At 71.2% G+C, this 55,750-nt stretch carries 53 protein-coding genes (2 of these 53 only partly in view); 32 read left to right on the top strand and 21 right to left on the bottom strand.

Annotation, left to right across the window (positions count from 1 at the left end; genetic code table 11):
• A protein-coding gene (locus ACIBEJ_RS42245) for a multifunctional oxoglutarate decarboxylase/oxoglutarate dehydrogenase thiamine pyrophosphate-binding subunit/dihydrolipoyllysine-residue succinyltransferase subunit (RefSeq protein ID WP_397188586.1) crosses the window boundary here: on the bottom strand, positions 1–2,486 show its 5' portion. The gene continues 1,168 nt to the left of window position 1, outside the view; only the first 2,486 of its 3,654 coding nucleotides appear in the window; the start codon lies at positions 2,484–2,486; its stop codon lies beyond the left edge, outside the window.
• A 204-nt stretch (positions 2,487–2,690) separates the two neighbouring features.
• Positions 2,691–3,335 carry a B3/4 domain-containing protein gene (locus ACIBEJ_RS42240; RefSeq protein WP_397188585.1) on the bottom strand — a complete coding sequence of 215 codons (645 nt, stop codon included), beginning with the start codon at positions 3,333–3,335 and terminating at the stop codon, positions 2,691–2,693.
• A 71-nt stretch (positions 3,336–3,406) separates the two neighbouring features.
• Between ACIBEJ_RS42240 and ACIBEJ_RS42235 the strand changes: the two genes are divergently transcribed.
• Genes ACIBEJ_RS42235 through ACIBEJ_RS42225 form a run of 3 tightly spaced genes read left to right on the top strand, consistent with a single transcriptional unit; the run spans position 3,407 to position 6,503 of the window.
• Complete coding sequence (locus tag ACIBEJ_RS42235; protein ID WP_397188584.1) at positions 3,407–3,967, top strand: ArsR/SmtB family transcription factor; 561 nt, start codon at positions 3,407–3,409, stop codon at positions 3,965–3,967.
• Complete coding sequence (locus ACIBEJ_RS42230) at positions 3,964–5,217, top strand: MFS transporter (RefSeq protein WP_397188583.1); 1,254 nt, start codon at positions 3,964–3,966, stop codon at positions 5,215–5,217. Before ACIBEJ_RS42235 ends, ACIBEJ_RS42230 begins: the two co-directional genes overlap by 4 nt.
• Positions 5,214–6,503: an MFS transporter gene (locus ACIBEJ_RS42225; protein WP_397188582.1), complete on the top strand. Its 1,290-nt coding sequence runs from the start codon at positions 5,214–5,216 to the stop codon at positions 6,501–6,503. Before ACIBEJ_RS42230 ends, ACIBEJ_RS42225 begins: the two co-directional genes overlap by 4 nt.
• Before the next feature lies 1 nt (position 6,504).
• On the opposite strand, the gene ACIBEJ_RS42220 is transcribed toward ACIBEJ_RS42225, so the two are convergent.
• A complete protein-coding gene (locus ACIBEJ_RS42220; RefSeq protein WP_397188581.1) occupies positions 6,505–7,110 on the bottom strand; it encodes a DNA-binding response regulator in 606 nt (201 codons plus the stop codon).
• Positions 7,107–8,207: a sensor histidine kinase gene (locus ACIBEJ_RS42215; protein WP_397188580.1), complete on the bottom strand. Its 1,101-nt coding sequence runs from the start codon at positions 8,205–8,207 to the stop codon at positions 7,107–7,109. The genes ACIBEJ_RS42220 and ACIBEJ_RS42215 overlap by 4 nt, the downstream gene beginning before the upstream one ends.
• Positions 8,208–8,322: 115 nt before the next feature.
• Here ACIBEJ_RS42215 and ACIBEJ_RS42210 point away from each other — a divergent pair, with 115 nt between their 5' ends.
• A complete protein-coding gene (locus ACIBEJ_RS42210; protein WP_397188579.1) occupies positions 8,323–9,387 on the top strand; it encodes an MBL fold metallo-hydrolase in 1,065 nt (354 codons plus the stop codon).
• Between the two features lie 180 nt (positions 9,388–9,567).
• On the top strand, positions 9,568–10,242 hold the full coding sequence (locus tag ACIBEJ_RS42205) for an ABC transporter ATP-binding protein (protein ID WP_397188578.1): 675 nt from the start codon (positions 9,568–9,570) through the stop codon (positions 10,240–10,242).
• A 31-nt stretch (positions 10,243–10,273) separates the two neighbouring features.
• On the opposite strand, the gene ACIBEJ_RS42200 is transcribed toward ACIBEJ_RS42205, so the two are convergent.
• Positions 10,274–10,438 carry a hypothetical protein gene (locus tag ACIBEJ_RS42200; RefSeq protein ID WP_397188577.1) on the bottom strand — a complete coding sequence of 55 codons (165 nt, stop codon included), beginning with the start codon at positions 10,436–10,438 and terminating at the stop codon, positions 10,274–10,276.
• Positions 10,439–10,536: 98 nt separating this feature from the next.
• Here ACIBEJ_RS42200 and ACIBEJ_RS42195 point away from each other — a divergent pair, with 98 nt between their 5' ends.
• The 3 genes from ACIBEJ_RS42195 to ACIBEJ_RS42185 are packed head-to-tail and all read left to right on the top strand — an operon-like array spanning position 10,537 to position 12,874.
• A complete protein-coding gene (locus ACIBEJ_RS42195) occupies positions 10,537–11,823 on the top strand; it encodes an LLM class flavin-dependent oxidoreductase (protein ID WP_397188655.1) in 1,287 nt (428 codons plus the stop codon).
• Complete coding sequence (locus ACIBEJ_RS42190) at positions 11,820–12,371, top strand: NADPH-dependent FMN reductase (RefSeq protein WP_397188576.1); 552 nt, start codon at positions 11,820–11,822, stop codon at positions 12,369–12,371. Before ACIBEJ_RS42195 ends, ACIBEJ_RS42190 begins: the two co-directional genes overlap by 4 nt.
• Entirely contained in the window at positions 12,368–12,874 is a 507-nt protein-coding gene (locus tag ACIBEJ_RS42185; RefSeq protein ID WP_397188575.1) for a flavin reductase family protein, read from the top strand. The genes ACIBEJ_RS42190 and ACIBEJ_RS42185 overlap by 4 nt, the downstream gene beginning before the upstream one ends.
• A 114-nt stretch (positions 12,875–12,988) precedes the next feature.
• On the opposite strand, the gene ACIBEJ_RS42180 is transcribed toward ACIBEJ_RS42185, so the two are convergent.
• Positions 12,989–14,038, bottom strand: coding sequence for a dihydrodipicolinate reductase (locus ACIBEJ_RS42180; RefSeq protein ID WP_397188574.1), 1,050 nt, complete (start codon positions 14,036–14,038; stop codon positions 12,989–12,991).
• Between the two features lie 193 nt (positions 14,039–14,231).
• On the opposite strand from ACIBEJ_RS42180, the gene ACIBEJ_RS42175 reads away from it, so the two are divergent.
• From ACIBEJ_RS42175 to ACIBEJ_RS42145, 7 genes are all read left to right on the top strand, one after another.
• Complete coding sequence (locus tag ACIBEJ_RS42175) at positions 14,232–15,104, top strand: SDR family oxidoreductase (protein WP_397188573.1); 873 nt, start codon at positions 14,232–14,234, stop codon at positions 15,102–15,104.
• Between the two features lie 148 nt (positions 15,105–15,252).
• Positions 15,253–16,353 (top strand): sensor histidine kinase, encoded by a 1,101-nt coding sequence (locus ACIBEJ_RS42170; RefSeq protein ID WP_397188572.1) that lies wholly within the window; start codon positions 15,253–15,255, stop codon positions 16,351–16,353.
• Between the two features lie 124 nt (positions 16,354–16,477).
• Positions 16,478–18,964 carry a class III lanthionine synthetase LanKC gene (gene lanKC, locus ACIBEJ_RS42165; protein WP_397188571.1) on the top strand — a complete coding sequence of 829 codons (2,487 nt, stop codon included), beginning with the start codon at positions 16,478–16,480 and terminating at the stop codon, positions 18,962–18,964.
• Between the two features lie 5 nt (positions 18,965–18,969).
• Positions 18,970–19,101: a SapB/AmfS family lanthipeptide gene (locus ACIBEJ_RS42160; protein WP_397188570.1), complete on the top strand. Its 132-nt coding sequence runs from the start codon at positions 18,970–18,972 to the stop codon at positions 19,099–19,101.
• 68 nt (positions 19,102–19,169) lie between these two features.
• Positions 19,170–20,819 (top strand): ATP-binding cassette domain-containing protein, encoded by a 1,650-nt coding sequence (locus tag ACIBEJ_RS42155; RefSeq protein WP_397188569.1) that lies wholly within the window; start codon positions 19,170–19,172, stop codon positions 20,817–20,819.
• A complete protein-coding gene (locus ACIBEJ_RS42150) occupies positions 20,816–22,513 on the top strand; it encodes an ATP-binding cassette domain-containing protein (protein WP_397188568.1) in 1,698 nt (565 codons plus the stop codon). The genes ACIBEJ_RS42155 and ACIBEJ_RS42150 overlap by 4 nt, the downstream gene beginning before the upstream one ends.
• Positions 22,510–24,729 (top strand): prolyl oligopeptidase family serine peptidase, encoded by a 2,220-nt coding sequence (locus tag ACIBEJ_RS42145; protein WP_397188567.1) that lies wholly within the window; start codon positions 22,510–22,512, stop codon positions 24,727–24,729. Before ACIBEJ_RS42150 ends, ACIBEJ_RS42145 begins: the two co-directional genes overlap by 4 nt.
• Positions 24,730–24,818: 89 nt before the next feature.
• On the opposite strand, the gene ACIBEJ_RS42140 is transcribed toward ACIBEJ_RS42145, so the two are convergent.
• Positions 24,819–25,424: a DNA-binding response regulator gene (locus ACIBEJ_RS42140; RefSeq protein WP_397188566.1), complete on the bottom strand. Its 606-nt coding sequence runs from the start codon at positions 25,422–25,424 to the stop codon at positions 24,819–24,821.
• 361 nt (positions 25,425–25,785) lie between these two features.
• Between ACIBEJ_RS42140 and ACIBEJ_RS42135 the strand changes: the two genes are divergently transcribed.
• The 6 genes from ACIBEJ_RS42135 to ACIBEJ_RS42110 are packed head-to-tail and all read left to right on the top strand — an operon-like array spanning position 25,786 to position 32,576.
• The gene (locus ACIBEJ_RS42135) at positions 25,786–26,943 is read left to right on the top strand and encodes an ROK family protein (protein WP_397188565.1); all 1,158 of its coding nucleotides are present in this window, start codon (positions 25,786–25,788) and stop codon (positions 26,941–26,943) included.
• 9 nt (positions 26,944–26,952) lie between these two features.
• Positions 26,953–28,431, top strand: coding sequence for a sugar ABC transporter ATP-binding protein (locus ACIBEJ_RS42130; RefSeq protein WP_397188564.1), 1,479 nt, complete (start codon positions 26,953–26,955; stop codon positions 28,429–28,431).
• Positions 28,428–29,417: an ABC transporter permease gene (locus ACIBEJ_RS42125; protein ID WP_397188563.1), complete on the top strand. Its 990-nt coding sequence runs from the start codon at positions 28,428–28,430 to the stop codon at positions 29,415–29,417. The genes ACIBEJ_RS42130 and ACIBEJ_RS42125 overlap by 4 nt, the downstream gene beginning before the upstream one ends.
• Complete coding sequence (locus ACIBEJ_RS42120; protein WP_397188562.1) at positions 29,414–30,469, top strand: substrate-binding domain-containing protein; 1,056 nt, start codon at positions 29,414–29,416, stop codon at positions 30,467–30,469. The genes ACIBEJ_RS42125 and ACIBEJ_RS42120 overlap by 4 nt, the downstream gene beginning before the upstream one ends.
• 14 nt (positions 30,470–30,483) lie before the next feature.
• Entirely contained in the window at positions 30,484–31,572 is a 1,089-nt protein-coding gene (locus ACIBEJ_RS42115) for a Gfo/Idh/MocA family protein (protein ID WP_397188561.1), read from the top strand.
• Complete coding sequence (locus ACIBEJ_RS42110) at positions 31,569–32,576, top strand: sugar phosphate isomerase/epimerase family protein (RefSeq protein ID WP_397188560.1); 1,008 nt, start codon at positions 31,569–31,571, stop codon at positions 32,574–32,576. The genes ACIBEJ_RS42115 and ACIBEJ_RS42110 overlap by 4 nt, the downstream gene beginning before the upstream one ends.
• 105 nt (positions 32,577–32,681) lie before the next feature.
• Here the strand turns inward: ACIBEJ_RS42110 and ACIBEJ_RS42105 are convergent, their stop codons facing one another.
• Positions 32,682–33,242 (bottom strand): TetR/AcrR family transcriptional regulator, encoded by a 561-nt coding sequence (locus ACIBEJ_RS42105; protein ID WP_397188559.1) that lies wholly within the window; start codon positions 33,240–33,242, stop codon positions 32,682–32,684.
• A gap of 85 nt (positions 33,243–33,327) precedes the next feature.
• On the opposite strand from ACIBEJ_RS42105, the gene ACIBEJ_RS42100 reads away from it, so the two are divergent.
• Positions 33,328–33,744, top strand: a complete 417-nt coding sequence (locus tag ACIBEJ_RS42100) for an organic hydroperoxide resistance protein (protein ID WP_397188558.1) — start codon at positions 33,328–33,330, stop codon at positions 33,742–33,744.
• A 68-nt stretch (positions 33,745–33,812) separates the two neighbouring features.
• Here ACIBEJ_RS42100 and ACIBEJ_RS42095 read toward each other — a convergent pair whose 3' ends face one another.
• Genes ACIBEJ_RS42095 through ACIBEJ_RS42085 form a run of 3 tightly spaced genes read right to left on the bottom strand, consistent with a single transcriptional unit; the run spans position 33,813 to position 35,553 of the window.
• Positions 33,813–34,898 (bottom strand): Zn-dependent alcohol dehydrogenase, encoded by a 1,086-nt coding sequence (locus ACIBEJ_RS42095; RefSeq protein ID WP_397188557.1) that lies wholly within the window; start codon positions 34,896–34,898, stop codon positions 33,813–33,815.
• A 14-nt stretch (positions 34,899–34,912) separates the two neighbouring features.
• Entirely contained in the window at positions 34,913–35,104 is a 192-nt protein-coding gene (locus ACIBEJ_RS42090; RefSeq protein ID WP_397188556.1) for a ferredoxin, read from the bottom strand.
• Positions 35,101–35,553 carry a pyridoxamine 5'-phosphate oxidase family protein gene (locus ACIBEJ_RS42085; RefSeq protein WP_397188555.1) on the bottom strand — a complete coding sequence of 151 codons (453 nt, stop codon included), beginning with the start codon at positions 35,551–35,553 and terminating at the stop codon, positions 35,101–35,103. Before ACIBEJ_RS42085 ends, ACIBEJ_RS42090 begins: the two co-directional genes overlap by 4 nt.
• An 85-nt stretch (positions 35,554–35,638) precedes the next feature.
• Between ACIBEJ_RS42085 and ACIBEJ_RS42080 the strand changes: the two genes are divergently transcribed.
• On the top strand, positions 35,639–36,268 hold the full coding sequence (locus ACIBEJ_RS42080) for a class I SAM-dependent methyltransferase (RefSeq protein WP_397188654.1): 630 nt from the start codon (positions 35,639–35,641) through the stop codon (positions 36,266–36,268).
• A 7-nt stretch (positions 36,269–36,275) separates the two neighbouring features.
• On the opposite strand, the gene ACIBEJ_RS42075 is transcribed toward ACIBEJ_RS42080, so the two are convergent.
• From ACIBEJ_RS42075 to ACIBEJ_RS42055, 5 genes are all read right to left on the bottom strand, one after another.
• Positions 36,276–37,646, bottom strand: coding sequence for a rhodanese-like domain-containing protein (locus ACIBEJ_RS42075; protein ID WP_397188554.1), 1,371 nt, complete (start codon positions 37,644–37,646; stop codon positions 36,276–36,278).
• Positions 37,647–37,662: 16 nt separating this feature from the next.
• Entirely contained in the window at positions 37,663–38,661 is a 999-nt protein-coding gene (locus tag ACIBEJ_RS42070; protein WP_397188553.1) for a DUF1702 family protein, read from the bottom strand.
• A 143-nt stretch (positions 38,662–38,804) separates the two neighbouring features.
• Complete coding sequence (locus tag ACIBEJ_RS42065; protein ID WP_397188552.1) at positions 38,805–39,824, bottom strand: prenyltransferase; 1,020 nt, start codon at positions 39,822–39,824, stop codon at positions 38,805–38,807.
• A 2-nt stretch (positions 39,825–39,826) separates the two neighbouring features.
• A complete protein-coding gene (locus ACIBEJ_RS42060; RefSeq protein WP_397188551.1) occupies positions 39,827–40,537 on the bottom strand; it encodes a class I SAM-dependent methyltransferase in 711 nt (236 codons plus the stop codon).
• A gap of 1 nt (position 40,538) precedes the next feature.
• Positions 40,539–41,783 (bottom strand): glycosyltransferase family 4 protein, encoded by a 1,245-nt coding sequence (locus tag ACIBEJ_RS42055; protein WP_397188550.1) that lies wholly within the window; start codon positions 41,781–41,783, stop codon positions 40,539–40,541.
• Positions 41,784–42,031: 248 nt separating this feature from the next.
• Here ACIBEJ_RS42055 and ACIBEJ_RS42050 point away from each other — a divergent pair, with 248 nt between their 5' ends.
• Positions 42,032–43,057, top strand: coding sequence for a GDP-mannose 4,6-dehydratase (locus tag ACIBEJ_RS42050; RefSeq protein WP_397188549.1), 1,026 nt, complete (start codon positions 42,032–42,034; stop codon positions 43,055–43,057).
• 451 nt (positions 43,058–43,508) lie between these two features.
• Here ACIBEJ_RS42050 and ACIBEJ_RS42045 read toward each other — a convergent pair whose 3' ends face one another.
• Both ACIBEJ_RS42045 and ACIBEJ_RS42040 read right to left on the bottom strand, forming a co-directional pair.
• Positions 43,509–44,342 carry a DUF559 domain-containing protein gene (locus ACIBEJ_RS42045; RefSeq protein WP_397188548.1) on the bottom strand — a complete coding sequence of 278 codons (834 nt, stop codon included), beginning with the start codon at positions 44,340–44,342 and terminating at the stop codon, positions 43,509–43,511.
• Between the two features lie 283 nt (positions 44,343–44,625).
• Positions 44,626–45,810: a cytochrome P450 gene (locus tag ACIBEJ_RS42040; protein WP_397188547.1), complete on the bottom strand. Its 1,185-nt coding sequence runs from the start codon at positions 45,808–45,810 to the stop codon at positions 44,626–44,628.
• Positions 45,811–46,165: 355 nt separating this feature from the next.
• Between ACIBEJ_RS42040 and ACIBEJ_RS42035 the strand changes: the two genes are divergently transcribed.
• The 8 genes from ACIBEJ_RS42035 to ACIBEJ_RS42000 are packed head-to-tail and all read left to right on the top strand — an operon-like array spanning position 46,166 to position 53,765.
• Positions 46,166–47,011 (top strand): fumarylacetoacetate hydrolase family protein, encoded by an 846-nt coding sequence (locus ACIBEJ_RS42035; protein ID WP_397188546.1) that lies wholly within the window; start codon positions 46,166–46,168, stop codon positions 47,009–47,011.
• A complete protein-coding gene (locus tag ACIBEJ_RS42030; protein ID WP_397188545.1) occupies positions 47,008–48,303 on the top strand; it encodes an L-fuconate dehydratase in 1,296 nt (431 codons plus the stop codon). Before ACIBEJ_RS42035 ends, ACIBEJ_RS42030 begins: the two co-directional genes overlap by 4 nt.
• A complete protein-coding gene (locus tag ACIBEJ_RS42025; protein WP_397188544.1) occupies positions 48,300–49,034 on the top strand; it encodes an SDR family NAD(P)-dependent oxidoreductase in 735 nt (244 codons plus the stop codon). The genes ACIBEJ_RS42030 and ACIBEJ_RS42025 overlap by 4 nt, the downstream gene beginning before the upstream one ends.
• A gap of 37 nt (positions 49,035–49,071) precedes the next feature.
• Positions 49,072–50,103 carry a sugar ABC transporter substrate-binding protein gene (locus tag ACIBEJ_RS42020; protein WP_397188543.1) on the top strand — a complete coding sequence of 344 codons (1,032 nt, stop codon included), beginning with the start codon at positions 49,072–49,074 and terminating at the stop codon, positions 50,101–50,103.
• Positions 50,103–51,575, top strand: a complete 1,473-nt coding sequence (locus ACIBEJ_RS42015) for a sugar ABC transporter ATP-binding protein (RefSeq protein ID WP_397188542.1) — start codon at positions 50,103–50,105, stop codon at positions 51,573–51,575. The genes ACIBEJ_RS42020 and ACIBEJ_RS42015 overlap by 1 nt, the downstream gene beginning before the upstream one ends.
• A gap of 5 nt (positions 51,576–51,580) precedes the next feature.
• Positions 51,581–52,561, top strand: a complete 981-nt coding sequence (locus ACIBEJ_RS42010) for an ABC transporter permease (protein WP_397188541.1) — start codon at positions 51,581–51,583, stop codon at positions 52,559–52,561.
• The gene (locus tag ACIBEJ_RS42005; RefSeq protein WP_397188540.1) at positions 52,561–52,866 is read left to right on the top strand and encodes an L-rhamnose mutarotase; all 306 of its coding nucleotides are present in this window, start codon (positions 52,561–52,563) and stop codon (positions 52,864–52,866) included. Before ACIBEJ_RS42010 ends, ACIBEJ_RS42005 begins: the two co-directional genes overlap by 1 nt.
• On the top strand, positions 52,863–53,765 hold the full coding sequence (locus tag ACIBEJ_RS42000) for an aldo/keto reductase (protein WP_397188539.1): 903 nt from the start codon (positions 52,863–52,865) through the stop codon (positions 53,763–53,765). Before ACIBEJ_RS42005 ends, ACIBEJ_RS42000 begins: the two co-directional genes overlap by 4 nt.
• On the opposite strand, the gene ACIBEJ_RS41995 is transcribed toward ACIBEJ_RS42000, so the two are convergent.
• The 3 genes from ACIBEJ_RS41995 to ACIBEJ_RS41985 form a co-directional block, all read right to left on the bottom strand.
• Positions 53,751–54,185 (bottom strand): GNAT family N-acetyltransferase, encoded by a 435-nt coding sequence (locus tag ACIBEJ_RS41995; protein WP_397188538.1) that lies wholly within the window; start codon positions 54,183–54,185, stop codon positions 53,751–53,753. The two genes, ACIBEJ_RS42000 and ACIBEJ_RS41995, sit on opposite strands and share 15 nt — an antisense overlap.
• 7 nt (positions 54,186–54,192) lie before the next feature.
• Positions 54,193–55,149, bottom strand: a complete 957-nt coding sequence (locus ACIBEJ_RS41990; protein WP_397188537.1) for a DNA polymerase ligase N-terminal domain-containing protein — start codon at positions 55,147–55,149, stop codon at positions 54,193–54,195.
• Positions 55,150–55,528: 379 nt separating this feature from the next.
• Positions 55,529–55,750, bottom strand: partial view of a FadR/GntR family transcriptional regulator gene (locus tag ACIBEJ_RS41985; RefSeq protein WP_397188536.1) — the end only. Its footprint extends 453 nt past the window's final position; only the last 222 of its 675 coding nucleotides appear in the window; its start codon lies off the right edge, out of view — the gene reads right to left on this strand; it ends in the stop codon at positions 55,529–55,531.

Raw genomic sequence — 55,750 nt, 5'->3', positions numbered from 1 at the left:
GCGTGCGACCACTTGATGACCTCGGTGGGCGGCACGCGCAGCTCGCCGGAGTCCTCGCGCGGGTGCTTGGCCGCCTCGCGGACCTCGGTGAACGCCTGCTCCAGCTTGGCCTGGTAGTCGCGCAGCGCCGACTCGGCCTCCTCGACCGTGATGTCGCCGCGGCCGATCAGGGCCTCGGTGTAGAGCTTGCGCGTGGAGCGCTTGGCGTCGATGAGGTCGTACATCAGCGGCTGGGTGAAGGCGGGGTTGTCGCCCTCGTTGTGGCCGCGGCGGCGGTAGCAGATCAGGTCGATGACCACGTCCTTGCGGAACGCCTGGCGGTACTCGTAGGCGAGCTGGCCCACGCGGACCACCGCCTCCGGGTCGTCGCCGTTGACGTGGAAGATCGGGGCCTGGATCATCCTGGCCACGTCGGTGGCGTACACGCTGCTTCGGGAGGAAGCGGGCGAGGTCGTGAAGCCGACCTGGTTGTTGACCACGATGTGGATGGAGCCGCCGGTGCGGTAGCCGCGAAGCTGCGACAGGTTGAGCGTCTCGGCCACGACGCCCTGGCCGGCGAAGGCCGCGTCGCCGTGGATGAGGACGGGCAGGACCGTGAAGCCCTCCTCGCCGCGCTCCAGGAGGTCCTGCTTGGCCCGCACGACGCCTTCGAGCACGGGGTCGACCGCCTCCAGGTGGGAGGGGTTGGCCACGACCGAGGCGGTGATGGTGTTGCCGCCCGGGGCGACGAACGTGCCCGAGGCGCCCAGGTGGTACTTCACGTCGCCGGAGCCGTGGGCGGTCCGCGGGTCGATGTTGCCCTCGAACTCGGTGAAGATCTGCCCGTAGGACTTGCCGACGATGTTGGCGAGCACGTTGAGCCGGCCGCGATGGGCCATGCCGATGACGACCTCGTCGAGGTCCTCGTCGGCGGCGTCGCTGATCACCGAGTCGAGCAGCGGGATCAGGGACTCGCCGCCCTCCAGCGAGAAGCGCTTCTGGCCGACGAACTTCGTCTGCAGGAACGTCTCGAACGCCTCGGCGGTGTTGAGCCTGCCGAGGATGTTGAGCTGCTCCTCGCGGTCGGGGGAGGCGTGCGGCTTCTCCACCCGGGCCTGGATCCAGGCCCGCTCCTCGGGGTTCTGGATGTGCATGTACTCGATGCCGACCGTGCGGCAGTACGAGTCGCGCAGCACGCCGAGGATCTCGCGCAGCTTCATCAGCGGGCGGCCGCCGAAACCGCCCGTCGCGAACTCGCGCTCCAGGTCCCACAGCGTCAGGCCGTGCGACTGGATGTCGAGGTCGGGGTGCTTGCGCTGCTTGTACTCCAGCGGGTCGGTCTCGGCCATGAGGTGGCCGCGCACCCGGTAGGCGTGGATCAGCTCGATCACGCGCGCGGACTTGGCCACGTCGTCGTCGTGGGAGGCGGAGATGTCCTGGACCCAGCGGACCGGCTCGTAGGGGATCCGCAGCGCCTCGAAGATCTCGTCGTAGAAGCCGTCCTCGCCCAGCAGCAACCGGTGGATCTGGCGCAGGAAGTCGCCCGACTGGGCGCCCTGGATGATCCGGTGGTCGTAGGTGCTGGTCAGCGTCATGACCTTGGAGACCGCCAGCCGCGACAGGGTGTCGGGCGCGGCGCCTTGGTACTCGGCCGGATACTCCATCGCGCCCACGCCGATGATCGTGCCCTGGCCGGGCATCAGGCGCGGAACGGAGTGGACCGTCCCGATCGTGCCGGGGTTGGTCAGCGAGATCGAGGTGCCGGCGAAGTCGTCGACGCCCAGCTTGTTGCCGCGCGCCTTGCGGACGATCTCCTCGTAGGCCATCCAGAACTGGCGGAAGTCCATGTCGTCGGCCGCCTTGATGGACGGCACGAGGAGCTGGCGCTCGCCGTTGCTCTTCTGGACGTCGATGGCCAGGCCGAAGTTGACGTGCTCGGGCTTGACCAGCGTGGGCTTGCCCTCGACCTCGGTGTAGGAGAAGTTCATCTCCGGCATGGCCTTCAGCGCCTTGACGATCGCGAAGCCGATCAGGTGCGTGAAGGAGACCTTGCCGCCGCGTCCCCGCTTCAGGTGATTGTTGATCACGATGCGGTTGTCGATGAGCAACTTGGCCGGGATGGCCCGGACGCTCGTCGCGGTCGGCACCGACAGCGACAGGTCCATGTTGGCCGCCGTGCGGGCCGCGGCGCCGCGCAGCTTGACCTCTTCGGCGCCCTTGGGCACCGCCGTGGCCGGCTGCTTCGGCTTCTCGGCCACGGGCGCCGGGCTGGCCGGCGCCTTGGCGGGAGCTGGAGCGGGGGCGGGCGCGGTCGTGGTGCCGTTCGCCGCCTCCCTGGCCGGGGTTCGGCCCGGTCCGTAGTCAGGGTTGTAGTCAGCGAAGAAGTTCCACCAGGCCTTGTCCACAGACTCGGGATCCTGGAGGTACTTCTGGTACAGCTCGTCGACAAGCCACTCGTTTTGCCCAAAGCTTGCCAGCGGGTTTGACCGCGACGACTCAGACGACACGGCGGAAATCGCCCTCTTCCGCAGATCGGCGTTGATGTTAGAGAACCGGTCCAAGGCTACTCGCCCAGACCGGCAGAGCGCGCCGGGGTGACCACCGCGCCCCGACTGATCCTCTCAGGAGAGTCCAAAGAGGTCACGCCTCCCTAGTCAATCCAGGTGGTGTTGCCAATATTACCGTTTGGTATCAACAGGCTGACAGGAGGTTTAGTTCCCGGCGGAGATGACTCTGCTGGTGATCCGCACGCCGGGGGAGAGCGCGGTCAGAAGCTCCGCCAGCTCCTCGCCGGCGACCTTGAGCTCCTCCATGGTCATCGGCTCCAGGCGCTCCAGCAGGAACAGCCCGTTCACCGTCTCCTCGGTCAGCCGGGTGCGTACTCCCTGGCGCCAGTTCCAGCGGCGGCAGGTGACGCCGGTGTCGTCGCGCCAGATCACCTCGCCGGGCTCGGGCGTCCCGAGCACCTCCTCGGAAGCCTCGTCGCCGGCGGCTCTGACCAGCCGGGGCGGGCCCGCGTACCGGTCGAGGTCCTCGCCGCCGATCGGCAGCGCATGGGTGACGCTCACGGAGTTGTAGGCGTCGACGATCCGGTTGATCTCCGGCAGCGGCAGCCTGCGGGTCAGCGCGTCGACACTCGGGCGCGTGCGCTGGGGCTTGGCGCCGAACGCCCGGTAGGCGTCCTTCCAGGCGTCGATCTTCTCGGTCTGTACGGCCCGCGCCGACGCCTCCGCCAGCCACCCGCGCGCCCGGTCGTCGGTGGGCCCGTTCTTCATGCCGTGGGCCGTCATGACCAGGACCGCGAAGTCGGGACGGAGCTCGAAGATCGCCTCGTCCACCCGGATGTGCTCAATCATGCCTGGCAGCTTATTGCCGTCAACCGCAAAAATCACTTTGCAAAATTGCCTTTGCGGTCTAGGGTGAAGGCATGGGAGACGGGTACCGGATCACCGATCCAGAAGTCCTCAAGGTGGTCGCGCACCCGCTGCGGGTGCGCATGCTCGGCATGTTGCGCGCCGACGGCCCCGCGACCGCGAGCCAGCTCGCCCGCCGCGTCGGCGAGAGCTCGGGCTCGACCAGCTACCACCTGCGCGAGCTGGCCAAGTACGGATTCATCGAGGAGGACCCCTCCACCGACGGCAGGGAACGCCGCTGGCGCGCCCGCCACAGCTACACGACCTGGGACAACGTCCAGATGGCCGCCACGCCCCAGGGGCGCGAGGCCCTGAAGATCATGAAGCTGCGCCAGGTGGAGGCGCTCGGCCGCGCCATCGAGGAGTTCGACGAGGACGAGTGGTCCACCGAGTGGGCCGAGGTGAGCGGCATGACCGACATCCTGATCAAACTGCCGCCCGCGGGGCTGCGCGAGTTCTTCGACCGCGCCGGAGCCCTGCTCGACGAGCTGGAAGAACGCCACGCCGACGACCCCTCGACCGCGTCGGCGCAGGTCTTCCTGGCCGGATACCCCAGAAGGGAGCTGGAGGCGTGACTCCCTTAAGCGCGCGCCGCCGCTATGCCCTGGTCAGCTTCCTGACCTGGCTGCCGCCCGGGCTGATGATGGCCCCGATGGTGCTGCTGATGTCCGAGCGCGGCCTCGGCCTGCCCGAGATCGGGCTGACCGTGACCGTCTTCTCCGTCGTCACGATCGCGCTGGAACTGCCCACCGGCGGACTGTCCGACGTGGTCGGCAGGCGGGTGGTCCTGGCCGCCTCGGCCGCCGTCAGCGTGGCCGCGATGACGACGCTGGCCTTCGCCACCACGCTCGGGGCGTTCGTGGTCGCCGGCGTGCTCAAGGGCGTGGCCAGGGCGCTGTCCAGCGGGCCCGCCGAAGCCTGGTACGTCGACACCCTGCACGCCACCGAGGGCCCCGCCGCCGACCTGCGGCCGGGACTGGCCAGGGGCAGCGCCATGGGCTCCGTCGCGCTGTGCGCGGGCATGGTGGTGGGCGGGGTCCTGCCGCTGGCCGTGCCGCCGGGAGCGCCGATCCTGCCGCTCGCCGCGCCGCCGCTGGCCGCCGCGTTGGCGGCCGCCGTACTCCTGGTGGTGGTCCTGCTCGTCCTCCCCGAACCGCCGCACGCGCGTCGCTCGCTCGGTGGGGTGTTGCGCGAGGTGCCGCTGACCGTGGCATCGGGGCTGCGGCTGGTCACCGCGGGGCCGCGGTTGCGGCGTCTCATGATCTACGCGATGGCCAACGGCATGGCGCTCACCGCCGTCGAGCTGCTGACCCCCGGACGCCTGGCCGACCTCGCCGGTACGGCGGAGCGTGGCACCACCGCCTATGCCCTCGTGGCCGCCGTCGGCTTCGCGGGCAGCGCGGTGGGCTCCTCCCTCGCGCCCTTCCTGGCCAGGATCGCCGGCGGCAACGCCAGGGGCGCGAGCGCGGGCGTCGTGCTGGCGGCGCTGTCACTGGGCGCGCTGGCCGCCACCGCCGGGCTGGACGGCGTGCCGGGGCTGGTGAGCGCCGGGATCGCGTACGTGCTGATGTTCACCGGGATCAGCGCCACCGGGCTGCTGGCCCAGGCCATGACCCACGACGCGGTCACCGCCGCGGAACGCACCACCGTCACCTCGATCGGCTCCCTGTCGCTGCAGGCCGGGGGCGCGCTGTCCAACCTGGCGCTCGGCCTGCTGGCCGCGGGCTCCGGCGTGGCCGCCGCCTGGTGGCTGGTGTCGGCGGTGCTGCTGCTGTCGAGCCTGCTGTTCGCCCGGCTGCCCGAGCGCGTGAGGGAGGCCGTGTGAACAGCAGGTCCGCCGCCCGCAGGTACGCGCTGGTCAGCTTCCTGACCTGGCTGCCTGCCGGGCTGATGATCGCCCCACTGGTATTGCTCATGCTTGAGCGGGGGCTGACGATCGTTCAGGTGGGCGTCGTCATGACCGTGTACTCGCTGGTCATCGCCGCCCTTGAGCTGCCGACCGGTGGGCTCGCCGACGTGATGGGGCGGCGGCGGGTGCTCGCGCTGGCCGCCGCCTGCACCGCGCTGTCGCTGGGCCTGCTGGTGTCGGCCACCTCGTTCTGGGCGTTCGTGCTGGCCGGTGGAGTGCTCGGGGTGTCGAGGGCCTTGTCCAGCGGGCCCGCGGAGGCCTGGTACGTCGACACGCTGCACGCGGTCGAGGGACCCGAGGCGGACCTGCGGCCTGGGCTGGCGCGCGGGCACATGATGGAGGACGTCGCGCTGGGCGTCGGCGTGCTGGCGGGCGGCTTCGTGCCGCTGCTGAACCTGCCGCTGGATCTGCCCGCGCTGGCCGTGCCGCCGCTGGCCGGGGCCGTGGCGGCGCTGGTGTGGCTTGGTGTCGTGCTGGTCGCGCTGCCGGAGCCGCCCCATCCCCGGGTGCCGCTGGGCGAGGTGCTGCGCGGCGTGCCGCTCACCGTGGCCTCGGGGGTGCGCGTGTCCGTGCGCGACGGGGTGCTGCGGCGGCTCGTCCTGCTGTCGGCGGTGGTGGGGATGGCGCTGACCTGCGTCGAACTGCTGGTGCCCGGTCATCTGGCCGCGCTCACCGGCTCGGTCGAGCTCGGGGCCACCGCCTACGCGGTCGTGGCGGCGGTGGGGTTCGCCGGCGGCGCGCTCGGCAGCGGCCTGGCTCCCGCGCTCGCGCGAAGACTGGCCGGGAGACAAGCCGTCGTGGGCGGCGCCGAGGGTTCCGTGCGGGGGGCGGTCGCCGGGCTGGTGCTCTCGGGGCTCTCGCTGGCGGGCCTGGCCCTTTCGGCTCTGCTCGGCGGAGCGTCCGGAGTGGGCTCCGTGGTGCTGGCGGGGCTGCCGTACGCGGTGCTCTTCGTCGGGCTGGGCGCGTACGGCGTGCTGCGGGCGGAGCTCAGCCATCACCGGGCCACCGCCGCTGAGCGGGCCACGATGGCCTCGGCCGCGTCGCTGGCCGGTTCCGGCGGCGCCGCGCTGGCCAACCTGACGCTGGCGCCGCTGGCCATGGGCCTGGGGACGTCGGCCGCCTGGTGGCTGGTGGCGGCGGTGGTGCTGCTGTCGAGCCTGCTGTTCTTCCGCCTGCCGGCCGGGGAGCGGGCGACGGTGTGAGTTACAGCCAGCCGTGCCGCTTGGCCAGCTGGTACGCCTCGGCGCGGGTGGCGGTGCCGAGCTTGGCCACGGCGGCGGCCAGGTAGTTGCGCACGGTCCCGTTGGACAGGTGGGTACGGCGGGCGATCACCGCCACCGGCGTGTCCAGCTCGGCCAGGCGCAGCACGTCCAGTTCGCGCGGGGTCAGCGGGCACTCGGGGGCGGTCAGGGCGTCGGCGGCCAGTTCGGGGTCGACGTAGCGGGCGCCGCCGTGCACGCGCCTGATGACGTCGGCCAGCGCGCCGCCGGGTGCGCCCTTGGGGAGGAAGCCGCTGGCTCCGGCGTCCAGGGCACGCTTGAGGAGGGGCGGCCTGCCGTACCCGGTGAGGATGATCACGCGGCAGGACGGCAGTGCGGCGGCCAGCTCGGCGCTGACCTCGAGCCCGCCGAGCGCGGGCATCTCCAGGTCGACCACGGCCACGTCGGGGCGGTGCGAGAGCGCGGCCTGGACCGCGGCGCGGCCGTCGGCGGCCTGCGCGACCACCTCCAGGTCGGGCTCCAGCCCGAGCAGCGCGGCCAGGGCGGTGCGGATGAGCTCCTCGTCGTCGGCGAGCAGAACCTTGATCACCTGAGTGTCGCCTCCAGGGTGAAAACGCCGCCTTCGAGGCGGGTGCGGAGTGTGCCGCCCGATTCGGCCAGCCGGTCGGCCAGGCCCCGCAGACCGGACGAATGCGGATCGGCCGGGCGCTCGACGGCGCCGTCGTTGGCCACCGTGACGCCCTCCCGGGTGACGTCGATGGTGCACCAGGTGGCCCTGCTGTGGCGCAGCACGTTGGTGCCCGCCTCGCGCACGACGGGCGCGAGGAGCGCGGCGATCTCCTGCGGGAGGTCCTCCGCGGGCAGGGTCGCGGTGCAGCGCACGCCGGACGAGCGCAGCACCTTCTCGATCGCGGCGAGCTGCGCGCGCAGGTCCACCTCGCGATAGCCGTGTACGGCCCGCCGCAGGTCACTCAGCGCCGCGGCGGCCAGGCGGCGCAGGTCGGCGGCCTCCTGCGCGGCGCGACCCGGATCGCGCTCGGCCAGCTCCGCCTTGAGTGCGATGACCGAAAGGTCGTGTCCGAGCAGGTCGTGCACGTCGCGGGCGAAGCGCAGGCGTTCCTCGGCGGCGGCCAGCCTGACCTGGGCCTGCCTGCCCTCGTCGGCCTCGACGAGCAACGTCCACAGCCACAGGTGCAGGCCGTTGACGGCGATGAAGCAGAGCCCGACCGCGACGGTGATCGTGAAGTAGCCGATGTCGCCGTGCCACCAGGCCAGCAGCGCGCCGGCGGCGAGCGTCGCGGCGACAGTGGAGAGGACGAGCGCCCGGCGGCCGAGCACCGGCGCGGTCGCGAGGATCGAGGCGCCGATCCAGGCCCACGACTCCCAGCGGCCCGCCTCCGGCGATGCGGCCAGGGGGCCGACCAGCGGGACCGAGGCCAGCGCGGCCACGCAGAACGCCTGGGCCAGCCGGTGCTGGACGTTTCTGGAGATGTCGGGGGTGACGGTGGCGTACAGGAGGGCGGCCTGCGCGGCGGCGAAGAGCAGTGTGCCGACGGCGCCCAGCGCGGCGCGGACCGGATCGGGCTCTCTGAACACGCCGATGCCTGGCAGCGCGACGCTGGACATCACCACCATGCCGAGCGTCGCCAGGGTGGCGATCCTGGCGCGGCGCAGGCGTACGTGCACGGGCGTGAGTCTAGGGGTGGTTCGCATGCTTCTACGCTCGTGCCGGACGCGCGCAAAGGGCAGATGCGGAGCGCACGATGCCGCCATTAGAATATGATTCTGTAACAATGGGTGAATGGCTAAGTTTGTGGTGACCCCCGCCAGCGAGGAACAGCGTGCCGCCTGGCAGAGCAGGGTGGCGATGCCGGAGGTCGAGCGGGTGCGGCCGGGGCTGTGGTCGATCCCGGTGCCGATCCCGATCAACCCCCTGCGTTACGTGCTGGTCTACGCGCTGGAGCTGCCCGGCGGGGTGGTGATCGTCGACGCCGGCTGGAACACCGACGAGGCCTACCAGGCGCTCTGCGACGGCCTGGCGGTGGCGGGCTACTCGATCACCGACGTCAAGGGCGTGCTGGTCACCCACATCCACCCCGACCACTACGGCCTGGCCGGCCGCGTGCGCGAGAGCGGCGGCGCCTGGATCGCCCTGCACCCGGCCGACGCCGCCCTCCTGCACGACCGCTACGACGACGGCGCCATCGACGCGCTGGTGGAGCGGGAACGCCGCCTCCTCGTACGCTCCGGCGTGCCCGAGCTGACGCTCGACGAGCTGGCGGGGGCATCGATGATGATCAGGCACATGGTCTCCATGGCCAAGCCCGACCGCCTGGTGGAGGACGGCGAGGCCCTCGGCCTGCCCGGCTGGGACCTGCGGGCGATCTGGACCCCCGGGCACTCGCCCGGCCACCTGTGCTTCGTCTCGCCGGAACGCCGCATCCTGTTCTCCGGCGACCACGTGCTGGCCAAGATCACACCCATCGTCGCCGTGCACCCGCAGTCGGGGCCGAACCCGCTGGCCGACTACCTGGACTCGCTGGCCGCCGTGCGCAAGTGGGACGTGGACGAGGTGCTGCCCGCGCACGAGTACCGCTTCCTGGAACTGGCCGAGCGGGTGGACCACGTGATGCTCCACCACGAGGAACGGCTGGCCGAGATCGAGTCCGTGGCCGCCGCCGCGGGCTCGGGGATCTCCTGCTGGGACGTCGCCACCCGGCTCACGTGGTCGCGGCCGTGGGAGTCGATCCCGCCGTTCATGCGCCGTTCCGCCAACAACGAGACGCTGGCGCACCTGGTGTGGCTGGAGTCGCGCGGACGGCTGCGCCGGATCGCCGGTGACGTGGACCTCTGGATGCCCGCCTGATATTCCATGTATATCAAGTAGGGAATGTTGACTACGTGCGATCTCCCGCGTAGCGTCGTGGACATGAGCCCGGATTTGACCCGGCGCGCGCATGTCGACTTCTGCCGCGTCGTCAGCGCCCAGTGTCAGTGATCACGATCTTTCGCTCCCTGACCCTCGATCGCCTCGGGAGGGCGCTCGATGAAGATCCAGATCAACCACGTGACCAAGCACTTCGGCTCTCTCACCGTCCTGTCGGACATCACCCTCGGCGTACGGCAGGGCGAGTTCCTGACCATCGCCGGCCCCGGCGCAAGCGGCAAGTCGACCCTGCTCGACCTGGTCAGCGGCCTGCTCAGGCCGAGCACCGGTGAGATTCTCCTCGACGGCGTGCCGCTGAGCGGACCGGCGTTCGAGCACGGCGTCCTGCTCCAGCAGCACGCGCTGTTCCCCTGGCGCACCGCGCCCGCCAACGTGGAGTTCGGGCTGGAGGCCAGGGCCGTGCCGAGGGGCGAGCGGGCCGGCCTGGCCCGCCACTACCTCGGCCTGGTCGGGCTCGGCGCCCTCGACGGCCGCTACCCGCACGAACTCACCGCCGGCACGCGCCTGCGCGTGGCCATCGCCAGAAGCCTCGCCTACGAACCCGACGTCCTGCTCATGGACGAGCCCTTCGCCGCCTTCGACGGCCGGACCCGCGCCGCGTTGCGCGAGAACCTGCTGTCGGTCTGGGAGAAGACCGGCAAGACCATCGTCCTCGCCACCCGGTCCCTGGACGAGGCCGCCTACCTGGGCCGGCGGGTCGCCATCCTGACCTCCTCGCCGGGCCGTGTCCTGTCCCTCCGCGAACCGCACGAGCGGGCGGTCACCCATGCCTAGACCCTCACCACCCGCCCCCGGCCTCGCCACCTCATCCCTCGACGCCGAGCCACTCAACGCCGAGTCGTTCAACGGCGACGCACTCAATGCCGGAACTCTCAACGCTGAGTCGCTCAATGCCGGATCTCTCAACGCCGGTGGTCGCGACGTCGGGGGTCTGGACGCCTACGCTCTCGACGCCGACTTTCCCGGCCATGGCGGCCCCGTCGCGCCCGCCGTCCCTGTCTTCGCCGCGCTCGGGGCGGCGCAGCCGGTGGGCGACGGCGTGAGCACCACGTGGAGGACCCCTTGAGCATGCACCTGAACGCCTTTCTCATGGGCGTCGGCCATCACGAGGCCGCCTGGCGGCACCCGCTGACCGACCCCGGCCGCATCACCGACCCGCGCCACTACCAGGAACTGGCCAGGATCGCCGAACGCGGCAAGCTCGACTCCCTCTTCCTGGCCGACGGCCTGGCGCTCTGGGGCGACGTGCGGCACAACGCGCTGGGCGGCCTGGAGCCGCTGACGCTGCTGTCGGCGCTGGCCTCAGTGACCGAGCACATCGGGCTGATCGCGACCGTGTCCACGACGTACAACGAGCCGTTCCACGTGGCGCGCAAGTTCGCCTCGCTGGACCACATCAGCGGCGGCAGGGCCGGGTGGAACATCGTGACCTCCGCGGGCGAGGCCGAGGCCAGGAACTTCGGCCTCGAACGCCCCGCGCACAGCGTGCGCTACCACCGGGCCGAGGAGTTCCTGGAGGTGGCCGACGCCCTGTGGAGCAGTTGGGCCGAGGGCGCGGTGCTCAACGACCGCCTGAACGGGATTTATGCGGATAAGTCGGGTGTTGGGCCCATCAACCATTCGGGGGCGCACTTCAAGGTCCAGGGCCCGCTGAACGTCCAGCGCTCGCCCCAGGGCCGCCCCCTTCTGGTGCAGGCGGGCTCGTCGGAGGACGGAAAGGAGTTCGCCGCCAGGTTCGCGGAGGCCGTCTTCACCGCCCAGCAGACCCTGGAGGACGCCCAGGAGTTCTACGCCGACCTCAAGAGCCGGCTGCCCCACTACGGCCGCTCGCCGTACTCCCTGAAGGTCCTTCCCGGCATCTCACCCATCATCGGCTCGACCGAGCGCGAGGCGCTGCGGCGGGAGAAAGAGCTCGAAGAGCTCATCACCCCCGCGTACGGCCTGCGCCAGCTCTCCAACATCCTCGGCTCCGACCTGACCGGCCACCCGCTCGACGGACCGCTGCCCGAGCTACCCCCGAACCCCGACGGCCAGCAGAGCCGCATCAAGCTCGTGCGCGACCTGGCCGACCGGGAGGGGCTCACGCTGCGCGGCATCATCAGCCGCCTGGCCGGCGGGCGCGGCCACCGGGTGGTGGCCGGAACCCCCGAGCAGATCGCCGACCAGCTCCAGGAGTGGTACCAGAACGGCGCCGCCGACGGCTTCAACATCATGCCGCCCTACCTGCCCACCGGACTGTCCGACTTCGTCGACCTGGTCGTGCCCGAACTGCAGGTGCGCGGGCTGTTCCGCACCGAGTACGAGGGGGGCACGCTGCGCGAGCGCTACGGCCTCTCGCCGGCGGGGGTCTCATGAGCATCGTGACGGTCGTCGGCAACCCCAGGACTGGTTCCAGGACGTACGGCGCGGCGATCGCGGCCACCGACGCCGTCGCCGCCCGGCTGGGCGCCGGAGAGCACCAGGCGGAGGTGGTGGACCTGTCGGCGCTGGCCCCGGTGATCCTGGACCCGGCCCCGCACGCGGCGCTGGAGGTCGCGCTCGAACTCGTGGCTTCCGCCTCCGTCGTCGTCTTCGCCAGCCCCACCTACAAGGCGACCTACACCGGCCTGCTCAAGGCGTTCGCCGACCGCCTCCCGCCGGACGCGCTGGCCGGCAGGACCGCGCTGCCCGTCCTGGTCATGGGCGATCCCCGCCACGCGCTGGCGGTCGAGACGCACTTCCGGCCGCTCCTGGTCGAGCTGGGCGCGTACGTGCCCACTCCGGGTCTGGCCCTCCTGGAGTCCGAGCTGCCCGGCGAGGCCGCCGTCGCCCGCTGGGCCGACCGGGTGAGCCCGCAGATCCGCACAAGTCAGGCCGACCCGGTGAGCCCGCAGATCCGCACGAGACAGGAGGCGTACCGATGACGGCCCCCGCCTACGACCGCGGCTACGGCGTGGACGCCGACGGCTTCCGCGACGCGCTGGCCCGGCACGCGGCGGGCGTCGTGATCGTCACCGCGCGCCCCGAGGGCGTCCCGGTCGGCCTGACCGCGACGTCGTTCTCCTCGGTCAGCCTCGAACCCCCGCTGGTCTCCTTCTACGTCGACCGTTCCTCCACCACCTGGCCCTGGCTACGGCTGGCCGACCACTTCGCCGTCAACGTCCTGGCCGGCGACCAGCACGACCTGGCCACCCGCTTCGCCAGGCGCGGCATCGACCGCTTCGCCGGGCCCACCCGCTGGCATCCAGGGCCGTTCGAGACGCCGCTGCTGGACGGCGTGGCCGCCCACCTGATCTGCGAGCCGCACACGACCGTGGACATCGGCGACCACACGCTGGTGGTCGGGCTGGTGCTGGAGTGCGCCGCCGGCGCGGGACGCCCCCTGCTGTACCACCGCGGCCGCTACGGCCGTTTCCTGCCCCTCTGACCGGCCAGGACCTCATGCCCCGCGCCTGGGGGGCCGGGGCATGGGGAGCCGGGCATGGGGAGCGGGGCATGGGGAGCCGGGCACGGAGAGCCGGGCATGGAGAATCGGCCGGGGTCAGGCGAGGCGGGCCAGGCCGCGGGCGGTGGGCAGGGGCAGGTCGAGGAGGGTGCGGATGCCGGGCTCGGCCGAGACCACCGCCGGGATGGAGTTGACGGCGTGGGAGGCGGCCGCGGCCAGGCCGTGGGAGACCTCCTCCACCGCCACCGTCATCTGCGGCACGCCCTCGATGTGGATCGAGAACCCGGGATCGGACCAGCGGCGCACCTTGGCGGCGTCGGCCTTGTAGACCACCTCGATGGTCATGAAGGGCCGCCCGCGTACCAGACCGCTGAAGACCCAGCGGGACGCGCAGACCGTGCCCTCGTTCACCAGCCCGGCGGCGATCTCGAACTCCTGCGTGGCCAGTTCGAACTCGTCGCTCTCCGCCACTTCGTCGAGTTCGACGCCGAGCGCGTCGGCGACGAGCTGGGCGCTCTCGGCGAACAACGCGCGCTGGTAGGCGCGGAACGGCCGGACCGTCGCGATGTAGTCCTTGGCCGGACGCGTGAAGCCGACCAGGTCGACGACGATCTGCCGGGAGGGGTGGCCGAGGAAGTCGGACGACTCGCGCACGTAGATGTGGTCGACCCGGGAGGACAGGCCGCTCAGCGCCAGCGGCAGGAAGTCGCTCATGAAGCCGGGGTTGACGCCGGTGCCGTGGAGCGTGGTGCCGCCCTCGGCGCAGGCGCTCTCGATGCGCCGGACAACGCCGGGACCGTAGGACTTGGGGTAGACGAAGCCGGTGGTGGTGATGACGTTCTTGCCCGAGGCCAGCAGCGCGCAGATCGTCTCCAGGTCGGCGGTGCGGTCGGGACCGAAGTACGAGGCGGGCAGCGGCATGTGCAGCACGCAGTCGGCATCGGTGGCCAGGATGCTCTCGACGTCGTCGGTGCAGGTCACGCCGGTGCGGGGGAGGGCGACCAGGTCTCCCGCGTCCTTGCCCGTCTTGCCGGGGTCGTAGACGAGCACACCCGCCAGCTCCAACTCCGGTCTGCTGATCACGCTTCTCAGCGCATGGCGGCCGACGGCGCCGGTGGCCCATTGGACCACGCGGAGTGCGGGCATGGAGAGCCTCCAAGCCGGATTGGAGGGCGGGCGCAGGGCCCAGAACTCTAGCAGAAAAAGAACCGTCTGATCACTATCCGCGACGATCAGCCCATCGTGCTCGTCAAACACGCCCGCGACGCCTTCACTCCGGGGAGGGTCCCGGTACTAGAATGTTGTTCTCTTTCGATGAGATCGACGAGGTGGAGGCTCGATGCTTCGGTTCGATGACAGGGTCGCGATCGTCACGGGGGCCGGACACGGTCTGGGCAGGTCACACGCGCTGCTGCTGGCGGAGCGGGGCGCGAAGGTGGTGGTCAACGACCTCGGCGGGGCGCTCGACGGCACCGGGTCCTCGGCCGGTCCCGCCGCCGACGTGGCCGAGCTCATCCAGAAGAACGGCGGCCAGGCCGTCGCCAGCACCGACAACGTGGCCACGCCCGAGGGCGCCCAGGCGATCGTGCGCGCGGCGGTCGAGACGTTCGGCCGCGTGGACGTGGTCGTCAACAACGCGGGCATCCTGCGCGACAAGTCGTTCGGGAAGATGACGGTCGAGGAGTTCGACGGCGTGCTGGCCGTCCACGTACGCGGCTCCTACCTGGTCAGCCAGGCGGCGTACCCGTACATGAAGGAGGCCGGATACGGCCGCATCGTCAACACCTCCTCGCCCGCGGGGCTGTTCGGCAACTTCGGCCAGGCCAACTACTCCACGGCCAAGATGGGGCTGGTCGGCCTGACCAAGACGCTCGGCATCGAGGGCGCGCGCAACGGCATCAAGGCCAACGCCATCGCCCCGATCGCCTGGACCCGGATGACCGAGGCGCTGCTGCCGGCCGAGTTCGAGGCGAAGTTCACGCCCGAGCGGGTCAGCGCGCTGGTCGCCTACCTGGCGCACGACACGTGCGAGGCGACGGGCGAGGTGTTCAGCGTGGGCGGCGGCCGGGTGGCGCGGGTGTTCGTGGCCGAGGGCCCCGGCTGGAAGGCCGACGACCTCACGCCCGAGGCCATCGCCGACAACTGGGCGGCGGTGATGACCGAGCAGCCGTACGTGCTGACGGCGGGCGACTCCATGAAGGCCATGCTCTGACCGGCGAAGATCCCTTGGCGGGCTCCCCTTCGGGGGCCCGCCTTCCGCGTGCGCGGGGCCGAAGGATGTTCCGTTAGAAGAGGCTGATTCGAGGAAGAAATACTCGCGGCAGTTACGGTCACGACTCGTCTGCTTGCGAAGGGTACCCATGGAGCCTCCGTCCCGGCTGCGCTCGTTAGGGATCGCCGCCTTGTCGCCGCTGGTGCTGTGCGCTTTCGCCCTGGCGCCGGGGATCGTGGGGATGGTCGTCCTGGGGGTGCTCAGGATCCTTCCGTCCGGCTCCGACCGGCTGGCGGTGTGGATGGGCTGCCTGGTCGGCGTGGTCGGGCTGCACGTCTGGGTGGTGGTGGCGGCGCTGCGCCGGCGCGGGGCGGCCTGGCTGCCGCTGGCCGGGCAGGCCGCGCTGACGGTGGCGCCGCTGATGACCTGGACGGGGTGGTCGCCGGTCACCGTGCTGCTGACCGGCTCGCTGCTGGTGGTGGCCGAGCGCAAGCGGTCGTGGGTGCTGGTGGTGCTGGCGCTGAGCTGCGGGCCGCTGCTGCTGACCGTGGTCGACGCGCCGTGGCTGCTGGCGGCGCCGATCCTGGGGTTCGCCGAGTACGCGGTGCTCAGCCTGACCATCCGGGCGCACTCGCTGCGGGCCGTGCTCACCGACCAGGTCTGCCGCGCGGTCGAGGACGAGCGGCACCGGCTCACCCGCGACCTGCACGACCTCGTGGGTCACCGCCTGACGCTGCTCATCCTGCGCATCGAACTGGCGCAGCGGCAGTTGGAGAAGAGCGGCGCGCGGGGCCGCGAGGAACTGGACGAGGCGCTGGAGCTGGTGCGCGGGGTCACCGAGGACGTGCGCTCGGTGGCGCACCTGGGCCGCAGCTACTCCCTGGAGACCGAGCTGAGCTCGGCGCGCTCGGTGCTGGAGTCGGCCGGGGTGAACTGCCATGTCCACGTCGCGTGCGGCGGGCTGCCGCAGTCGGCCATCCAGGTGCTGACCTACGTCCTGCGGGAGGGCGTGACCAACATCCTGCGGCACACGACCGCCCGCGAATGCTCCATCCAGGTTCTGGAGGAGGGCGGCATGGTGCTGCTGTCGATACTCAACGACGGCGCCAAGAAGCCCCGCCACGCGCCCGGCCACGGCCTGCGTAACCTGCGGGAACGGGTTGTCGAATACGGCGGATGGTTCGAGGCCAGGGCCATGCACCACGGCCGATTCAGAATGTCAGTATATATTCCGGGGAAACTCAACTAAACGTCTGTGAAATCATCACAAATGGCTGTGTGGACTTCCTACCTGCTGATGATTCGTGTAACTAGACGTAACGCCCTCTCAGCTCGCATTCTCTAGAGGTGTTCCCAACGGGGAGGCGGGCTTGATGGAGCAGTACGAGATGTATTGTCTGGCGGATCCAGTCTTTTATGACGTACTGGACGAGCGTAAGACGCCGGACGCGCTCTTTCCCGTCGCCCGTCGCCCGGTGCCGGACGGATGGACCCACCACCCGAGCGAAACCTGGATGTACTACGCGCCGGTCGGCGACGAGCCGTTACCGGCCCAGGGATGGAAGATCCACGTCTCCGCCCGGGTGGACGACGCCGAGCGGGCGCTCACGGCCGTCTGGGACTACTGCGTGCCCCGCGGCGTGGCCTTCAAGTTTCTGCGCGGCCTGCCGGTGCTGGTGATGCTCGGCTCCAAGGCCGCCTCCCGCGCCTCCAGCGGCAAGCTCGTCACCATCTACCCGCGTGACGAGGCGCAGCTCGAACTCGTGCTCAAGGAGCTCGACGAGCTGCTGCGCGGAGTGAAGGGCCCCTACATCCTGAGCGACCTGCGCTACAACGAGGGCCCCCTGTTCGTCCGGTACGGCGGCTTCGCCGAGCGGCACTGCCTGTCCGAGAGCGGCGAGCGGGTGCTGGCCGTCGAGGACGGCGAGGGGAACCTGGTCCCGGACGTCAGGAACGCGGTGTTCGCCGTGCCGGCCTGGACGAGCCTGCCGGTCTTCCTGCAGCCCCACCTGGACGCCAGGAACGCGGTCAAGCTGGACGGCCTGCCGTACCGGGTGGAGAGTGTCCTGCACTTCTCCAACGGCGGCGGCGTCTACCTCGCCGAGGACCTGCGGACCGGCGCGCGCGTCGTGCTCAAGGAGGCCAGGCCGCACGCCGGCCTCGACGCCGCCGGCCGCGACGCGGTGGCACGGCTCGGGCACGAGCGCGACATGCTCGCGCGGCTGGCCGGTCTGGACGCGGCCCCCGCGCTCATCGACCACTTCGAGCTGGGCGAGCACCACTTCCTCGTGCAGGAGTTCGTGCAGGCCACGACGCTGCAGCGCAGGCTGGTCCACCGCTACCCGCTGACCAGGGCGACCTGCACGGCCGCCGACCTGGAGGAGTACACCGGCTGGGCGCTGGAGACCCTCGAACAGGTGGACGCGGCGGTGCGCTCGCTGCACGAGCGCGGGGTCGTCTTCGGCGACCTGCACCCGGACAACATCCTGCTCACCGACGACGGCCGGATCGTGCTGATCGACTACGAGGTGGCCACGCTGGTCGAGGACGGCGCCCGCGCCGCCCTGGCCCACCCCGCCTTCGTCGCCCCGCAGGAACGGCAGGGCGTGGAGGTCGACGAGTACGCGCTGGCGTGCCTGCGGATGGCGTTGTTCGCCCCCCAGTGCACGATCATGCAGCCGCTCCACCACGGCAAGATCCGCCACCTGGGCGCGATCGTGCGGGAGACGTTCGGCGCCGACCTCGGCCCGGCCGTCGCCACGATCGCCGGCGAGGCGACCTGGACGGCCCCGCCCATGCCCGGCGAGGACCCCTGGCCGCAGGTACGCGACGCGCTGGCCAGATGCATCGCCGCGACCGCCACCCCCGGGCGCGACGACCGGCTCTTCCCCGGCGACCCGGCGCAGTTCAAGCCGGGCGGCGGCCTCGGGCTGGCCCACGGCGCGGCCGGCGTGCTCTACGCGCTGGTCAAGGCCGGCTGCGAGCCGATCCACGAGGAGTGGCTGCGCGAGCGGGCGACCAAGCCGGCGCCCGGCTCCGGACTCGGGCTGTACGACGGGCTGCACGGCATCGCCCACGTGCTCGACCTGCTGGGCCACCGTCAGGACGCGCTCGACGTGGCCGACATCGTGCTGCGCGAGAAGTGGGAGGACCTGGAGGCGTCCCTCTTCTCCGGCCTGTCCGGCATCGGGCTGAACCTCTACCACCTCGGCCTCGACGAGCCGGCCGCCCGCGCCGTGGAACTGTGCGCCGGCCGCCTCGACGTCGAGCTGCCCGAGACCAGCGGCGGCACGAACCCGCGCGCCGGGCTCATGCACGGCTTCACCGGGCCCGCGCTGCTCTTCGTCCATGCCTACGAGCGCACCGGCGACCCCGGTCTGCTCGATCTGGCCGAGACCGCGCTCCGGCTGGACCTGCGGCGCTGCCGTACCGCCGAGGACGGCTCGCTCCAGGTCAACCAGGGCTGGCGGCTGCTGCCGTACCTCGACGAGGGGTCGGCCGGCATCGCGATGGTCCTCGAACGTTACCTGCGCCACCGGCCGTCCTCCGAGCTCGCTCCCGAGCTGGACAAGCTGCGGCTGGTCGCGCGATCCGGCTTCTTCGTACAGTCCGGCCTGTTCACCGGCCGCGCCGGCATCCTCGCCGCCTTCGGGACGGGGGCGCGCGATCTGCGCTGGCACGCCCTCCCGTACGGCGGGGGCCTGGCCTTCCCCGGTGATCAGCTACTCCGGCTGTCCATGGATCTGGCTACAGGAAGTGCGGGTGTGCTTCTCGCTCTGGCAACGGCGGTGCCGGAGATGCGGGCCCACCTCCCCTTCCTGGAGTCACCTGCCCGCGACGAGCACAGGAAGGAGGTGTAGACAACATGACTCTCCTCGACCTTCAGGGCCTGGAGGCACCGGCAAGCAGCGACGTCGCCAGCGGCGGCAGCACGCTCACTGTCCTTTCGTGCCACTCCGGCAAGCCGAGCAACCTCAGCGTCGCTCTGTGCCACTGATGAAGTGAATCGGGGTCCCGGGGCGTCTGCGAAGGACGCCCCGGGATTCCGGACGTAAGGGGAAAAACGTGCGGTCTGGTGATCGGCTCGTCTGGGACACGGTACGGCGCAGCGGCCCCTGGCCCCTCGTGCTGGCGTTCTCGGCGACCGCCGGGGCCGTGGCGGAGCTGGCCCTGCCGTACCTGGTGGGGCGGACCATCGACGGCCAGGACCGCACCACGTGGCTGGTCGCCGCCGTCGTCGCGGTGGCCGTCATCATGGCCTGCGAGAGCCTGTCGGTCTGGACCCGCGGCGTGAGCGGGGCGGCCGCGGCGGCCCGCGTGCGCGGCGCGCTCATGCGGCGCGTGCTGGGCGTCGGGCCGGGCATGACCCGCCGCTTCGGCCAGGGAGACCTGGTCACCAGAGCGGGACTGAACGCCGAGGAGCTCGGCGGCGCGCCCGACGCGGCCGTCAGCGTGATCACGCTGCTGGTGCCGACCGTCGGCGGCCTCGTGGCCCTCACCCTCATCGACCCCCGGCTCACGCTCACGCTGGCCGCGGGGCTGGTCGTCATCATGTTCGTGCTGCGCGCCTTCATGCGGGCCAGCGGCGAGATCGCCGCCGCCTACCAGCAGACGCAGGGCGAGATCGCCACCCGCCTGGTCGACGCCCTCGCGGGAGCCAAGACCATCGCCGCGGCGGGGACCGAGGAGCGCGAGGCGCGCCGGGTCCTGACGCCGCTGCCCACGCTGCGCACGCACGGCCTGGCCCTCTGGCGGGCCACCGCGGGCGCCGGGGTGCGGGCCGGGATCATGGTGCCGGTGCTGGAGGTGGCCGTGCTCGCCGCGGGCGGGCTGCTGCTGGCCGCCCGGCAGATCACCGTCGGCGACCTCTACGCCGCCGCCCGCTACGCCGTGCTGGGCGCGGCGCTGAGCGGCGCGCTGGGATTCGTGGCCAGGCTGGCCAGGGCCCGCGCGGCGGCCGACCGCGTGGCCGAGGTCCTGGACGAGGCGGAGCCCGGGGCGGGCGCCGCGACGCTGCCGCCCGGCGACGGCACCGTGGAGTTCCGCGCCGTCGCGGCGAACGGCCTGGAGATCGGCGACCTGGTGCTGCCCGGCGGTTCGGTCACGGCCGTGGTCGGGCGTTCCGGATCGGGCAAGTCCGCGCTGGCGGCGCTCGCCGGGCGGCTGGCCGACCCCGAGCACGGGACGGTGACGCTGGACGGGGTGAACCTGCGCGAGCTGGCACCCGCGGACCTGCGGCGGGCGGTCGCCTACGCCTTCGAACGACCGGTGCTGCTGGGGGAGACCGTGCGGGAGGCGATCGAGTTCGGCCCGGCGCCGGCCGGCGCCGCGGAAGGGGCGGCACGGGCCGCGCGGGCCGACGGCTTCCTGGCACGGCTGCCCGAGGGGTTCCTGACGCCGCTGGAGCGTGCGCCCATGTCCGGCGGCGAACGCCAGCGGGTCGGCCTGGCCCGCGCCTTCGCCCAGGGCGGCCGCTTCCTCGTCCTGGACGACGCCACCTCCGGCCTCGACACCCTCACCGAGCAGCAGGTCGGCGAGGCGCTGACCGGCGAGCTCGGCGGGCGCACCCGGCTGGTCGTCACCCACCGCGCCGCCACCGCCGCCCGCGCCGACCGGGTGATCTGGCTGGACGACGGCCGGGTACGCGGCCACGCCCCCCACGCGAGCCTGTGGAAGGACCCCGGCTACCGCGCCGTCTTCGAGGTCGCGTCGTGACCGCCGGCCGCGTGGTCTGGACGGCCCTGCGCACCCGCCCCAGGGCGCTGGCCAGGATCGCGGGCTGGTCGGTGGTGGAGGTGGCGCCCGCCTTCCTCATCGGGCTGGCGATCGCCCGCGCCATCGACGACGGGTTCGCCGCCGGGCGCGTGGACGTCGGGCTGGCCTGGCTGGCCGCGCTCGGGACCGCCTGGCTGGTGGCGGCGTTCGCGGCCCGGCAGGTGATCCTGGCGGTGGCCGCCGTGGCGGAGCCGTTCCGCGACGACCTGCTGACGCTGGCGGTGCGCGGGGCGCTGTGCGAGGGGCCGCAGGACGCGCCGGCCGGCGCGGTCGCCCGGATCAACCTTCAGGTCGAGCTGGCCAGGGACGCCTTCGCGGCGCTGGTCACGGTCGTGCGCGGGTTCGCGTTCACCGCGGCGGGCGCGGTGCTCGGGCTGGTCGCGCTGCATCCGGCGCTGGCCGTGCTCGTGGTGCCGCCGTTCGTGCTGGGCGCGGCGCTGTTCGCGATCTCCCTGCCCGCCCTGTACCGCCGCCAGCGCGCCTACCTCGAAGCCGACGAGCGCACCGCGCAGACGCTCGTCTCGGTGACCGGCGGCCTGCGCGACGTCACCGCCTGCGGCGCGCAGGAGCGCGTCGGCGCCCTCGTGGGCCGCCGCGTAGCCGCCCAGGCCCGCTCGGCCGGGCGCCTGGCCGGGATGACCGCCCTGCGCACCGCCGCCCTGGGCGTCGGCGCGTGGACCCCGGTCGTCCTGATCCTGGTCGGCGGGTCATGGGTGGCGGGCGGACCGCTCGGCGCCGGAGTGATCGTGGGCGCGCTCGCCTACGTCACCCAGTCGCTCGCCCCCGCCCTCGGCGGCCTCGTGGAGGGCGTCGGCGTCAGCGGCGTGCGCCTGTTCGCCTCCCTCGACCGCATCCTCCACACCACCACCTCCGCGACCCACCCCACGTCGGTCCGCCGGCCCGCCGTGGCCGGCCGTCCCGCGCTCGCGTTCTCGGGCGCGAGCTTCTCGTACGGCGAGCACGCCGACCCCGTCGTCCGCGACCTCGACCTGGAGGTCCACGACGGCGAGCACCTGGCGATCGTCGGCCCGAGCGGCGCGGGCAAGTCCACGCTGGCCGCCCTGGCCGCGGGCCTGCTGCGCCCGGAGTCCGGCGCCGTCACCGTGTCCGGAGTCCCGGCCCACCAGGCCGACCCGGCCGCGCGGGTCCTGATCCCCCAGGAGGCCTACGCCTTCCGCGGCTCGCTGCGCGAGAACCTGGCCTACCTGTCCGACGCCCCGGCCGAGCGCATCCTGGCCTCGGCCCGCGAAGTGGGCGCCGACGAGCTGATCGACCGCCTGGGCGGCCTGGACGCCGACCTCGACCCCGGCACGCTGTCGGCGGGGGAGCGCCAGCTCGTCGCCCTGGTCAGGGCCCACCTGGCCGCCGCCCGCCTGGTCATTCTCGACGAGGCCACCTGTCATCTCGACCCCGCCGCGGAGGCGCGCGCCGAGCAGGCGTTCGTACGGCGCGGCGGCACCCTGATCGTCGTGGCCCACCGGCTCACCTCGGCCCGCAGGGCGGGGCGGGTCCTCCTGCTCGACGGCTCCCGGGCGAGCACGGGCACCCACGAGGAACTCGTCGCGGCGGCGCCGCTCTACGCCGACCTGGTCGGCCACTGGGAGACCACCCGCGAGGAGGCCCAGCTTTCATGAGATATCCGTACGCGTCCCGGTTGCCCGTCGTCGACGAGCTCCACGGCCACCGGATCCCCGACCCCTACCGGTGGCTGGAGGACCCGGACGACCCCGCCACCACCGCCTGGCTCGCCGCCCAGGACGACCTCTGGCGCGAGCACGCCGCCGCCCTCCCGTGGCGTGAACGCATGCTGAGCAGGCTGCAGGAGCTGAGCCGTACCGGGAGCGCGACCCCGCCCGTCTGGCGCGGCGAGCACCGCTTCGTGCTGCGCCGCGCGGCCGACCAGGAACACCCCGTCCTCTACCGCGACGACGAGGTCCTGCTCGACCCGATGCGCCTGGACCCCACCGGTCTGACCACCCTCGACGAGTGGCAGCCCAGTCCGGACGGCGGCCTGCTGGCCTACCAGTTGTCGCGGCGCGGCGAGGAGCGGGCCGAGCTGCGCGTCCTGGACGTCGCCACCGGCGTGGACGTGGACGGCCCGATCGGCGACTGCCGGTACTCGCCGGTCGCCTGGCTGCCCGACGGCTCGGCGTTCTACTACGTGCGCGCCCGCACGGGCGTCTACCTGCACCGGATCGGCTCGGCGGAGCCCGGCGAGGAGGTCTTCACGGCCGCCGGTGCCGGCTCCTACGGGCTGACGCTCAGCGCGGACGGGCGCTGGCTCACGCTGTCGGCGGCTCCTGGGCCGAGCACCCCGAACGAGCTGTGGCTGGCCGACCTGGCCACCGGCGAGCGGCGGCGGGTGCAGCCGGGCGGGGTGGCCAGGAGCGTGGCGGCGGTCGGCGCGGACGGGCGGCTCTACGTGCTGACCGACCGCGACGCGCCGCGCCGGCGGCTGTGCGTGGCCGACCCGGAGCGGCCCGACGCCTGGAAGGACCTGGTGCCGGAGGACCCGGAGTCGGTGCTGGCCGCGTTCACCATTCTGGAGGGCAACCGGCTGCTGGTCTCGCGGGTGCGGCACGCGGTCGCCGAGGTCGTCGTGCACGAGCTGGACACGGGGCGGCCGGCCGTACCGGTGAAGCTGCCCGGCGCGGGGACGGTCGGGCCGCTCACCGCGCGGCCCGAGGGCGGGCACGAGGCGTGGTTCCTCTACACCGACGCCGTCACCCCCGCGGGCGTGTGGCGCTACGACGCGCGGGACGGCTCGCTGACCGCGTGGGAGGCGAGCCTGCCGGTGCCCGGGGTGGTGAGCAGGCAGGTGACGTTCACCTCGCGCGACGGCACCGAGGTGCGGATGACCGTCGTCGCCAAGCCGGGCGATGGCCGGCCGCGCCCGGCGATCCTGACCGGTTACGGCGGTTTTGGGATGTCGCTGACGCCCGGCTACGCCGCCGACTCCGTCGCCTGGATCGAGGCGGGCGGGGTGCTGGCCGTGGCCGGGATCAGGGGCGGCGGCGAGGAGGGCGAGGCGTGGCACCGCGCGGGTATGCGCGAGCACAAGCAGAACGTCTTCGACGACTTCGCCGCCGCGGCCGAGAAGCTGGTCGCCGACGGCTGGACCACCCCCGGCCGGCTCGGCATCTGGGGCGAGTCCAACGGCGGCCTGCTCATCGGCGCGCTGCTCACCCAGCGCCCGGAACTGTTCGCCGCCGCCGTCTGCTCGGCGCCGATCCTCGACATGGCCCGCTATGAGCGTTCCGGCCTCGGCGCGTCATGGAAGCAGGAGTACGGCACCGCCGACCGCCCGGAGGAACTGGCCTGGCTGCTGGCCTACTCCCCCTACCACCGGGTGGCCGAGGGGACGGCCTACCCGGCGACGCTGTTCACGGTCTTCGGCGAGGACACCCGCGTCGATCCCGCGCACGCGCGCAAGATGTGCGCGGCCATGCAGCGGGCCGACGCAGGGGGCCGGCCTCTGCTGCTGCGCCACGAGGGCGACGTCGGCCACGGCGCGAGAGCCGTCAGCCGCTCGGTGGCGCTGGCCGCGGACGCGCTGGCCTTCCTCGCCGAGCACACCGGCCTCCCCCTCCCACCCGACCCGCACACCGCAGACCCGCCGTCCCCGGACCCGCACACCGCAGACCCGCCGTCCCCGGACCCGCACCCCGCAGACCCGCCGTCCCCGGACCCGCACACCGCAGACCCGCGGTCCCCGGCCCAGCACCTCTCAGACCCGACGTCCTCGGACCCGCACCTCTCAGACCCGTACCCCGCAGACCAGCACGGCTCAGATCGGCTTACCTCAGGTCCGCACCCCTCAGGTTCGGCCTCCCCGGATCCGCTCTCCTAGGGATCCGGTCCTCCAGGGGGCCGTTCCTCTAGGGATCGGTTCCCTGGGTCCGCTCTCCTCGGGGTTCGGGCCCGGCGGATGTCGGCGCGTCAGATCCAGCCTGACTCGCGGGCGATGCGGATGGCGTCGATGCTGCTGCGCGCGCTCAGCTTGGAGCGCGTGCGGCTGAGGTAGTTGCGCACGGTGCCCTCCGCGAGGAAGAGCGACCCGGCGATCTCCGAGACGGACGAGCCGTCGGCCGCCGCGGTCAGCACGTCGAGTTCGCGTGAGGTCAGCGGCGTGTCGGGGGTGGTCATGGCGGCGATGGCCAGCGAGGAGTCCACCACGCTCCCGCCGGCCGCCACCTTCCGGATGGCATCGGCCAATTGCGCGGGCGGCGCGTCCTTGGCGAGGAACCCGCGCACCCGCGCGTCTAAGGCCCGTTTCAGCATGGCGGGCGTGCCGACCGCGGTGAGGATCAGCACCCCGCAGCCGGGCAGCGCGTCACGCAGTTCGCGTGCCGCCTCCAGCCCGTCGGCGCCCGGCATCACCAGGTCGATCACGGCCACGTCCGGGTTGGTGGCCCGCGCGGCCTCGAGGATGTGGTCACCTCGATCGACCTCGGCGACGACCTCGATGTCCTCCTCGTAGGCGAGGAGGGCCACGATCGCGCCGCGGACGAGCTCCATATCCTCAGCGAGCAAAGTACGGATCACCGGCATCCTCTCGGAACACTGCGTGATATACGACTACATCCTGACTAATGGCTTAGGGGATGAAAAGCTAGAACGTTGCAAAGGTATAGCGGAACTATTAGGTATTTGTTTGTTTTCCTGGCTTACTGACGCTTTTAAGGGTGCGTTTCGGTGAGGTCAGAACCCATCAGAAGCGCGTACGGTCCTTACCTGTGCATCGCCTTTTACTATGCGTGTTCTCCCCATCTGTGAAACCAGATTCTCATTCTCTTTTGTGCCTTAGGGCCTGGTGGCGGACTTTGTTCGATGATCGACGGAAGTCGGCAGGGTTTGTTGGATCAGAGTCTTGCTTCTGACCGATGACTGCTCCTATGGTCGGCCCATGAGCTCACCTCCCGGCTCTCCCGGCGACGTGCTGACCCTGATCAGCGCCGGGTCGGCCACGACCCGCTCCGACCTCGCGCGGGTCACCGGACTGGCCAGATCCACGATCTCCCAGCGGGTCGACGCGCTCATCGAGCGCGGTCTGGTGGAGGAGAGCGACGGCGGCGAGTCCACCGGCGGCCGCCCGCCACGCCAACTGCGCCTGCACACCGAAGACCACAGCGTCGCCGGCGTCGACCTGGGCGCCACCCACTGCCGGGTGGCGCTCATGGACCTCACCGGCGCCGTCCTGGCCGAGTCCGAGGAGCCGCTGCACGTCGCGGAAGGCCCGGAAGTCGTGCTGCCACGGGTCGACCGGCTGGTCGACCAGCTCCTCGCCGAGGCGGGACGGCCCAGGGCCGGGCTCAGGTCGCTGGGGATCGGGGTGCCGGGACCGGTGGAGTTCGCCACCGGCCGGCCGAACAACCCGCCGATCATGCCCGGCTGGAACGACTACCCCGTCCCCGACTACTTCCGCGGCCCCACCGTGCTGGTCGACAACGACGTCAACGTGATGGCGCTGGGCGAGCACCGCAACGCCTTCGCCGCGACCGGACACCTGCTGTTCGTCAAGGTCGGCACCGGCATCGGCTGCGGCATCGTGACCGGAGGCGCCCTGCACCGCGGGGCCAGCGGCTCGGCCGGCGACATCGGCCACATCAGGGTCAGCGGCCACGAGGAGGCCGGCTGCCGCTGCGGCAACAGCGCCTGCCTGGAGGCGGTCGCCGGCGGCGCGGCGCTGGCCCGCAGGCTCACCGAACTCGGCTTCCCCGCCGAGTCCGGCGCCGACGTGGTCAAGCTCGTGCAGAGCGGCAACACCCAGGCGCTACGCCTGGTCAGGGAGGCCGGGCGGCTCATCGGCGAGGTGCTGGCCGGCCTGGTCAACTTCTTCAACCCCGAGGTCATCGTCATCGGCGGAGCCCTGGCACGGGTGCACGAGCACCTGCTGGCCGGGATCCGCGAGACCGTCTACCGCCGGTCGCTGCCGCTGGCCACCCACCATCTGACGATCGTGCCGAGCCGTACGGGGGTGAACGCGGCCGCGCTGGGCGCGGGCATCCTCGCGATCGAGCACTACCTCTCACCCGAGAACATCAACCGGATCATCAACGCCTGAGAGGGCCGAATGCTGGTCATCAGGGGAGTCGTCAAGCAGTTCCCCGGCGTGCGCGCGCTCGACGGGGTCGATCTCGACGTCCGGGCTGGCGAGGTGCACTGCCTGCTCGGCCAGAACGGCGCGGGCAAGTCCACCCTGATCAAGGTGCTGGCCGGGGTGCACCAGCCCGACCAGGGCACGATCGAGTTCGCCGGCACACAAGTACGCCCGAACAGCCCCATCGACGCCATCAGGCTCGGCATCGCCACCATCTACCAGGAGCTCGACCTGGTCGACGGGCTCAGCGTGGCGGAGAACATCCTGCTCGGCCACGAGCGTTCCTCGCTGGGCTTCGTGCACCGCTCGGCCACCAACCGCGCCGCCGCCGAGGTGCTCGCCCGGCTCGGCCACCCCGAGATCCGCCCGTCCACCGAGGTCGGCCGCCTGCCCCCGGCCGCCAAGCAGGTCGTCTCCATGGCCAGGGCGCTCTCCCACGACGCCCGCCTGATCATAATGGACGAGCCCTCCGCCGCCCTCGCCCACGACGAGGTCGCCAACCTCTTCCGCATCATCCGCGAGCTCACCGCCCAGGGCGTCGCCGTCGTCTACATCTCCCACCGCCTGGAGGAGATCCGCGAGATCGGCGACCGCGTCACCGTCCTCAAGGACGGCCGCACGGTCGCGGTCGGCCTGCCCGCCCGCGAGACCCCCACCTCGCGGATCGTCTCCCTGATGACCGGCCGCAACGTCGAGTACGTCTTCCCGCCGCGCGGCTCCCGCCGCGGCGAGGAGGTGCTGCGCGTGGAGGACCTGAGCGCGCCCGGCGCGTTCGCGGGCGTCTCCTTCTCCGTGCACGCGGGCGAGATCGTCGGCCTGGCCGGCCTCGTCGGCTCGGGCCGCTCGGAGATCCTGGAGGCGGTGTACGGCTCCCGCCCCAGCACCGGCCGGGTCCTGCTGGACGGCAGGCAGATCAGGAGCGCGGTCGCCGCGGTCAGGCACGGCATGGGCCTGGCGCCGGAGGAACGCAAGGCCCAGGCGCTCCTGCTCGACCAGAGCGTCACCGCCAACATCACCCTCGGCACGCTGCCCGGCTTCGCCACGTTCGGCTGGCTGAACCGGGCCAGGGAGAGGGCCGAGGCCAGGCGTCTCGTGGACGCCCTCGACATCCGGCCGCACGACCCGGAACGCCCGATCAAGACGCTGTCCGGCGGCAACCAGCAGAAGGCCGTACTGGCCCGCTGGCTGCTCGACGAGCGCAAGCTGCTCCTGCTCGACGAGCCCACCCGCGGCGTGGACGTCGGCGCCCGCGCCGAGCTGTACGCGGTCATCCGCAAGCTGGCCGACCAGGGGATCGGCGTGCTGCTGGTCTCCAGCGAGGTGCCGGAGGTGCTCGGCCTGGCCGACCGGGTGCTGGTGCTGCGCGAGGGCCGGGTCATCCACGAGGGCCCCGCCGAGGGGCTCGACGAGCACCGGGTACTCGACATGATCATGGAAGGGAGCGCGGCGTGAAGGTGGACACCCGCGGCGTCGCCGTACGCGAGGCCTGGTGGGGCCGGATCGGCGAGGCCCGGCACCTCGGGCTGGTGGCGGCGCTGGTGCTGCTCGCGATCGTCGGCCTGGTGACCAAGCCCGGCAACTTCGCCACCGCCTCGAACATGGTGAGCATCCTGTCGCTGGCGGCCACCATCGGCGTCATCACGGTCGGCATGACGTTCGTGATCATCGGCGGCGGCATCGACCTGTCCGTGGGCGCCATCATGGCGCTCGCCTCGGTGTGGGCGACCACGCTGGCCACGCAGTCGTACGGGCCGTTCGTCATGGTGGTCTGCGCGATCCTGGTCGGCACCGGGGCCGGGCTGGTCAACGGGTTACTGATCTCCTACGGGCGGCTGGTGCCGTTCATCGCCACGCTGGCCATGCTGGTGGCCGCACGCGGCCTGGCCCAGCGCATGTCCGACCGCAAGACCCAGCTCATCCAGAGCGGCAACACCGCCATCGTGGACCTGTCGACCACGCGACTGCTCGGCATCCCGCTGCTGGTCTACATCTTCGCGCTGGTCGTGGTGCTCGGCTGGGTCCTGCTCAACCGCACCACGTTCGGGCGCCGCACCTACGCGGTCGGCGGCAACCCCGAGGCGGCCAGGCTCGCCGGGATCAACGTGCGCCTGCACACGGTGCTGCTGTACGCCCTGTCCGGGCTGTGCTGCGGCATCGCCGCGATCCTGATCATGGCCCGCACCACCACCGGGTCGTCCACCCACGGAGACCTGTACGAGCTCGACGCCATCGCCGCCGTCATCATCGGCGGCACGCTGCTCACCGGCGGCCGGGGCACCATCGTCGGTTCCATCCTCGGCCTGCTCATCTTCACGGTCATCACGAACCTGTTCATCCTCAACGGCCTCAACACCAGCGACCAGCTGATCGCCAAGGGCCTGATCATCGTCGTCGCCGTCCTTCTCCAGCGGCGCAACCTCAAGGAGAGAGCACCATGACCGAAAACGTCGCGCGCCGGGGATTCCTCATCGGCGGTCTGGGCGGTGCCGCATTACTGGCCGCGGGCTGCACCTCCAACGAGCCGGCCGCGGCGCCTTCCAGCGCGGCCCCGGCGCCCGCCCCGGCCGCCAGCGGCAACGACCAGCCGGGGCAGAAGGTCGTGATCGGCTTCTCCGCGCCGGCCGCCGACCACGGCTGGATCGCGGCCATCGCCAAGAACGCCGAGGCGACGGCGAAGCAGTACACCGACATCGAGTTCAAGCCGGTCGAGCCGACCAACGACATCAACGCGCAGATCTCCGCGGTCGAGTCGCTCATCGCGGCCAAGGTCGCCGCGCTGGTGATCCTGCCCAACGACGGCCAGCAGCTCAACCAGGTCGCCCTCCAGGCCACCGCGGCGGGGATCCCGGTCGTCAACCTCGACCGCGTCTTCCCCGACAAGCTCGCCTACCGCACCTGGGTCGGCGGCGACAACTACGGCATGGGCGTGGCGGCCGGCCACCACGTCGGCAAGAAGCTCAAGGACAAGGGCGTCGCCAACCCGGTGATCGTGGAGATCCAGGGCATCGCGACGCTCCCGCTCACACAGGACCGCAGCAAGGGCTTCGCCGACGCGCTCAAGTCGTACGGCTTCAGCGTCACCGCCAAGCAGGACGCCAAGTTCACCGTGGAGACGGGCAACCAGGTCGCCGCCAGCCTGCTCCAGGCCCACAAGAAGATCGACGCGCTGTGGAACCACGACGACGACCAGGGCGTCGGCGTGCTCGCCGCGATCAAGGAGGCGGGCCGGAACGAGTTCTTCATGGTCGGTGGCGCCGGGTCGCTCAACGCCATGAAGGAGATCCAGTCGGGCACGTCGGTGCTGGAGGCCACCGTCACCTACAGCCCCACGATGGCCTCCTCGGCCATCAAGCTCGCCCGGCTGATCGCCCAGGGTAAGGGCATGAGTGACCTCGTGGAGAACCAAGTACCCCAGTCGATCACGCTCGCGTCGGAGACCATCACCAAGGAGAACGTCGAGAAGTACCTGCCATTGGGGTTCGAATCTTGAGTAACGGCGTAGGCATGATCGGTTATGCCTTCATGGGACGCGTCCACTCCCAGGCGTGGCGGAACGTCGCCGCCTTCTTCGAGCTGCCCGCGAAGCCCGAGATGCGGGTGATCTGCGGGCGCTCGAAGGAGGCGACCGAGGCGGCGGCCGCCCGGATGGGCTGGGCCGAGGCGGCGACCGACTGGCGCGAGGTGGTCGCCCGCGACGACATCGACATCATCGACATCTGTACACCCGGCGACTCGCACGCCGAGATCGCCATCGCCGCGCTGGCCGCGGGCAAGCACGTCATCTGCGAGAAGCCGCTGGCCAACACGGTCGAGGAGGCCACGCGCATGGCCGAGGCGGCCGCGCGCGGGCCGGGCAAGAGCATGGTCGCCTTCAACTACCGGCGGGTCCCGGCCGTCGCCCTGGCCAGGAAGCTGGTCGCCGAGGGCACGCTGGGCGAGATCAGGCACGTGCGGGCGCAGTATCTGCAGGACTGGATCGTGGATCCGGACTTCCCGCTGGTGTGGCGGCTGCGAAAGGACAAGGCGGGGTCGGGCGCGCTCGGTGACATCGGGGCGCACATCATCGACACCGCCGAGTTCGTCACCGGCCAGCGTGTCGTCGGCGTCACCGGGCTGACCGAGACCTTCGTCAAGGAACGGCCGCTCGAGGGCGGCAGCCGTACCGACAGGGGAACGGTCACCGTGGACGACGCGGCACTGTTCGTCGGCCGGATGTCGGGCGGAGCGCTGGCCTCGTTCGAGGCCACGCGCTTCGCCACCGGGCGCAAGAACGCGCTGCGCATCGAGTTGAACGGCGCGCTGGGCAGCCTGTACTTCGACTTCGAGGCGATGAACGAGCTGTGGGTCAGCGACGGCGGCGCGGGCTTCACCCGGATCCTCGTCACCGAGCCCGACCACCCCTATGCGGGGGCGTGGTGGCCGCCGGGGCACGGTCTCGGGTACGAGCACACGTTCACGCACGAGATCAAGGACTTCCTGGAGGCGATCGCCACCGGCGCCGACCCCACGCCGTCGTTCGCCGACGGGCTGCGGGTGCAGCGGGTGCTGGAGGCGGTCGAGCAGAGCAACGGCGCGTACAAGGAGATTCCATGACCAGACCGGTCACGCTCTTCACTGGACAGTGGGCCGACCTGCCCTTCGAGGAGGTGTGTCGGCTGGCGGCGGACTGGGGCTACGACGGACTGGAGATCGCCTGCTCGGGCGACCACTTCGACGTGGCGGCGGCGCTGGAGGACTCGGGGTACGTCGGGCGCAAGCTCGAACAGCTCGACAAGCACGGCCTCAAGGTGTGGACGATCTCCAACCACCTCGTCGGCCAGGCCATCTGCGACCACCCGATCGACGAGCGGCACCAGGCCATCCTGCCCGCCCGCATCTGGGGGAACGGCGAGCCCGAGTCGGTGCGCCGGGCCGCGGCCGAGGACATGAAGAACACCGCCAGGGCCGCCGCCGCGCTCGGCGTGGACACGGTGGTCGGCTTCACGGGCTCGTCGATCTGGCACACGGTGGCCATGTTCCCGCCGGTGCCCGCCTCGATGGTGGAGGCCGGGTACCGGGACTTCGCCGACCGCTGGAACCCGATCCTGGACGTCTTCGACGAGGTCGGCGTCCGCTTCGCGCACGAGGTGCACCCGTCGGAGATCGCCTACGACTACGTGACGACCCAGAAGACGCTGGAGGCGATCGGCCACCGCCCCGCCTTCGGCCTGAACTGGGACCCCTCGCACATGGTCTGGCAGGACATCGACCCGGTGAACTTCATCCTCGACTTCGCCGACCGCATCTACCACGTGGACTGCAAGGACACCAGGATGCGCGTGGGCGACGGCCGGCGCGGCCGCCTGTCCTCGCACCTGCCCTGGGCGGACCTGCGGCGCGGCTGGGACTTCGTCTCGACCGGGCGCGGCGACGTGCCGTGGGAGGACTGCTTCAGGGCGCTGAACTCCATCGGGTACTCCGGGCCGATCTCGATCGAGTGGGAGGACGCGGGCATGGACCGCCTCGACGGCGCGCGCGAGGCGCTGGGCTTCATCCGCACGCTCAACTCCATCACCCCGCCCGCCACGGCCTTCGACGCCGCGTTCTCCACCACGTGACAGCCAGGGGCCGGCCCGCTCGCGTGGCCGGCCCCCAGGCCGGCTTTCCGTCGGTCTTCACGCGAGCTGTTCCGCCAGCCTTCACGCGAGCTGTTCCCCCGGCCCTCAGGCGGGCTGTTCCGCTGGGCCCAGGACGCGTGTGACGGTCTCCCTGATCGAGGCGCGGACCACGGCGGGGTCGTCGAGGTCGAAGCCCACGGCGACCCCGTCGCGCACGATCATGAGGATGTCCGCGGTCCGGTCGGGTGCGGGGTGCCCGGCCTCCTCGAGCAGGCCGAGCATCAGGTCCCGGAACCACTCCCGGTAGACGGCGACGGCCCTGCGCACCGGGTGGGAGCGGTCGGGGTACTCGGCCGCGGCGTTGATGAACGGGCAGCCCCGGTAACCGGGCAGGCTCCCGAACTCGCCCATCCGCTCGAACATCACCAGCAGCCGCTCGCGCCCCGGCCCCTCGGGCAGTTCGTCGGCCAGCGCCCGCTGCAGCCGGCCCTGGTCCTCGACGTACGCCGTGACCAGGTCGTCCTTGGACGGGAAGTGGTGGTAGAAGGTCGCCTTCGCCACCGCCGCCTCGGCGATGATCCGGTCGATGCCCACCGACCGCACGCCTTCGGCGTAGAACAGCCGCGTCGCGGTATCCAGGATGCGCTGCCGGGCGGGACTCGTCATGCCTTGACATTACCAGACAGGTCTGTCTAGTGTCGGTCCTAGCTAGACAGACCTGTCTGTCTCCACCTCGTGAGGAGCATCCCTGATGAGCAAGGCCATGTACACCGCCGTCGGCACCGCCTCCGGTCGCGACGGCCGCGGTGTCACCACGGACGGCAAGCTCGACGTCAAGCTGTCCCCGCCGCCCGAGCTCGGCGGCGCGGGCGAAGGCACCAATCCCGAGCAGTTGTTCGCGGTCGGGTACGCCGCGTGCTTCGCCAGTGCCATGCAGCTCGTGGGCAAGAAGCAGGGCCTCGACGTCACGGATGTGGCGGTGACCGCCGAGGTGGGCCTGCTGCCGAACGGCGCCGGCGGCTTCGGCCTTGAGGTCACCCTGCGGGTGGAGCTGCCCGACGAGATCTCCGCCGAGGCCGGCCACGCCCTGCTGGAGGCCACCCACCAGGTCTGCCCCTACTCCAACGCCACCCGCGGCAACATCCCGGTCAACCTGGTCGTCGAGTAGCTCTCGCACTGTGGGCGGGCATGCGTCAAGGGCCGGGGGAGTGCCCCGGCCCTCGCTCCGCTAGCCGGTCAGTCCATCACCACGATCTGGCGCAGCACCTCGCCGCCCTTCAGGGCGGCCACGGCGTCGTTGAGGTCGGCCAGCTTGATCCTCGCGCTGATCATCGACTCCAGGTCGAGCTGGCCCGACTTGTACAGGTCGGCGAAGTAGGGGAAGTCGTGTCGCACGTCGGCCTCGCCGTACATGCTGGACAGGAGGTTCTTGCCCTCGAACAGCAGGCTGAACGCGGAGATCTGCACCATGTCGTCCATCGCGCCGGCGCCCACCACGATCACGTCGCCGCCCGCGCGGGTCGCCTGCCACGCGCTCATGATGGTCGCGGACTTGCCGACGACCTCGAAGCCGTAGTCGAAGCCGTTGCCGCCGGTCAGCTCGGCGAGGGCGCCGGGCAGGTCCTCGGGGGTGACGGCGTGCGTGGCGCCGACCTTCCTGGCCAGTTCGTGCTTGGACGCCAGCGGGTCGACGGCCAGGATCACCCGGGCGCCGGAGACCCGCGCGCCCTGGATCACCGACAGCCCGACGCCGCCGCAGCCGATCACCGCGACCGTCGAGCCGGGACGCACCTTGGCGGTGTTGAGCGCCGCACCCACGCCGGTGGTGATGCCGCAGCCGATGAGCGCCGCCGCCTCCCACGGCACCTCCGGATCGATCTTGATCGCGCCCTGCCACGGAACCACGCACTCCTCGGCCCACGTGCCACAGCCCGCCATCCCGAAGACCGTGGTGTCGCCGCCGATGCGGAAGTTGCCCTTGCTGAACGACTCGATCACGAACTTCATGCACAGGTACGGCTGGCCGCCCAGGCACAGGGCGCACTCCTGGCACGACGGGCGCCAGTTGATGATCACGTGGTCGCCGGGCTTCAGCGAGGTGACGTGCTCGCCCACCTCGACCACCTCGCCGGCGCCCTCGTGCCCCGGGACGAGCGGCACGGGCTGGGGCAGCACTCCGGACATGGCCGACAGGTCGGAATGGCAGACACCGGTCGCCCGGATCCGGACGCGGACCTCCGTCGGCCCCACCGGGGCCAGCGTGACGTCGTCGCGGAGGTCGAGCTTGTCGTCGCCTACGGCTTGCAGGATGGCGGCGCGCATGGGGGTTCCTCCTGTTACTCCTCTAGGGAGAGGGCGGCTTTCGGGCAGGAACGTACGGCGTGCCGTACCCGGTCCTGCATGTCGGCTGGCGGTTCGGGGAGGAGGACGTGCAGGTTGTCCTCCTCGTCCACCTCGAACACTTCGGGGGCGAGCCCCATGCACACGGCGTTGGCCTCGCACACCAGGTAGTCGACCTTGATCTTCATGTGAGCCTCCTGTGATCCCATGAGACCACCTTGGTGCGCTCGACCACGTATGCGAGGCGTTTTCTGCCGGTCAGTTCCACGTACGGCCGCAGGTCCGCGTCGGGCACTCCTGGCGTCATCCGGCGGGCGATCTCCATGCCGATGTCCAGCACGCGCTCGCGCTCGCCGACCTGCTTGGCCACGCCGTACAGGAGGACCCCCTGCAGTTCCGCGTAGTCGTCGCCGGTCTCGATCAGGCAACTGACCCTGGGGTCGCGGGCGAGGTTGACGGACTTCTGGGCCTTGCCGTAGGTCCAGAAGGCGATCCGGCCCTCGTCGAGGCCGTAGAACATGGTCACCAGGTGCGGGGTGCCATCGGGGTTGATGGTCGCGAGCTGGAGCTTGCGCGAGCCCTCGATGAGGGCTGTGACGTCCGCTTCCGGCATCGCGATGCGCGCGCGCTGATTCACGTTGCCCAGTAGAACAGGTTCCAGAATCGCCGACAAGAGGGCAGTGGAATGTTGTTCGGTTCCACTAGGGTGCTTCACCATGACGATGCCTGCTGACTTGCGCTACGCGGCCGAGCACGCCAAGGGATTCATGCCGGCCGCCGAGGGGCTCGCGCTCTTCCAGGCCGCGCTGAAGTACGGAGGGCAGGGCCCCATCTGCGAGATCGGCACCTACTGCGGCAAGTCCGCGATCTACCTCGGCGCGGCGGCCCGGCAGGCCGGCAGCGTCGTGATCACCGTGGACCACCACCGGGGGTCGGAGGAGATCCAGCCCGGCTGGGCCCACCACGACCCGACGCTGGTCGATCCCCGCTTCGGCAAGATGGACTCGCTGCCCACCTTCCGCACCACCATCGCCGCCGCCGGGCTGGAGGACGAGGTGATCGCCGTGGTGGGGCAGTCGGGGAAGGTCGCCGCGCTGTGGAACACGCCCTTGGGGCTGCTGTTCATCGACGGCGGGCATTCCGAGGAGCCGGTGACCGTGGACTACGAGGGCTGGGCGCCGCATGTGCGGGAGGGCGGGGCGCTGGTGTTCCACGACGTCTACCCGGATCCCGGGCAGGGCGGGCAGGCGCCGTACCGGGTGTACCAGCGGGCTCTGGCCTCGGGGGCGTTCAAGGAGGTGGGGGCCGAGGGGTCGCTCCGGGTGCTGGAGCGGGTCGCCCCCGGCATCTAGCCCTCCTTCATCCGGACATGGGTACGCCCTGGGCGGCGGCGTCCGCGAACATGTCGTCGATCACCACCACGTCGCGGCCCGCCTTGGCCAGGATGGAGGCGGCGGCGGTGGCCCGGTAGCCGCTGCCACAGTGCACCCAGACCTGGCCCTGCGGGATCTCGGCCAGCCGGTGGACGAGGTGGGGCAGCGGAATGTTGACCGACCCGGCCACGTGCCCGTCCCGCCATTCCCCCGCCAACCGAACGTCCACCACGACCACCCCACCGGCGCCGCCTGTCGCTGGGGTGGCCAAGGCCGTGGCCAGGTCGGTGAAGGTGGCTCTGGGGAAGGTGCCGAGGGGCGTTTCCGGGGTGGTCAGAGCTTGAGGGGTGCCCACTGCCACGGCGGCGGGGTGGTCGATGCCGATTCTGACCAGTTCGCGCTGGGCCTCGGCGACCTGGTCGCGGGTCGTGCCGATCAGCGTGATGGGGGCGCCGTGGCCGGTCAGCCAGCCGAGCCAGGTGGCCATGCTGCCGTCCAGCCCCAGGCTGACGGTGCCGATCAGGTGCGCGGCGGCGTACGCGGTGCGCGAGCGCAGGTCCACGACCCACTCCCCGGCCCCGATGCGCCGGGCCAGTTCGGCGGGTGTGGCGGGCTCGGGCAGGCGCAGGTCCACGGGAGAGGGGCCGGTGGCGTTGACGGCGCCCATGTGGGCGTAGTAGGCGGGGTAGGCGTCCAGGCCGGACAGCACCTCGGTGACGAAGGCGTCCTCGGCGAGCCTCAGGGCGGGGTTGGTCCGCTTCTCCTGGCCGAGGGTCGAGGCGTCGCGGCCGGCCGTACCGACCGCGCAGAAGCTGCCGAACCCGTGTGTCGGCCAGATGCGCGCGCCGTCGGGCAGGGCGTCGGCGAGTCTGCGCACCGAGGCGTGCTGGTGGCGGGCGAGGGTCTCGGCGTGCTCGTCGCCGAGCAGGTCGGGGCGGCCGGTGGTGCCGAACAGCAGCGAGCCGCCGGTGAAGACGCCGACGGGGTCGCCGTGGTGGTCGAGGACGTACGACAGGTGGTCGAAGGTGTGGCCGGGGGTGTGCATCGCCCGCAGCCGCAAGGAAGGCGAAAGGTCGAGAGTGTCGCCGTCCTTCAGCAGGTGGTGTGGGAAGTCCACGTCGGCGGAGATCGCGTAGGTCGCGCCGGTCAGGCGGGACAGTTCGAGGCCGCCGGAGACGTAGTCGTTGTGCAGGTGGGTCTCGGCCACGACGGTGATCCGGACGCCCAGGCTGCCGGCCAACGCCAGGACGCGGTCCACGTCCCGCTGCGGGTCCACGACGGCGGCTGACTCGCCGTCGGTGACCAGGTAGCTGCGGTCGCCGAGGGTGGACGTCTCGATCACATGCACGTCGAACATCTACTCAACCTACCGGTCAGTCGGTACGGTGGCGCCGGGCCCACGCGCGCCGCGTCTGTGCTCGCCAGGCGAGGAAGTCGTCGTGCGTGTGCGGGTCGTCGCCCAGGCCGGCGAGGGCGGTGCCGATCCAGGCCGCCGCCTCCTCGGCGGGAACGCCGGTCAGGATCGGGGCGGCCTCCTCCGCGTGGCGGGGAAGGATCCCGGCCGTGAGCCAGGCGGCGCAGGCGAAGGCGGCGCCCTGCGCCACGTGCTGGCGGAAGCCGTCGCCCCCGGCGTAGACGGCCAGCCGGTCGAGCTCGTCGGGCTCGGCGCCGCCGGTGTAGACGGCCGCGAAGGCCACGCCGCTCCACAGGTCCGCCCTGCGGGCCGCCGGGTAGGCGTGGACGTGCGCGGCGAGGTCGTCGGGCGCGGCGCAGTCGTGGTACCACAGGAGCCGGCCGAGGCCCTGGTCGAAGATCGCACAGTGCGCGCGTACGGCCAGCTCCGGCATGGCCCGTTCACCCACCATGCGGTCGGCCTTGGTCATGCTGCGCTGGAACCCGTAACCGTCGATGGCCAGCCAGCGCAGCAGCGGATGCGCCCGCCGCATGCCCCACGTGGGCGGCAGGCGCAGCAGCGCGTGCGCGCGGCCCGCGCCCAGGTGGGCGGCATGCGGATGGAGCTGGGCGGGGCCGGCTAGTAGCTCGTTCAGGCGCCGGCCCCGAGTCATGGTGATCAGGTCGATCATGGTCGCGGCCGCCGCGGCGCCCTCCCAGGCGAACGGCTGCCGCTCCCGCGCCACCCGCCCGACCTTGTGGATCTCCCGGGCGATGACCGCGTTGTAGCCGTACACGTAGGCTTCCTCGGCCGCCGTGAGCACGCCTGGAGCCGCTCCCGCCCTCAGCCGGAACCGTCGCCGCCCCAAGTCGGACTCGACCGGATCCTTCTCCAGGAACCTCCACAGGCCACGCGCTGGGGCCAGTGTCTGTTCAATCGTGACCTGATCCAAGAACGATGTTGTGCCCGTGTCGCCCACGCTTCCCCCGAAGACGCCTCGTACGGCCACTCACGAAGCTAGTGAGCCCATTGCGGCATTCCCCGCCGCCGCTCCGCCCTTGGCGGCAAAGAAGCGGCAAAACCGATTGCGCGGGTGGCGGCGCCGCCGTACCGGAGAGAGGGCTAGCCCGAGGACAGCGTGCAGTCGCAGGTGTGGGCGGCGGGGGCGTGGATGTCGCGGAAGATGCCGGAACCGCCGCTGAGGCCGGACAGCGCGTCGGCGGCGAGGACGGTGGCGGCGGCGGTGTAGCCGCTGCGCTCGTGCGGGAAGTGCTTGCGGTTGACGAACTGCCAGCCGGTCCAGTACGAGCCGTCCTCGTGGCGCAGGTGCTGCATGTCGGCGAACAGGCGCAGGGCGCTCTCGCGCCGGCCCATCGCGTCGAGGGTCAGCACGAGCTCGCAGGTCTCCGCGCCGGTCACCCACGGCTGGTCGGAGACGCAGCGGATGCCGAGGCCCGGCACCACGAACGTGGACCACTCGCGGTCGATCAGGTCGGACGCCGACGGGCCGCGGACGGCGCCGCCGAGGACCGGGTAGTACCAGTCCATGGAGAAGCGGCTTTTGTCGGCGAACGCCTCGGGGTGCGCGGCGAGCACGTGCGCGAGGCGGTCGGCGGCCAGTTCCCAGTGGGGCTGCGGGTCGCCGAGGTGCTCGGCGAGCAGCACGCCGCAGCGCAGGCCCTGGTGGATCGAGGAGCAGCCGGTCAGCAGCGCGTAGGTGGAGTTGCGGCCCTGGGCGTCGCGCTCCCAGACGATCTCGCCGCGCGCGGTCTGCAGGCTCACCACGTAGTCGAGCGCGCGCTTGACCATCGGCCAGAGAGGGCTGGGGTCCTTGCCGGTGACCAGGTGGTTGTGCCAGGCGCCGACGGCCGCGTACGCCGCGTGGTTGGACTCGCCGCCGCGCTCGACCGCCACGCCGTCCTGGATCTTCATCGCCCAGGAGCCGTCGGGGCGCTGGTGGCGCATCAGCCAGTCATAACCCCGGCTCACCGGCTCCGACAGGCCCGCGACGGCCATCGCCATCAGGCATTCGACGTGGTTCCACGCGTCGACGTGACCCTCCGGCCAGGGCACGCCGCCGTCCTTCTGCTGGATGGCGGCGATGCTCTGGGCGGTCTGGACGGTCTGCTCCCAGCTGATCACGCTCAGGGCTTCCGCACGTAAAGGACGACGCTCTTGCCGATCAGCGGGTTGAGCAGGGCCTCGGCGACGCGGGTAGCGGCGGGCCGCTTCATGATGTCCCAGACGAGCAGCTCGTGGTAGGCCTTCGCGAGGGGGTGCTCGTCGTTGTTGACGCCGACGGCGCACTTGATCCACCAGTACGGCGCGTGCAGCCCGTGGGCATGGTGATGGGGTCCGATCTCGAACCCGGTGGACTTCAGCTTGGCGCTCAGCTCGGCCAGGGTGTAGATCCGGACATGTCCGCCCGGGGCCGTGTGGTAGTCCTCGTCCAGCGCCCAGCAGATCCGCTCGGGCAGGAAGCTCGGCACCGTGATGGCCGCCGTGCCGCCCGGCTTCAGCACCCGGAAGATCTCCGCCATCGCGCTCATGTCGTCCGGGATGTGCTCCAGCACCTCGGCCGCGATCACCCGGTCGAAGCTCGCCTCCTCGAACGGCATGTCCAGCGCGGTGCCCTGAACGGTCTCGCCGCCGGCGCCGACCGGCACCTCGCCGGCCTTGTCCATCGCCACGAACATGGCGGCCACGTTGTCCAGCTCGGACTGGTCCATGTCGAAGGCGACCACGTCGGCGCCCCTGCGCAGCACCTCGAAGGCGTGCCGGCCGCCGCCGCAGCCGAGATCGAGAACCCGCACTCCGGGGCCGACGGGCAGCTTGGCGAAGTCGACGGTCAGCAAGTCAGCGTGCTCCTCTGTTCTTGATGGCCTCGTGGTAGGCCTCGACGGTCCGCTTGGCGACGACATGCCAGGTGTAGCGCTCCATGACCCGGTCGTACCCGCGCCTGCCCACCGCCTCGCGCTCCTCGGGCGAGTCGTGCAGGCGGCGCAGCACCGCGGCCAGCTCCTCCGGGTCGCCTGGCGCGACCTGGACGGCCGCGTCGCCCACGACCTCGGGCAATGCTCCGGTACGGCTGGCCACCAGCGGAGTCGCGCAGGCCATGTGCTCCACGGCGGGCAGCGAGAACCCCTCGTACAGGGACGGAACCACCGAGATCTCCGAGGTGGCGATCAGCTCGCCCAGCTCGTCGTCGGAGATGCCGTGCACGAACCGGACCCGGTCCTGGAGGCTGAGCTCCTGGACGAGCTGCTCGGTGGGGCCGCCGGGGGTGGGCTTGCTGACGACGGTCAGGGTGATGTCGCGTTCGGTCGCGAGCTTGGCCACGGCTCTGAGCAGGGTGGCCACGCCCTTCATGGGGGAGTCGGCGCTGGCCACGGCGACGATCGAGCCCCTCTTCCGGGGCTTCTCCGGCCTTGGGTGGAAATATCGGGTATCGACGCCGAGGGGGATGAGGCGCATGTTGGCCTGCGGGACGTTGAAGTCGCGGTGGATGTCGGCCAGGCTCGACTCGCTCACCGTCAGGATCGGGCTCAGCCGCGGCGCGACCTTGGCCTGCATCTTCACGAACCCGTACCAGCGGCGCATGCTCAGCTTCTTGCCGCCCTTGGCCGCCTCCAGCTCGATGCGGCGATCCACGCTGATCGGGTGGTGGATGGTGCCGACGACCGGGAAAAGTTTCTGGATGCCGAGCAGGCCGTACCCGAGAGTCTGGTTGTCCTGGACGACGTCGAAGTCGCCGACGCGCTTCTTCAGCTCGCGGTAGGCGCGCAGCGTGAACGTCAGCGGCTCGGGGAAGCCCGCGGTCCACATGGTCCCGACTTCGAGCCAGTCGATCCAGTCGCGGTATTCGTGCAGTTTGGGGGTGCGGAACGGGTCCTCGTCGCGATAGAGGTCGAGGCTCGGGACCTTGTTGAGGATCACGCCCTCGTCGAGCTCGGGGTACGGCTGGCCGGAGAAGACCTCGACGTGGTGTCCGAGGGCGACGAGTTCGCGGCTCAGGTGCCGAAGGTAGACACCTTGACCGCCACAGGTCGGCTTGCTGCGGTAGGACAGCAGCGCGATCCGTAGCGTGTCATTCACGGACACCCCTTTCTCCGCCGGTAGACACCTGAGACGGGCGTGTACCGTGAAAGATGACCTTAGTTGGAAAAGGCTACCATTCGGTAGGTCATCTGGAATTGTTCCTACCCAGCCTCGCAGCCCTCGCGAACTGCGATGTTGGCGTGACCGAACGTAGTTCGGTGGAACTTGTTCTAGCTGGCTTGGTGCTGTTCGAGGCGCGTAGCTGTACATTCCCGTCCCAACGGACGCGGTTGCGATAGTTGGAGGACCCGTTGGCCAGGCGCGCTCTGATCACCGGCATCACCGGCCAGGACGGTTCCTATCTGGCGGAGCACCTGCTCGCCCAGGGGTACGAGGTCTGGGGCCTGGCCAGAGGGCAGGCCAACCCCCGGGTGTCGCGCATGCGCAAGCTCCTCGCCGACGTCCAGGTGGTGCGCGGCGACCTACTCGACCAGGGCTCGCTGATCTCGGCGGTGGAACGCGTTCAGCCCGACGAGGTCTACAACCTGGGCGCCATCTCCTTCGTGCCGATGTCGTGGGAGCAGGCCGAGCTGACCGCCGAGGTCACTGGGATGGGCGTGTTGCGGATGCTGGAGGCCATCCGGGTGTGTTCCGGGGTGTCCAGGGGGTCGAGCAGCCGCTCCGGACAGATCCGCTTTTATCAGGCTTCGTCCTCCGAGATGTTCGGTCAGGTCACCGAGACGCCCCAGAACGAGCGCACCGGCTTCCACCCCCGCTCGCCGTACGGCGTGGCCAAGGCCTACGGGCACTTCCTCACCCAGAACTACCGCGAGTCCTACGGCATGTACGCGGTCTCCGGCATCCTGTTCAACCACGAGTCGCCGCGCCGGGGCGCCGAGTTCGTCACCAGGAAGGTCACGCTGGGGGCGGCCCGCATCAAGCTTGGCCTGGCCACCGAACTGCGCCTCGGCAACCTGGAGGCGCGCCGCGACTGGGGCTTCGCCGGCGACTACGTCCGAGCCATGCACCTCATGCTCCAGGCCGCCGCGCCCGAGGACTACGTGATCGGCACCGGCCGCATGAAGTCGGTGCGCGACCTGGTGGAGGCCGCCTTCACCGCCGCCGGTCTGGACTGGGAGCAGTACGTCGTCCTCGACCAGACCCTCCACCGGCCCGCCGAGGTCGACCTGCTGTGCGCCGACCCCAAGAAGGCCCGCGTACAGCTCGGCTGGGAACCCACGGTCTCCTTCGACGACCTGGTCGCCATGATGGTCGAATCCGACCTCCGCCTCCTGTCCAACGGCGGCGACCCCGACCAGGACTCCTCCTGGCCCTGACCCCCTCCCTCCTGGGTTGACCCCTTTCCCCGCCCGAGACCCCCACGCCACTTCTCAGCCGAGACCCCACGCCTTTTCCAGGCCGGGACGCCACGCCCTTCCCGGGCCGGGACGCCCTCCGCACGCTCGCCCTCCAGCCGTGCCGCACCCACGCCCTGAACGCCCGCCGACCCGCGCGGCCCACGGCTCGGCGTCCGGGAACGGCCCACGCTCCGCTGGCCCGCACCGCCCCGCCTCCACACCCCGAACGCCCCACGCGCACCGCTGACCCCGGGCGTCCCGGCCCTGAGCGCATGCTTGGACAAGTGATCGGACAGGAGGCGGCGGCCTGGTCCCGGGCGTGGCGGGCCCGGGAACTGGCGGCCGGAGGTGACGGCCGGTGGTGATCCCGGGAGTGGCGGGTGGGGCGGTGGACGGGTTGGCGGGGCGAGGCCTGCGTGGGCTGGGGTGGCTAAGGGGTGCGGCGGCGGGGGCGGTGGTTGGGGTTGCGGCGGGCGGCTCGGATGCGGGAGAGGATGCGGGTGGTCTGGTCCGGGTGGGGGCGCCAGCCGCGTTCGATGAGGGAGTTGGCGACCTGCTCCAGGAGGTCGCCCATGCGGGCGGGCACCACGTCGCGGCGGACCGGGATGACGTGCCAGCCGACGGATTTCAGGCTGGCGCGGCGGGTGGCGTCTCTGGTGCGGTCGGCGGGGGAGGAGTGGTGTTCGCGGCCGTCGTACTCGACTGCCAGGTGGTGGTCGGGCCAGCCCATGTCCAGGTACGCGTGGCGGGCACCGGGAAGGGGCACGTGGATCTGGGTTGCCGGGCGGGGGAGACCTGCCTCCATGAAGGCCACCCGGAGGCGGCTTTCCCTCGGGGAGGCGGCGCCGCTGTCCGCCATGTCGAGGGTCTGGAGCAGGTGGGTCAGCGGGACTGCCCGGGTTCGGAGGCCGGCGATCTTCACGCCTCGTCTCAGGAACTGGTCGACGATGGCTATGCCCTCGATGCGGGGGAGGGTTTGGGCGCAGTCCAGGGCGGTGCGTTCCGGGGTGGTGAGGCGGGTTCCCCGGAACGTGGTGGTGTCGGCCGGGGGGAGCGACAGCTCGTACACCTGGGAGCCGGGGACGTCCAGGTGGATCGGGATGGCCAGCTCCACCGGCCACTCCTCCTGGCGGGTGCCGTCGGGCATGGCCTGCAGGCCCCAGGCGTGCGCGGCCGTCCGGCGGCAGGCCACGGCGCCGGGGAGGAGCTGGGTGAGCAGGCGGGCCCGGCTGAGGAGTGAACCCGTGGTGAGGGTGTCGGTCACGGGCACAGCGTGCCGGACCGCGCCGGGCCGGGATGGAGGCGAACGGGATTCTGTGGATGATCAGAGGCTTTCCACAGGGCGACCCGGACCGGACGGCTGCGCCGCTCGCCAAACACCCGCCGAGCTGGAAGGCTGCGCCCTCGCGTCAGGGGCTCGCGGGTTAGGCGCCGCCCCGGCCCAGGGCCGCACGTGGCTTGAGGGCTGTCTCCCTTCGGGGCTGCGTCAGGTGGGAGGGCGGGTTGCGCCGTCTCGACTCGGGGTGTGCGGCCCGGATGGGTGGGGGCTAGTTGAGGCGGACGGGGAGTTCCTTGATGCCGTTGATGAAGTTGGAGCGGAGCCTGCGTGCCTCCCCGGTCCGTCGCAACCGGGGGAACCGAACAGCCAACTGCTCGAACAGCACCCGCAGCTCCAGCTTGGCCAGATGGTTGCCGAGGCAGAAGTGCGCTCCGCCGCCGCCGAAGCCGATGTGCGGATTCGGGTCGCGTCCGATGTCGAAGGTCTCCGGCTGCGCGAACGCCGAGGCGTCCCGGTTGGCCGAGGAGTAGAAGACCACGACCTTGTCGTTCTCGCGGATCTGCTGCCCCGACAGCATCAGGTCGGTCGTGGCGGTGCGGCGGAAGAGGTTCACCGGCGAGACCCAGCGCACGATCTCGTCCGACGCGGTGCGGGACAGCGCCGGGTCGGCCACCAGGCGCGACCACTGGTCCGGGTGGTCGAAGAGGGCGAGCATGCCGCCGGAGGCCGCGTTGCGGGTGGTCTCGTTCCCGGCCACGACCAGCAGCAGCACGAACAGGTCGAACTCGTTCTCGTCGAGCGTCTCGCCGTTCTCGTCGGGCTGGATGAGCTTGGTGACGATGTCGTTGCGCGGCGCGCCGCGGCGCTGGGCGGCGAGCTGGTTGGCGTAGGCGTAGACCTCCATGGCCGCGGCGCCGCCCTCGTCGGGGCTGGCGGCGTAGTCGGGGTCCTGGGCGCCGATCATCCGGTTGGACCAGGTGAACAGCTTGTCCCGGTCGGCCACGGGCGCGCCGAGCAGCTCGCAGATCACGTAGAGAGGCAGCGGCGCGGCGATCTCGGTGACGAAGTCCACCTCGCCGGAGCACTTGTCGAGGAGGTCGTCGCAGATGTCGCGGATGTGGGGTTCGAGGGCGTTCATGGTACGCGGCGTGAACCCCCGGTTGACCAGCGACCGGCGCCGTGTGTGCTCGGGCGGGTCCTGGTTGAGCATCATCAGGCGCTGCATCGCCCGTTGCTCCTCCGGCATCTCGTTGAACAGCGCCAGCCGCCGCGAGGAGGAGAACAGCTCGGAGTGCCGGGAGACGTGCACCACGTCGTCGTAGCGGGTGACCGCCCAGAAGCCGGGTTCGCCGGGATGCCAGTGGACGGGATCATGTTCGCGCAACCATCGCAACTGCTCGTGTGGCGGCCCGGACTCGGCGTACCGGTCCTGGTCAACGAGGTCGATGAGCACCCGCTCCACCCCTTTGATCTAGCGCTTGGTTGAGCACCGTACTGAAACGTGTTCTATTACGCGTTGCCTGCCCCGTCAACCTACCCCCATCAGGTACGAACCCGCGCAAACGCCATCAAGGTAGGAGGTCTGTTCGGATCGCCACAGTCACTCCTCCTCCGATGTTTCCGGCGGCCTCAGTGACGGCTGCGACAGAGGCGACGCCCGGGGCGGGGGAGTGCAACCGGTTGCACAGGATCGCCGGAAATCCCGAGGTCACGGATCGGATGTATCGCCGGTTCCCGACTTGACAGGGCCCCACCCGGGTACGAGCATCGGAGGTCGAGACATCCGATGTATAGCCTAGGGATGCGGTGTGAAGCTGCTGCGAGTAGGACCTGTCGGCCAGGAGCGCCCGGTGGTGTTGGACGCCGCCGGTGACCTGCGCGACATTGGAGAGCCCGAGATCGACGGGGCTTTCTTCGCTTCCGGGGGAGTGGCGCGTGTCCGCGACGCGCTGGAGGGCGGCAGGCTGCCGTTGTTCGAGGGGGAGGGGCTGCGGGTCGGTACGCCCGTCGCCCGGCCGGGGAAGATCGTCTGCATCGGGCTCAACTACCGCGACCACGCCGCCGAGTCGGGCGCGCAGGAGCCCGAGGAGCCGGTCGTCTTCATGAAGGCGCCCAACACCGTCGTCGGCCCCGACGACGAGGTGCTGGTGCCGCGCGGCTCGGTCAAGACCGACTGGGAGGTCGAACTCGCCGTCGTCATCGGCAAGCAGGCGCGCTATCTGGACAGTCGCGAGGCCGCGCTCGACGCGATCGCCGGCTACACGATCTCCAACGACGTCTCCGAGCGGGAGTTCCAGTTGGAGCGGGGCGGCCAGTGGGACAAGGGCAAGTCGTGCGAGACGTTCAACCCGATGGGCCCCTGGCTGGTCACCGCCGACGAGGTGGGCGACCCGCAGGACCTGGCGCTGCGCCTGTGGATCAACGGCGAGCTGCGCCAGGACGGCAACACCAAGAACATGATCTTCGACGTGGCCGAGATCGTCAGGTACCTGAGCCAGTTCATGGTGCTGGAGCCGGGTGACGTGGTCAACACGGGCACTCCGGCCGGGGTGGCGCTGGGCCTGCCCGGCCAGCCGTACCTGCGGGCCGGTGACGTGATGGAGCTGGAGATCGCGGGCCTCGGCCGGCAGCGCCAGACGGTGGGCCAGGCATGACGGCCACGCCGTACCGGATCGTGGAGATGGAGACCCACGACATCCGGTTCCCGACCTCGCGGGAGCTGGATGGATCCGACGCGATGAATCCGGATCCGGACTACTCCGCGGCCTATGTGGTGCTCAAGACCGATGACGGGGCCGAGGGGCACGGGTTCGCATTCACGATCGGGCGGGGCAACGACGTCCAGACGGCGGCCATCGGCGCGCTGCGGCCGTACGTGATCGGCAGGGACGCCGAGGACCTCGGGGGCCTGTACAAGGAGCTGGTCAACGACTCGCAGCTGCGGTGGCTGGGGCCCGAGAAGGGCGTCATGCACATGGCGATCTCCGCCGTCGTCAACGCGCTGTGGGACCTCAAGGCCAAGAGGTACGGCAAGCCGCTCTGGCGCCTGCTGTCCGAGATGTCCCCCGAGGAGATCGTGGACCTGGTGGACTTCCGGTACCTGAGCGACGCCCTCACCCCGGACGAAGCCCTCCAGATCCTGAAAAACGCGGAACCCTCCCGCGCGGACCGGGTCGCCACCCTCCAGTCCGGCGGCTATCCCGCCTACACCACCTCGCCCGGCTGGCTCGGCTACGACGACGACAAGCTCCGCCGCCTCTGCAAGGAGGCGCTCGACCAGGGCTTCAAGCAGATCAAGCTCAAGGTCGGCGCCGACCTCGAGGACGACATCCGCCGCTTCCGCACCGCCCGCGAGGTCTGCGGCCCCGACTTCCCCATCGCCATCGACGCCAACCAGCGCTGGGACGTCGCCTCGGCCATCGCGTGGGTGAACGCGCTGCGCGAGTTCAACCCCCACTGGGTCGAGGAGCCCACCAGCCCCGACGACGTGCTCGGCCACGCGGCGATCGCCGAGGGCATCCGCCCGATCCCGGTCGCGACTGGCGAGCACGTGCAGAACCGCATCGTGTTCAAGCAGCTCCTCCAGGCCGGGGCCATCTCCTACCTGCAGCTCGACTCGGCCAGGGTCGGCGGCGTGAACGAGAACATCGCGATCCTGCTGCTCGCGGCCAAGTTCGGGGTGCCGGTCTGCCCGCACGCGGGCGGCGTGGGGCTGTGCGAGCTGGTGCAGCACCTGGCGATGTTCGACTACGTCGCGGTGAGCGGCTCGCTGGACGGCCGGGTCATCGAGTACGTGGACCACCTCCACGAGCACTTCGTCGACCCCGTCGTGATCGAGAACGGCAACTACGTCGCGCCGTCGCTGCCGGGGTTCAGCGCCGAGATGCGCCCCGAGTCGATCGCCGCGCACTCCTATCCGGGCGGCGAAGTGTGGAGGGACCAGTGAGCCTCAAGGCCGTCGTCACCGGCGGCGGCTCCGGCATCGGCCTGGCCGCCGCCACCGCGCTGGCCGCGAAGGGGATGACGGTCGCCTGCCTGGACATCGTTCCGCCCGGCGACCCCTTCATCGGGATAAAAGCGGATGTGACGGACGATGCCCAGGTACGCGCCGCTGTCGCCGAAGCGGCCGACCGGCTCGGCGGCATCGACATCCTGGTCAACAACGCTGGGATCGGCGCCCAGGGCACCATCGAGGACAACCCCGACGAGGAGTGGCGGAGGGTCTTCGACGTCAACGTGTTCGGGATGGTCAGGGTGGCCAGGGCGGCGCTGCCGTACCTCAGGAGGAGCGAGCACGCGGCGATCGTCAACACGTGCTCGATCGCGGCCACCGCGGGCCTGCCGGACCGCGCGCTTTACAGCGCCACCAAGGGCGCGGTCATGTCGCTGACGCTGGCGATGGCCGCCGACCACGTGCGCGAGGGCATCCGCGTCAACTGCGTCAATCCGGGCACCGCGGACACGCCCTGGGTGTCCAGACTGCTCGACGCCGCCGATGACCCCGAGGCCGAGCGCCGCGCGCTCAACGCCAGGCAGCCGATGGGCCGCCTGGTCAGCGCCGAGGAGGTCGCCGCGGCCATCGCCTACCTGGCGGGTCCCGAGGCCGCCTCGACCACGGGCACGGTGCTCGCGGTCGACGGCGGCATGCACGGCCTGAGGTTGCGCCCGCCCAACTAGCCGAGGTACACCCCCCAACGAACAGGATCTCTGGCACATGAGGATCGGATCCGTGGTCGCCTCAGCGGCCCTTCTTGCGATCGTGACGGCCTGCGGCTCGACCGGCGGCGGCGCCGCTCCGGCCGCGGGCGGAGCGGCCGGCAAGGTCGGCATCGACCATCCCCGGGCAGACTCCGACTTCTGGAACTCCTACATGAAGTACGTCGACCAGATGGCCACCGAGCTCAAGGTCGACAAGCTGAACCCGACCAACTCCCAGAACGACGTGTCCAAGCTGGTCAGCAACGTCCAGGCGCTGACCGGCCAGGGCGCCAAGGCGATCGTGATGGCTCCGCAGGACACCGGCGCCATCGCCACCACGCTCCAGCAACTGGAGAACAAGAAGATCCCGGTCGTCTCCGTCGACACCCGTCCGGACAAGGGCAAGGTCTTCATGGTGGTACGCGCCGACAACCGCGCGTACGGGACGAAGGCCTGCGAGTTCCTGGGCGAGAAGCTGGGCGGCAAGGGCAAGGTCGTGCAGCTCCAGGGCGCCCTGGGCTCGATCAACGGCCGCGACCGCTCCGAGGCGTTCGCCGAGTGCATGAAGAGCAAGTTCCCCGGCATCACGGTCTTCAGCGAGCCGACCGAGTGGGAGGGCAGCAAGGCCGCGTCGATGCTGCAGACCCGCCTGGAGCAGAACCCCGACATCAAGGGCATCTACATGCACGCCGGCGGCGTCCACCTGGCGCCCACGCTGCAGGTGCTGAAGACCAAGGGCCTGCTGGTCCCGCCGGAGGACCCCAAGCACGTCTTCGTCGTCTCCAATGACGGCATCCCGCAGGAGTTCGAGGCGATCCGCAAGGGCGACATCGACGCGACGGTCTCGCAGCCCGCCGACCTTTATGCCAAGTACGCGCTGTTCTACGCGAAGGCGGCGACCGAGGGCAAGACGTTCAAGCCTGGGCCGACCGACCACGACAGCACGATCATCGAGCTGCCGAACGGCCTGGAGGACCAGCTTCCCGCCCCGCTCGTCACGAAGGAGAACGTGGACGACCAGAAGCTTTGGGGCAACCAGGTCAAGTAATGAAATTTCACGTCGAAGCCCGAAATATCACGAAGCGTTTCGGACCCACCACCGCGCTGAACCACGCCGGCATCGGGATCGCCCCGGGCGAGACCCACGCGCTCGTCGGCAGGAACGGCGCGGGCAAGTCCACGCTGGTGTCGATCCTGACCGGGCTCCAGCGTCCCGACGAGGGCGAGGTGCTGTTCGCGGGCGAGCCGGCCCCCGCGCTCACCGACCGGGACGCCTGGCGGCGGCGCGTGGCCTGCGTCTACCAGAAGTCCACGATCATCCCCGCCCTGTCCGTCGCGGAGAACCTCTTCCTCAACCGCCAGGGCCGCTACGTCAAGTGGGGCGAACTGCGCGCCAGGGCCCGCGAGCTGCTGGCCACCTACGAGGTGGACGTCGACGCGGAGGCGCTGGCCGGCGACCTCGGCGTCGAGCAGCGCCAGCTCCTGGAGATCGCCAGGGCGCTGTCGTTCGGCGCCACGTTCATCATCCTCGACGAGCCCACCGCCCGCCTGGACGGCCCGGCCATCGAGCGGCTGTTCACCCGCATGCGGACGCTGCGCGAGCAGGGCGTGACGATGATGTACATCTCCCACCACCTCGACGAGGTCTACGAGATCTGCCAGAGCGTCACCGTCTTCCGCGACGCCCGGCACGTCATGACCAGGCCGGTCGCCGATCTCCCGCACGACGAACTGGTCTCGGCGATGACCGGCGAGGCCACGGCCGCGTACCAGGCGAGAACGCGCGCGGTCGGCGAGAAGCTCGTGCTGGAGGCGGACGGCCTGTCGCTGCGCGGCCGCTACGCCGACGTGGACCTGCGGGTACGCGCCGGCGAGGTGGTCGGCCTGGCGGGCTCGGCCAGCAGCGGCAAGATCGGCCTGGCCGAGACGTTGGCCGGGCTGCGCAGGGCCGACGCCGGAACGGTCACGGTCAACGGCGTCCGGCCCAGGCAGGGTGACGTGCCGGCCTTCCTGGAGGCCGGGCTCGGGTTCGTGCCGGAGGACCGCCACCACGAGGGGTTCGTGCCCATGCTCTCGGTGGGCGAGAACGGCACGATGCCGATCATGCGGATGCTGGGCAGGTTCGGGCTGGTCTCGCCGGGGCGACGCCGTACCAGAGGCGAGCAGATGATCACGGAGCTGGACATCAAGACCGACGGGCCCGACCAGCCCGTCGCGGACCTGTCGGGGGGAAACGCGCAGAAGGTCGTCTTCGCCCGCGCGATGGTGAACGACCCCTCCGCGCTCGTCGTCATGAATCCCACCGCCGGGGTCGACGTGAAGTCCAAGCAGGCGCTGCTGGGCGCGGTCGAGGACGCGGCCGAGCGCGGCGCGGGGGTGGTGCTGGTCTCCGACGAGCTCGACGACCTGCGCATCTGCGACCGGGTGCTGGTGATGTTCCACGGCAGGGTCGTCAAGGACGTGCCGCGCGGCTGGACCGACCACGAGCTCGTGGCCGTTATGGAAGGCATCGAAGAGTGACCGTTATGACCGCTCGGGCGCCGAAACCGCGGCTGGCCCGCTTCCGCGACCTGACCCTCGTGCCGGTGATCGCGCTCCTGCTCGTCGTGGGCGCGATCGCCGACCCGATCTTCCTGACCGCGGGCAACCTCAGCAACATCCTGCAGCAGCAGGCGTCGATCTCGCTGCTGGTGCTGGCCGAGGCCATGATCCTGATCGCCGGGAAGTTCGACCTGTCGCTGGAGTCGACGGTCGGCACCGCGCCGGCGATCGCGGTGATGCTGGTCGTCCCCGTGGCGGCGGGCGGATTCGGGTTCGGGCTGCCGGGCGCGCTGGTGATCCCGCTGGCGCTGCTCGTGGGCGCGGCCATCGGGGCCTTCAACGGGTTCCTGATCATCAGGTTCCAGCTCTCGGCGTTCATCGTCACGCTGGCCATGCTGATCATCGTGCACGGCCTGCTGCTCGGCCCGACCGAGGGCAAGACGCTCTTCCAACTGCCCGACTCCATCCTCTACCTGGGCAGCGTCACGTGGCTGGGGCTCCCGGCGGCGATCTGGATCGCGGGCGCGCTGTTCGCCGCGGGCATCCTCGTCCTGGGCTACACCCGCGCGGGCCGCTCCCTCTACGCGATCGGCGGCAACGCCGACGCCGCCCGCGCCGCGGGCATCCGGGTGCACCGGGTCCTGTTCGGCGTCTTCGTCATCGGCGGCATGCTGGCGGCGCTGGCGGGCATCCTGGAGACGGGCCGCCTGGGCGCCATCGGCAGCAACATGGGCGTCGGCTGGATCTTCATGGTCTTCGCCGCCGCGGTCATCGGCGGCGTCAGCATGGACGGCGGCAAGGGCACGATCCTCGGCGCGCTCACCGGCGTGCTCGTGATCGGCCTGGTGCAGAACATCCTCACGCTCAAGGGCGTCTCCGGCTTCTGGCAGCCGGTCGTCTACGGCGCGATCATCCTCATCGCACTCATGATCAGCCGCATCGCCGGCGGAAAGGCCCAGGACTGATGGAACGGCTCGCGCTGCGCTCGCGGCTCAAACCCGGCGCCGAGCAGGTCTACGACCGTGAGCACGCCACCATCCCCGCCGAACTGGAGGCGGCGATGCGCGAGCACGGCGTGCGTTCCTGGCGGATCTGGCGGGACGGGCTGGACCTGTTCCACGTGGTCGAGGTCGAGGACTACGCCGCGTTCCAGGCGGCGATGAAGGACGATCCGGCCGACCGGGCCTGGCAGGAGAAGATGAACAGGCTGCTCGACGGCGACTTCGACAAGGACTCCGCCGGCCTGCGCCAGGTCTGGGAGATGACATGAAATTTCCCGACTTCGGGCTTGGCGGCGCGCCGCTCGGCAACCTGTTCACCGCCGTCACCGACGAGCAGGCCCGCGCCACGGTGGACGCCGCGTGGGAGGCGGGCGTGCGGCTGTTCGACACCGCCCCGCACTACGGTCTTGGCCTGTCCGAACGCCGCCTCGGCGCGGCGCTGGCCGGGCGCGCGGGCTACGTGCTGTCCACCAAGGTCGGCCGCCGCCTGGAGCCCGCCGAGCCGGCCAGGGACGACGAGGGCTTCGACGTGGTGGCCGCCGAGCGCCGCGTGTGGGACTTCTCGCGCGACGGCGTGCGCCGCTCCCTCGACGAGTCGCTGGTACGCCTCGGCCTCGACCACGTGGACGTCGCCCTGATCCACGACCCGGACGCGCATGCCGACCAGGCGCTGGCCGAGGCGTACCCCGCCCTGGAAGAGTTGCGCGCCGAGGGCGTGGTCAAGGCCATCGGCCTCGGCATGAACCAGTGGCAGGTGCCCGCCAGGTTCGTCCGCGACACCGACGTCGACGTGGTCATGCTGGCCGGCCGCTACACCCTGCTCGACCGCTCGGGCCTGCCGCTGCTGGAGGACTGCGCGGCCAAGGGCGTCAAGGTGCTGGCCGCGGGCGTCTTCAACAGTGGCCTGCTGGCCACCGACGAGCCCGGCGGCACCTTCGACTACCAGCCCGCCGCCGCGCCGCTGCTGGAGCGGGCGCGGCGGCTGGCCGAGGTCTGCCGCCGGCACGGCGTCACGCTGCCGCAGGCCGCGATGGCCTTTCCCGCGCGGCATCCGGCCGTCGCGACCGTCGTGCTGGGTGCCCGCTCCGCCGACGAGGTACGCCGCAACGCCGCCCAGTGGGCCGATCCGGTGCCCGAGGAGCTGTGGGCGGAGCTAGAGCTCGTATGAGGTGATCCACAGGCCGGGGATGACCTCGGTGTCGCCGGTGTTCCCGAACCCGAGGCGCTCGTACAGGGTCCGCGCGGGCGTGTTGTCCCGGCCGGTGGAGACGATCACCTTCCGGCCGCCCGCCCTGGCCAGCACCTCCTTGACCAGCGTGCGTCCGATGCCCTGCCGCAGGACGCCCGGGTCCACGATCAACCGGTTGATGTCGAGCAGGCCCGCCGTCTCCTCCCAGGCGACCGCTCCGGTGAGCGTTCCCTCGTCGTCGAAGGCGCCGAGCCAGATGAGCGCCGCGCCCTGGAGGCCCGCCAGGTCCTCGTGCAGCGGCGGGATGCGGTCGTCGCCGATGATCTCGGCCTCGATGGCGTAGGCGGCATGCTGGAGATCGAGAAGTCGCTGGTCGGGCGTGATGCTGGTGATGTGCACTGGCTGATTATGTCGGTTTTATCGGGATATATGCCCACCATTTTGAGGGGCCTGGTTCGTAGGGGGAGTCGAGGCGTTTGCCGATGATGCCGGGCAGGCCCTGTTCGCGGGCGGCCTGCCGTACCGGCTGGGCCTGGGCGGGCCAGGACGGGGCGGTCTGCCAGCGCGCGCCCGAGATGTCCAGCGCGTCCAGGGCCGCGCGGCGCTCGGTGAACGGCCTGGCCACCAGCGAGTGGCCGTCGTCATAGAGCAGATCGGTACAGACCAGGATCTCCGCCCCGCCCATCCGGACGATCTCGCCGTCGAGGACCGCGCTCCTGCTGCCGAACGCCTCCGCCAGCGGGCGCAGCCAGGGAACCTCACGGGCCAGATCGGTACGCCCGCCGTCCACGTGGACCAGCACCCGGCGGCCGCCCCAGGCGAACTCGAAGGCGTAGGCGTCCTGGTCGCGGGGGAGTTTGGCGCGGTTGACCGGCAGCATGGGCTCCAGGGGCGGCAGCGGGTCCACGGCGGGAGGGTCCATGCGGTGGATCATCCAGTTCTTGCCGTCCGTCCTGAACAGCACATATCTGCCCTGGGCGCGCTCGCCGTGCAGCACCACCTTGACCTCGCGCTCGGACCACTTCTCCGTGTCGTAGGTGCCGGTGTCCCAGACCGTCATGCTGCCGGCGCCGTACTCGCCCGAGGGGATCTCGCCGTGGAAGTCGAGGTACTCCATCGGGTGGTCCTCGGTGTGGACGGCCAGGTGGTTGACCTTGGGATCGGCCGGCAACCCCTTCGGGACCGCCCAGGAGACCAGCACGCCGTCGCGCTCCAGGCGCAGGTCCCAGTGGAGGGAGCGGGCGTGGTGCTCCTGGATCACGAACGCGCGGTCGTCCCCCTTCTCGGGCGGCTGCTGGGGGACGGGTTCGGGGGTACGGCTGGCGTCCCGCTTACTCCGATACTTCGCGAGTTTGTCGGCCACGCCCCCTATCTACCCGACCCCCACCCCCCACACCCCACCCACCAGCCGTGCCCGGCCACCGGACCTCTCGGCACCGCGCCCAGCCCCCTCGGGCCTGTCGCGCCGCCCTGCCGTCGAGGCCCCCACCCCCGTCGCGCGCTTGCCCGCCGAAGGCGTTGACGTCGCCCGCCTCGCCCACCCGGCACCCCCGACTGCCTGTCCTGGCCCACCAGAGCCTTGGCGCCCGCCAACGCCGACCACACCAGCACGTTCGCCCGCTTAGGCCCTCGCGTGCCGCCACCTCCACAGGCCGTTCGCGTGGCCCCGCCTTTCCGGTTGGTTCATGGCGTGGCCATGCCTTCCCGGGTGGTCCAAGGCGTGGCCACGTGTGGCGGGCTGGTCAGTCGAGGGCCTTGCGGAGCCACGCCTCCACCCCGGCCACGTGGACCGTGGCCCAGGAACGTGCCACATCGGGCTGGCGGGCGGCTATGGCGTCGTAAATGGCCGTATGTTGCTCCATGGTCTTCTCCAGCGCCCCCTCCTGCGTGAGTCCGCGCCAGATGCGCGCCCGGTGGGTGGGACCGGCCAGGCTCTCGATGAACGAGCACAGCACGTTGTTGCC

Origin of the sequence: Nonomuraea sp. NPDC050790, assembly GCF_044456745.1 — a bacterium.
GTDB lineage: Bacteria > Actinomycetota > Actinomycetes > Streptosporangiales > Streptosporangiaceae > Nonomuraea.
Note: the sequence above shows the minus strand (reverse complement) of the source record. Positions and strands in the feature narration are given on the sequence as shown.

What these genes read in the sequence shown, in the direction of transcription:
- ACIBEJ_RS42240 (WP_397188585.1), bottom strand. Translation starts at nt 3,335, where the DNA reads ATGATTGAGCACATCCGGGTGGACGAGGCGATCTTCGAGCTCCGTCCC.
- ACIBEJ_RS42235 (WP_397188584.1), top strand. Translation starts at nt 3,407, where the DNA reads ATGGGAGACGGGTACCGGATCACCGATCCAGAAGTCCTCAAGGTGGTC.
- ACIBEJ_RS42210 (WP_397188579.1), top strand. Translation starts at nt 8,323, where the DNA reads ATGGCTAAGTTTGTGGTGACCCCCGCCAGCGAGGAACAGCGTGCCGCC.
- ACIBEJ_RS42205 (WP_397188578.1), top strand. Translation starts at nt 9,568, where the DNA reads ATGAAGATCCAGATCAACCACGTGACCAAGCACTTCGGCTCTCTCACC.
- ACIBEJ_RS42200 (WP_397188577.1), bottom strand. Translation starts at nt 10,438, where the DNA reads ATGGCCGGGAAAGTCGGCGTCGAGAGCGTAGGCGTCCAGACCCCCGAC.
- ACIBEJ_RS42195 (WP_397188655.1), top strand. Translation starts at nt 10,537, where the DNA reads ATGCACCTGAACGCCTTTCTCATGGGCGTCGGCCATCACGAGGCCGCC.
- ACIBEJ_RS42190 (WP_397188576.1), top strand. Translation starts at nt 11,820, where the DNA reads ATGAGCATCGTGACGGTCGTCGGCAACCCCAGGACTGGTTCCAGGACG.
- ACIBEJ_RS42185 (WP_397188575.1), top strand. Translation starts at nt 12,368, where the DNA reads ATGACGGCCCCCGCCTACGACCGCGGCTACGGCGTGGACGCCGACGGC.
- ACIBEJ_RS42180 (WP_397188574.1), bottom strand. Translation starts at nt 14,038, where the DNA reads ATGCCCGCACTCCGCGTGGTCCAATGGGCCACCGGCGCCGTCGGCCGC.
- ACIBEJ_RS42175 (WP_397188573.1), top strand. Translation starts at nt 14,232, where the DNA reads ATGCTTCGGTTCGATGACAGGGTCGCGATCGTCACGGGGGCCGGACAC.
- ACIBEJ_RS42170 (WP_397188572.1), top strand. Translation starts at nt 15,253, where the DNA reads ATGGAGCCTCCGTCCCGGCTGCGCTCGTTAGGGATCGCCGCCTTGTCG.
- lanKC (WP_397188571.1), top strand. Translation starts at nt 16,478, where the DNA reads ATGGAGCAGTACGAGATGTATTGTCTGGCGGATCCAGTCTTTTATGAC.
- ACIBEJ_RS42160 (WP_397188570.1), top strand. Translation starts at nt 18,970, where the DNA reads ATGACTCTCCTCGACCTTCAGGGCCTGGAGGCACCGGCAAGCAGCGAC.
- ACIBEJ_RS42145 (WP_397188567.1), top strand. Translation starts at nt 22,510, where the DNA reads ATGAGATATCCGTACGCGTCCCGGTTGCCCGTCGTCGACGAGCTCCAC.
- ACIBEJ_RS42135 (WP_397188565.1), top strand. Translation starts at nt 25,786, where the DNA reads ATGAGCTCACCTCCCGGCTCTCCCGGCGACGTGCTGACCCTGATCAGC.
- ACIBEJ_RS42130 (WP_397188564.1), top strand. Translation starts at nt 26,953, where the DNA reads ATGCTGGTCATCAGGGGAGTCGTCAAGCAGTTCCCCGGCGTGCGCGCG.
- ACIBEJ_RS42120 (WP_397188562.1), top strand. Translation starts at nt 29,414, where the DNA reads ATGACCGAAAACGTCGCGCGCCGGGGATTCCTCATCGGCGGTCTGGGC.
- ACIBEJ_RS42115 (WP_397188561.1), top strand. Translation starts at nt 30,484, where the DNA reads ATGATCGGTTATGCCTTCATGGGACGCGTCCACTCCCAGGCGTGGCGG.
- ACIBEJ_RS42110 (WP_397188560.1), top strand. Translation starts at nt 31,569, where the DNA reads ATGACCAGACCGGTCACGCTCTTCACTGGACAGTGGGCCGACCTGCCC.
- ACIBEJ_RS42105 (WP_397188559.1), bottom strand. Translation starts at nt 33,242, where the DNA reads ATGACGAGTCCCGCCCGGCAGCGCATCCTGGATACCGCGACGCGGCTG.
- ACIBEJ_RS42100 (WP_397188558.1), top strand. Translation starts at nt 33,328, where the DNA reads ATGAGCAAGGCCATGTACACCGCCGTCGGCACCGCCTCCGGTCGCGAC.
- ACIBEJ_RS42095 (WP_397188557.1), bottom strand. Translation starts at nt 34,898, where the DNA reads ATGCGCGCCGCCATCCTGCAAGCCGTAGGCGACGACAAGCTCGACCTC.
- ACIBEJ_RS42090 (WP_397188556.1), bottom strand. Translation starts at nt 35,104, where the DNA reads ATGAAGATCAAGGTCGACTACCTGGTGTGCGAGGCCAACGCCGTGTGC.
- ACIBEJ_RS42080 (WP_397188654.1), top strand. Translation starts at nt 35,639, where the DNA reads ATGCCTGCTGACTTGCGCTACGCGGCCGAGCACGCCAAGGGATTCATG.
- ACIBEJ_RS42075 (WP_397188554.1), bottom strand. Translation starts at nt 37,646, where the DNA reads ATGTTCGACGTGCATGTGATCGAGACGTCCACCCTCGGCGACCGCAGC.
- ACIBEJ_RS42030 (WP_397188545.1), top strand. Translation starts at nt 47,008, where the DNA reads ATGACGGCCACGCCGTACCGGATCGTGGAGATGGAGACCCACGACATC.
- ACIBEJ_RS42020 (WP_397188543.1), top strand. Translation starts at nt 49,072, where the DNA reads ATGAGGATCGGATCCGTGGTCGCCTCAGCGGCCCTTCTTGCGATCGTG.
- ACIBEJ_RS42015 (WP_397188542.1), top strand. Translation starts at nt 50,103, where the DNA reads ATGAAATTTCACGTCGAAGCCCGAAATATCACGAAGCGTTTCGGACCC.
- ACIBEJ_RS42010 (WP_397188541.1), top strand. Translation starts at nt 51,581, where the DNA reads ATGACCGCTCGGGCGCCGAAACCGCGGCTGGCCCGCTTCCGCGACCTG.
- ACIBEJ_RS42005 (WP_397188540.1), top strand. Translation starts at nt 52,561, where the DNA reads ATGGAACGGCTCGCGCTGCGCTCGCGGCTCAAACCCGGCGCCGAGCAG.
- ACIBEJ_RS42000 (WP_397188539.1), top strand. Translation starts at nt 52,863, where the DNA reads ATGAAATTTCCCGACTTCGGGCTTGGCGGCGCGCCGCTCGGCAACCTG.